This window comes from Streptomyces sp. NPDC047061, from assembly GCF_040643955.1.
In the GTDB taxonomy this organism is placed as follows: domain Bacteria; phylum Actinomycetota; class Actinomycetes; order Streptomycetales; family Streptomycetaceae; genus Streptomyces.
In genome coordinates this window covers 1-53,149 of the sequence record NZ_JBEYVI010000057.1, presented here as the reverse complement: position 1 = coordinate 53,149, position 53,149 = coordinate 1, and the positions used below count along the sequence as shown (strand labels likewise).

39 protein-coding genes and 4 pseudogenes are annotated in these 53,149 nt (G+C 70.1%); 24 read left to right on the top strand and 19 right to left on the bottom strand.

The genetic code is table 11. The annotated features are described in order from the left end of the window. Window positions 1–132: 132 nt before the first annotated feature. Complete coding sequence (locus ABZ887_RS46045; protein WP_361304762.1) at window positions 133–1,287, top strand: betaine/proline/choline family ABC transporter ATP-binding protein; 1,155 nt, start codon at window positions 133–135, stop codon at window positions 1,285–1,287. Window positions 1,288–1,307: 20 nt separating this feature from the next. On the opposite strand, the gene ABZ887_RS46040 is transcribed toward ABZ887_RS46045, so the two are convergent. The 5 genes from ABZ887_RS46040 to ABZ887_RS46020 form a co-directional block, all read right to left on the bottom strand. Next, on the bottom strand, window positions 1,308–1,904 hold the full coding sequence (locus ABZ887_RS46040; RefSeq protein WP_361304760.1) for a hypothetical protein: 597 nt from the start codon (window positions 1,902–1,904) through the stop codon (window positions 1,308–1,310). A gap of 86 nt (window positions 1,905–1,990) precedes the next feature. After that, window positions 1,991–2,938, bottom strand: coding sequence for an ABC transporter substrate-binding protein (locus ABZ887_RS46035; RefSeq protein ID WP_361304757.1), 948 nt, complete (start codon window positions 2,936–2,938; stop codon window positions 1,991–1,993). After that, window positions 2,935–3,606: an ABC transporter permease gene (locus ABZ887_RS46030; RefSeq protein ID WP_361304754.1), complete on the bottom strand. Its 672-nt coding sequence runs from the start codon at window positions 3,604–3,606 to the stop codon at window positions 2,935–2,937. Before ABZ887_RS46030 ends, ABZ887_RS46035 begins: the two co-directional genes overlap by 4 nt. After that, window positions 3,603–4,283 (bottom strand): ABC transporter permease, encoded by a 681-nt coding sequence (locus tag ABZ887_RS46025; RefSeq protein ID WP_361304751.1) that lies wholly within the window; start codon window positions 4,281–4,283, stop codon window positions 3,603–3,605. Before ABZ887_RS46025 ends, ABZ887_RS46030 begins: the two co-directional genes overlap by 4 nt. A gap of 59 nt (window positions 4,284–4,342) precedes the next feature. After that, the gene (locus tag ABZ887_RS46020; protein ID WP_361304748.1) at window positions 4,343–4,915 is read right to left on the bottom strand and encodes a TetR/AcrR family transcriptional regulator; all 573 of its coding nucleotides are present in this window, start codon (window positions 4,913–4,915) and stop codon (window positions 4,343–4,345) included. A 154-nt stretch (window positions 4,916–5,069) separates the two neighbouring features. Here ABZ887_RS46020 and ABZ887_RS46015 point away from each other — a divergent pair, with 154 nt between their 5' ends. Both ABZ887_RS46015 and ABZ887_RS46010 read left to right on the top strand, forming a co-directional pair. After that, entirely contained in the window at window positions 5,070–5,927 is an 858-nt protein-coding gene (locus ABZ887_RS46015; RefSeq protein WP_361304745.1) for a MoxR family ATPase, read from the top strand. A gap of 26 nt (window positions 5,928–5,953) precedes the next feature. Beyond that, the gene (locus ABZ887_RS46010) at window positions 5,954–7,330 is read left to right on the top strand and encodes a VWA domain-containing protein (RefSeq protein WP_361304764.1); all 1,377 of its coding nucleotides are present in this window, start codon (window positions 5,954–5,956) and stop codon (window positions 7,328–7,330) included. A gap of 62 nt (window positions 7,331–7,392) precedes the next feature. On the opposite strand, the gene ABZ887_RS46005 is transcribed toward ABZ887_RS46010, so the two are convergent. Further along, window positions 7,393–7,758 carry a cupin domain-containing protein gene (locus ABZ887_RS46005; RefSeq protein WP_361304743.1) on the bottom strand — a complete coding sequence of 122 codons (366 nt, stop codon included), beginning with the start codon at window positions 7,756–7,758 and terminating at the stop codon, window positions 7,393–7,395. Between the two features lie 141 nt (window positions 7,759–7,899). Between ABZ887_RS46005 and ABZ887_RS46000 the strand changes: the two genes are divergently transcribed. The 6 genes from ABZ887_RS46000 to ABZ887_RS45975 all read left to right on the top strand — a co-directional run bounded on the left by ABZ887_RS46000 (window position 7,900) and on the right by ABZ887_RS45975 (window position 13,549). Further along, on the top strand, window positions 7,900–9,051 hold the full coding sequence (locus tag ABZ887_RS46000; protein ID WP_361304740.1) for an FAD-binding oxidoreductase: 1,152 nt from the start codon (window positions 7,900–7,902) through the stop codon (window positions 9,049–9,051). Next, a complete protein-coding gene (locus ABZ887_RS45995) occupies window positions 9,048–9,347 on the top strand; it encodes a (2Fe-2S)-binding protein (protein WP_361304737.1) in 300 nt (99 codons plus the stop codon). The genes ABZ887_RS46000 and ABZ887_RS45995 overlap by 4 nt, the downstream gene beginning before the upstream one ends. After that, window positions 9,340–10,830 carry an NAD(P)/FAD-dependent oxidoreductase gene (locus tag ABZ887_RS45990; RefSeq protein ID WP_361304734.1) on the top strand — a complete coding sequence of 497 codons (1,491 nt, stop codon included), beginning with the start codon at window positions 9,340–9,342 and terminating at the stop codon, window positions 10,828–10,830. The genes ABZ887_RS45995 and ABZ887_RS45990 overlap by 8 nt, the downstream gene beginning before the upstream one ends. Further along, window positions 10,830–11,726, top strand: coding sequence for a dihydrodipicolinate synthase family protein (locus ABZ887_RS45985; protein WP_361304731.1), 897 nt, complete (start codon window positions 10,830–10,832; stop codon window positions 11,724–11,726). Before ABZ887_RS45990 ends, ABZ887_RS45985 begins: the two co-directional genes overlap by 1 nt. A gap of 61 nt (window positions 11,727–11,787) precedes the next feature. Further along, window positions 11,788–12,789, top strand: a complete 1,002-nt coding sequence (locus ABZ887_RS45980; RefSeq protein ID WP_361304728.1) for a proline racemase family protein — start codon at window positions 11,788–11,790, stop codon at window positions 12,787–12,789. 43 nt (window positions 12,790–12,832) lie between these two features. Then, a complete protein-coding gene (locus ABZ887_RS45975; RefSeq protein WP_361304725.1) occupies window positions 12,833–13,549 on the top strand; it encodes a GntR family transcriptional regulator in 717 nt (238 codons plus the stop codon). Window positions 13,550–13,652: 103 nt separating this feature from the next. On the opposite strand, the gene ABZ887_RS45970 is transcribed toward ABZ887_RS45975, so the two are convergent. After that, window positions 13,653–14,675, bottom strand: coding sequence for a LacI family DNA-binding transcriptional regulator (locus tag ABZ887_RS45970; RefSeq protein ID WP_361304722.1), 1,023 nt, complete (start codon window positions 14,673–14,675; stop codon window positions 13,653–13,655). A 283-nt stretch (window positions 14,676–14,958) separates the two neighbouring features. Here ABZ887_RS45970 and ABZ887_RS45965 point away from each other — a divergent pair, with 283 nt between their 5' ends. The 7 genes from ABZ887_RS45965 (at window position 14,959) to ABZ887_RS45935 (ending at window position 24,484) form a co-directional block, all read left to right on the top strand. After that, window positions 14,959–16,920: a beta-L-arabinofuranosidase domain-containing protein gene (locus ABZ887_RS45965; RefSeq protein ID WP_361304719.1), complete on the top strand. Its 1,962-nt coding sequence runs from the start codon at window positions 14,959–14,961 to the stop codon at window positions 16,918–16,920. Window positions 16,921–16,978: 58 nt separating this feature from the next. After that, window positions 16,979–18,193: an extracellular solute-binding protein gene (locus tag ABZ887_RS45960; protein ID WP_361304716.1), complete on the top strand. Its 1,215-nt coding sequence runs from the start codon at window positions 16,979–16,981 to the stop codon at window positions 18,191–18,193. Window positions 18,194–18,199: 6 nt separating this feature from the next. Further along, window positions 18,200–19,159, top strand: a complete 960-nt coding sequence (locus tag ABZ887_RS45955) for a sugar ABC transporter permease (protein ID WP_361304714.1) — start codon at window positions 18,200–18,202, stop codon at window positions 19,157–19,159. Then, window positions 19,156–19,965: a carbohydrate ABC transporter permease gene (locus ABZ887_RS45950; RefSeq protein ID WP_361304711.1), complete on the top strand. Its 810-nt coding sequence runs from the start codon at window positions 19,156–19,158 to the stop codon at window positions 19,963–19,965. The genes ABZ887_RS45955 and ABZ887_RS45950 overlap by 4 nt, the downstream gene beginning before the upstream one ends. A 38-nt stretch (window positions 19,966–20,003) precedes the next feature. Beyond that, window positions 20,004–21,737 carry an RICIN domain-containing protein gene (locus ABZ887_RS45945; protein WP_361304708.1) on the top strand — a complete coding sequence of 578 codons (1,734 nt, stop codon included), beginning with the start codon at window positions 20,004–20,006 and terminating at the stop codon, window positions 21,735–21,737. A 222-nt stretch (window positions 21,738–21,959) separates the two neighbouring features. Further along, entirely contained in the window at window positions 21,960–23,477 is a 1,518-nt protein-coding gene (locus tag ABZ887_RS45940) for a serine/threonine-protein kinase (RefSeq protein WP_361304705.1), read from the top strand. A gap of 41 nt (window positions 23,478–23,518) precedes the next feature. Then, entirely contained in the window at window positions 23,519–24,484 is a 966-nt protein-coding gene (locus ABZ887_RS45935; RefSeq protein WP_361304702.1) for a pirin family protein, read from the top strand. A gap of 942 nt (window positions 24,485–25,426) precedes the next feature. Here the strand turns inward: ABZ887_RS45935 and ABZ887_RS45930 are convergent. Next, window positions 25,427–26,317, bottom strand: a complete 891-nt coding sequence (locus tag ABZ887_RS45930; protein ID WP_361304699.1) for a DUF5655 domain-containing protein — start codon at window positions 26,315–26,317, stop codon at window positions 25,427–25,429. 606 nt (window positions 26,318–26,923) lie between these two features. Here ABZ887_RS45930 and ABZ887_RS45925 point away from each other — a divergent pair. After that, a pseudogene (locus tag ABZ887_RS45925) lies at window positions 26,924–27,260 on the top strand (IS5 family transposase); the annotation flags it as partial. Window positions 27,261–27,700: 440 nt separating this feature from the next. On the opposite strand, the gene ABZ887_RS45920 reads toward ABZ887_RS45925, so the two are convergent. The 3 genes from ABZ887_RS45920 to ABZ887_RS45910 form a co-directional block, all read right to left on the bottom strand. Next, the gene (locus ABZ887_RS45920) at window positions 27,701–29,059 is read right to left on the bottom strand and encodes a hypothetical protein (protein WP_361304696.1); all 1,359 of its coding nucleotides are present in this window, start codon (window positions 29,057–29,059) and stop codon (window positions 27,701–27,703) included. Between the two features lie 79 nt (window positions 29,060–29,138). Beyond that, the gene (locus ABZ887_RS45915) at window positions 29,139–30,893 is read right to left on the bottom strand and encodes a LamG domain-containing protein (RefSeq protein ID WP_361304693.1); all 1,755 of its coding nucleotides are present in this window, start codon (window positions 30,891–30,893) and stop codon (window positions 29,139–29,141) included. Window positions 30,894–31,091: 198 nt separating this feature from the next. Continuing rightward, on the bottom strand, window positions 31,092–33,317 hold the full coding sequence (locus ABZ887_RS45910) for a LuxR C-terminal-related transcriptional regulator (RefSeq protein WP_361304690.1): 2,226 nt from the start codon (window positions 33,315–33,317) through the stop codon (window positions 31,092–31,094). 466 nt (window positions 33,318–33,783) lie between these two features. Between ABZ887_RS45910 and ABZ887_RS45905 the strand changes: the two genes are divergently transcribed. Both ABZ887_RS45905 and ABZ887_RS45900 read left to right on the top strand, forming a co-directional pair. Next, window positions 33,784–34,593 carry an FAD-dependent oxidoreductase gene (locus ABZ887_RS45905; protein WP_361304687.1) on the top strand — a complete coding sequence of 270 codons (810 nt, stop codon included), beginning with the start codon at window positions 33,784–33,786 and terminating at the stop codon, window positions 34,591–34,593. A gap of 21 nt (window positions 34,594–34,614) precedes the next feature. Then, window positions 34,615–35,214, top strand: a complete 600-nt coding sequence (locus tag ABZ887_RS45900; protein WP_361304684.1) for a hypothetical protein — start codon at window positions 34,615–34,617, stop codon at window positions 35,212–35,214. Window positions 35,215–35,250: 36 nt separating this feature from the next. Here the strand turns inward: ABZ887_RS45900 and ABZ887_RS45895 are convergent. Next, window positions 35,251–35,421, bottom strand: a pseudogene (locus ABZ887_RS45895) (IS5/IS1182 family transposase); the annotation flags it as partial. Window positions 35,422–35,424: 3 nt separating this feature from the next. After that, window positions 35,425–35,625, bottom strand: a pseudogene (locus ABZ887_RS45890) (transposase); the annotation flags it as partial. Window positions 35,626–36,145: 520 nt separating this feature from the next. On the opposite strand from ABZ887_RS45890, the gene ABZ887_RS45885 reads away from it, so the two are divergent. Continuing rightward, on the top strand, window positions 36,146–37,762 hold the full coding sequence (locus ABZ887_RS45885; protein ID WP_361304681.1) for a subtype B tannase: 1,617 nt from the start codon (window positions 36,146–36,148) through the stop codon (window positions 37,760–37,762). 330 nt (window positions 37,763–38,092) lie between these two features. Here ABZ887_RS45885 and ABZ887_RS45880 read toward each other — a convergent pair whose 3' ends face one another. Further along, complete coding sequence (locus ABZ887_RS45880) at window positions 38,093–38,680, bottom strand: TetR/AcrR family transcriptional regulator (RefSeq protein ID WP_361304678.1); 588 nt, start codon at window positions 38,678–38,680, stop codon at window positions 38,093–38,095. A 2,120-nt stretch (window positions 38,681–40,800) separates the two neighbouring features. Between ABZ887_RS45880 and ABZ887_RS45875 the strand changes: the two genes are divergently transcribed. Next, the gene (locus ABZ887_RS45875; protein WP_361304675.1) at window positions 40,801–41,841 is read left to right on the top strand and encodes a porin PorA family protein; all 1,041 of its coding nucleotides are present in this window, start codon (window positions 40,801–40,803) and stop codon (window positions 41,839–41,841) included. Window positions 41,842–42,224: 383 nt separating this feature from the next. On the opposite strand, the gene ABZ887_RS45870 is transcribed toward ABZ887_RS45875, so the two are convergent. The 3 genes from ABZ887_RS45870 to ABZ887_RS45860 all read right to left on the bottom strand — a co-directional run bounded on the left by ABZ887_RS45870 (window position 42,225) and on the right by ABZ887_RS45860 (window position 47,513). Further along, complete coding sequence (locus ABZ887_RS45870) at window positions 42,225–43,739, bottom strand: alpha/beta hydrolase domain-containing protein (protein ID WP_361304672.1); 1,515 nt, start codon at window positions 43,737–43,739, stop codon at window positions 42,225–42,227. 390 nt (window positions 43,740–44,129) lie between these two features. Next, on the bottom strand, window positions 44,130–46,379 hold the full coding sequence (locus ABZ887_RS45865) for an MMPL family transporter (protein ID WP_361304669.1): 2,250 nt from the start codon (window positions 46,377–46,379) through the stop codon (window positions 44,130–44,132). Between the two features lie 450 nt (window positions 46,380–46,829). Next, complete coding sequence (locus ABZ887_RS45860; protein WP_361304667.1) at window positions 46,830–47,513, bottom strand: response regulator transcription factor; 684 nt, start codon at window positions 47,511–47,513, stop codon at window positions 46,830–46,832. A gap of 963 nt (window positions 47,514–48,476) precedes the next feature. On the opposite strand from ABZ887_RS45860, the gene ABZ887_RS45855 reads away from it, so the two are divergent. After that, entirely contained in the window at window positions 48,477–49,670 is a 1,194-nt protein-coding gene (locus ABZ887_RS45855; protein ID WP_361304664.1) for a sensor histidine kinase, read from the top strand. Window positions 49,671–50,139: 469 nt separating this feature from the next. Here ABZ887_RS45855 and ABZ887_RS45850 read toward each other — a convergent pair whose 3' ends face one another. Beyond that, window positions 50,140–51,462: a cytochrome P450 gene (locus tag ABZ887_RS45850; RefSeq protein ID WP_361304661.1), complete on the bottom strand. Its 1,323-nt coding sequence runs from the start codon at window positions 51,460–51,462 to the stop codon at window positions 50,140–50,142. Between the two features lie 110 nt (window positions 51,463–51,572). After that, window positions 51,573–52,244: a TetR/AcrR family transcriptional regulator gene (locus ABZ887_RS45845; RefSeq protein ID WP_361304658.1), complete on the bottom strand. Its 672-nt coding sequence runs from the start codon at window positions 52,242–52,244 to the stop codon at window positions 51,573–51,575. Window positions 52,245–52,348: 104 nt separating this feature from the next. Between ABZ887_RS45845 and ABZ887_RS45840 the strand changes: the two are divergent. Further along, window positions 52,349–52,522: pseudogene (locus ABZ887_RS45840) on the top strand (methylmalonyl-CoA mutase family protein); the annotation flags it as partial. A 121-nt stretch (window positions 52,523–52,643) separates the two neighbouring features. Continuing rightward, the gene (locus ABZ887_RS45835) at window positions 52,644–52,820 is read left to right on the top strand and encodes a methylmalonyl-CoA mutase family protein (RefSeq protein ID WP_361304655.1); all 177 of its coding nucleotides are present in this window, start codon (window positions 52,644–52,646) and stop codon (window positions 52,818–52,820) included. Window positions 52,821–53,149: the final 329 nt, after the last annotated feature.

Below are 53,149 nucleotides of genomic sequence, written 5' to 3'. Positions count from 1 at the left end.
AACCCCCCGGGCCGGGGGGGGGGGGCCCCCCCGCCCCCCCCCCGCGGGGGGGGCCCGGGGGCGCCCCCCCCGGGCGCGGGGCCGCCCCCCGACGGGCAGGCGGTCGGCAACACTCGCGGTTAACGTGAGGAAATGATCCGGTTCGAGCAGGTCACCAAGCGGTACGCGGACGGCACGACCGCGGTGGACGGCCTCTCCTTCGAGGTGGCCGAGGGCGAACTCGTCACGCTCGTCGGCCCCTCCGGCTGCGGCAAGACCACGACGATGATGATGGTCAACCGGCTCATCGAACCGACCTCGGGCCGGATCCTCGTCGACGGCGAGGACGTCGCGGGCGTCGACCCGGTGCGGCTGCGGCGCCGGATGGGCTATGTCATCCAGCAGGTCGGCCTGTTCCCGCACCGCACGGTCCTCGACAACACCGCGACCGTCCCGGCCCTGCTCGGCTGGAAACGGGCCAGGGCCCGGGCCCGCGCCGCCGAACTCCTCGACCTCGTCGGCCTGGACCCGGGGACCTACGGGCCGCGCTACCCGGACCAGCTCTCCGGCGGTCAGCGGCAGCGCGTCGGGGTGGCCCGGGCACTCGCCGCCGATCCCCCGGTGCTGCTGATGGACGAGCCGTTCGGCGCGGTCGACCCGGTGGTGCGGGAGCAGTTGCAGGACGAGTTCCTCCGGATGCAGGCCGCCGTGCGCAAGACCGTGCTGCTGGTCACCCACGACATCGAGGAGGCGGTGCGGCTCGGCGACCGGATCGCGGTGTACGGGCAGGGCCGGATCGAGCAGTTCGACACACCGGGGACGGTGCTGGGCAGACCGGCCACGCCGTACGTGGCCGGGTTCGTGGGCGCGGACCGCGGGCTGAAACGGCTGTCGGTGACCGATGTCCAGGCGGACGACCTGGAGCAGCCGCCGGTCGTCCGTCTGGACGAGTCTGCCGAGAGCGCCGCGGGGCGGCTGCGCGCGGAGGGCGCCCGGTGGGCGGTGGTCCTCGACACGGACGGCGACCTGCACGGCTGGGTGGGCCGGGACGAGCTGGCGGCGGGCGGCACGATCGGCGAACTCGTCCACCGCATGACCGCGTGGGTACCGGTGGGCGCCCCGCTGAAGCAGGCGTTCGGGGTGATGCTCCAGTACGACGCCGGGTGGGTCGCGGTGCTGGACGGCTCGCGCTTCCTCGGCGTGCTGACCCCGGCCAAGCTGCACGAGGCGCTGCGCCGCTCGGTGGACGCGGACGCGCGTGGCGTCTCGCGGGGTCAGGTGCCGTTCGACTCGGTCTCCGACGTCTGACCGACGGGGCACGGTGCTCGTCAGCAGTACGTCAGCGGGCAGCCGCGGCGCAGCGAGTGCTGGGCGGCCCGCAGGTACAGCGCGACGTAGAAGGCGGTGTCCAGGTCCTCGCCCCAGGGGCCGGGGCGGGCGGCGGCCGCTTCCTTCGCCGCGCCCTCCAGGAACCACATGGTCAGGTCGAGGTTGTCGCAGGCCTCCGGTATCGTCGCGACGGGCAGCCCGATCGCCGCTGCCAGCCGCTGCGCGAGGGCGAGCACTTCGGGTGCGCCGGCGACCACCGTCTCGTCGGTGTAGGCGGAGGCGAGAGGCAGCCGGATCTCCTCGTCGAGCGAGAAGGGCACCAGCACCGACCAGCCCAGCAACAAGTCGGTCTCCCTCGCCGACAGGTGCTCCCGGCACAGGGCGGCCAGGCCGCCCATGGACGGCACCAGCTTCTCCTCGAACGACAGCCCCGAGCCGCGCACGAAGGCGGCCGCCTCGGGCACCGACTCGTACGGCGCCAGCCCGCGCCGCCGCAGCTCCTCGTCGAGGGCCGCGGCGAGGGCGCCCTTGCCGCCCTCGTCCTCGTCGCCGTCGAGCCACTCCTGCGCACCGACACTCACCAGATAGATCCCCATGCCCCGAACGTACCGCCCGCCACTGACAACGCACCCGGACCTCACGTCACCGGCCGTCACATCACGGGCCGTCACGCCACCGGCCGTCACTTCAGCAGGTCCTTGTTCCGCAGATAGGTCCGGGCCACGTCCTGGGCCAGCCGCCGCCAGCTGTCGACCTGCTGGTTCATCGCGGCCAGATCGGCGGTCGTCAGGACCTCGTTGAGCTTGCCGAGCGCCTTCGTCACCCGCTCGCTGTCTCCCCGGGCGCGGTTGACCACCGGGACGACGTAGTCGGCGTTCTGCAGATGCCTGTCGTCGGCGAGGAGGACCAGCCCGAACTGGTCGAGTGTCGCGTCGCTGGTCGTGGTCAGCACCATCTGGTCCTGCCCGCTCTGCACGGCCCGCTTGGCCTGGGTGGTGCCGACGCCCTTGGGATCGATGCCGGTGATGTCGATGCCGTAGACCTTCTTCAGCCCCGGCTCGCAGTACGGCCGTTGCACGCATTCGTCGCCCGCCGCGAGCCGTACCTTCAGCCCCGAGGCGCCGAGGTCGCTGAGTGTCTTCAGGTGGTGCTGCCGGGCGTACGCGGCGGTGACCGCGAAGGCGTTCTGGTCCACCGCCCGGCCGGGGTCGAGGACGGTGAGGCCACGGGGTGTGGCGAGGCCGCGCAGTGCCTTCATCGTGGTGGTGAGGTCGGGCGAGCCGACGGGGGGTGCGTCGGGGCCGTTGGTCTTGGCGTTGAGCCAGTCGGCGAAGGTGGCCGCGTATTCGGGGACGACGTCGATCTGCCCGGACTCCAGGGCAGGTTCGTAGAGTTCGCGGTTGGCGACGGTGATCAGGGAGGTCTTGTATCCGGCCTGGTTCAGGAGCTGGGCGTACATCTGGGCGAGCAGGTCGCTCTCGGTGAAGCCGGCGGAGCCGATGGTCAGGTGCCTGCTGTCGCCCGGGGGCGCGGTGACCGCGCCGCGGTTCTCCAGGGAGGGGCCGGTGGTGCAGGCGGTACAGGCGGTGAGGGTGAGGAGCACCGCGCCGGCCGCCGTGCGGAGTCTCATCGCGAGCCCCGCAGCCAGACCGGCGCAAGCCGTTCGGCGAGTGCGAAGACGCCCTCGACAAGCAGGGCGAACACGGCGACCAGGATCGCTCCGGCCACCACCATGGGCGTGCTGGCCAGGTTGAATCCCGAGGTGATGATCCGGCCGAGTCCGCCGCCGCCGGCGAGCGCGGCGATGGTGGCGGTGGCGACGAGCTGGACGGCGGCGATGCGCACCCCGGTGAGGACCATCGGGAGCGAAAGGGGCAGTTCCACGTGAAACAACATCTGTCGCCCGGTCATCCCCATCCCCCGGGCGGCCTGCACGATGCTCCGGTCGACCTCGCGCATGCCGACGTAGGCGTTGGTGAGCAGGGGCGGTACGGCGAACAGCACCAGGGCGACCACGGTGGGGCCCTCGCCCCAGCTGCCGATCGGGGTGAGGAGGAGCAGCACCAGGACGGCGAAGGTGGGGACGGCCCGGCCGACGTTGGAGATGTTCACGGCGAGCGCGCCGCCCTTGCCGAGGTGCCCGAGGACCAGCGCGACCGGGAGCGCGATCAGGCAGCTGATGACGAGGCAGACGGCGGTGAGGACGAGGTGCTGGAGCAGCCGGTGCCCGATGCCGTCGTCTCCGGCCCAGTGCGCGGAGTCGGTGAGCCAGGCCCAGGCGTCGGTGAGCGTCGTCACGCGCGGGCCGCCCGCGTCCACGGGGTGAGCAGCCGTTGCACCCCGAGCAGCAGCAGGTCGGCGGCGACGGCGATCAGCACGCAGAGCACGGAGGCGGTGAGCACCTGGGCCTTGAAGTAGGTGTTCATGCCGGCGTAGATCAGGTTGCCGAGTCCGCCGAAGCCGACGATCGCGCCGACGGTGACCAGGGAGACCGCGGAGACGGTGGCGATGCGCAGGCCGGCCATCGCGGCGGGCAGGGCGAGGGGCAGTTCGACGGTGAGCAGGAGGCGGATCGGGCCGTAGCCCAGGCCGCGGGCGGCCTGCCGGGTCTCCTCGGGGACGGCGCGCAGGCCCGCGAGGGTGTTGCGGACGAGCAGGGTGAGCGAGTAGAGCACCAGGCCGGCGACGACGAGGGTGGCCGAGAGGCCGTACAGGGGCAGGAGCAGGGAGAACATCGCCAGGGAGGGGATGGTGTAGAGGATGGTCGTGACACCGAGGACGGGTCCGGCCGACCAGCGCCGGCGGCGGGCCAGTACGGCCAGCGGCACGGCGATGAGGAGTCCGACGAGCACCGAGACCGCGGTGAGCCGGAGATGCTGGCCGACGGCGTCGAGGAGGATCTGGCGGCGGCTGGTCAGGTAGGCGCCGCAGATCCACTCGTTGCGCGCGAGGCAGTCGTTCGGGGGCGCGGTCACGCCTCCATTGCATCGGGAGGGCGAGGGGCCCGGCGCGTTGTGGTGATCCGTCCGGGCGGCTACTTCAGGCCGGCCGCGTCCAGCAGTGTGGTCACCGTCCGGGTGACCAGCCCGTCGTCGAGGTGCTCGATGTGAGCGCCGGCCCGGGCGCTGGCCCCGTCGAAGATCAGCATGAGCTGTCGGGCGAGCAGGGCCGGATCCGCCGCACCGCCCTGTGCGGCCTGGTCCTCGAAGTAGCCCTGCAGCAGTTCCTTGGCGGCTCGGGCCACCACGCTCGCGGGATGGTCGCCGTCCTTCAGCTCGACCAGGACGGCGAGGTACGGGCAGCCGCAGTAGCCGGGGGCCGCCGCGTTCTCCTCCACCCGCCGGAAGACGTACCCGATCCGTTCGCGAGGGGTGGCCGCCTCGGCGTCCGGGGACCTGAGCTGGGCCTCGTACCAGGGCCTGCGCCGCTCCAGGCTGGCGGCCAGCACCTCGTCCTTGCTGTCGAAGAGCTGGTACATGGACCGCTTCGAGACCCCCGCGGCCCTGCACAGCGCCTCGACGCCGATGGAGACGCCGTCGCGGTAGAAGAGCTCGGCGGCGGCGTCGAGCAGGCGGTCGCGGGGGGACGCCTTTTCTGTGGTGGCCATACGGCCGAGGTTACCGCGCGGGGGACTGTGAGGAAACCGATCGGTATACAGGGTGGCAGGCGAGGTGAACAAGCGCTTAGATAGGACCTCGGACCCGTTCCCGCGTGCGTTCCGCCTGCGCGCGTGCCACGACCCTGATCAGCCGGAGGCCCCGTTGTTCACTTCCGTCGACGACGTCTCCGCGCGCCTCGCGGAGACCGGCTACCTCGCCTCCCCCGCCGTCGCCACCACCGTCTTCCTGGCCGACCGGCTCGGCAAACCGCTCCTCGTCGAGGGCCCCGCCGGGGTCGGCAAGACCGAGCTGGCGAAGGCCGTGGCCGCGGTGGCCGGGGCCCGGCTGGTACGGCTGCAGTGCTACGAGGGCGTGGACGAGTCCCGGGCGCTGTACGAGTGGAACCACGCCAAGCAGCTGCTGCGGATCAGCGCCGGCCGGGACGAGACCTGGGACGAGGCCCGCACCGACATCTTCAGCGAGGAGTTCCTGCTCCCCCGCCCGCTGCTCACCGCGATCCGGGGCGACGACCCGAAGGTGCTGCTGATCGACGAGACCGACAAGGCCGACGTCGAGGTGGAGGGCCTGCTCCTGGAGGTGCTCAGCGACTTCCAGGTGACGGTCCCCGAGCTCGGCACGGTCACGGCCACCCGCCGCCCCTTCGTCGTACTCACCTCCAACGCCAGCCGTGAGCTGTCCGAGGCGCTGCGCCGCCGCTGCCTGTTCCTGCACATCGGTTTCCCGGAGGAGGAGCTGGAGCGCCGGATCGTACGGCTGAAGGTGCCGGAGCTCACCGAGGCGCTCACCGAGTCCGTGGTCCGGGTGGTCGGGGCGCTGCGGGCGATGGACCTGCGCAAGGTCCCGTCGGTGGCGGAGACCATCGACTGGGCCCGCACCCTGCTGGCCCTGGGCGCCGACACGCTGGACGAGCAGGTCGTACGGGACTCCCTGGGCGTGATCCTCAAGCACCAGGACGACATCCAGAAGGCGGCCGCCAAGCTGGACCTGGACGCGCTGTGAGCACACCCGCCGACGCACCGACCGACATGCCGGCCGATGCTCCGGCCGACCTCGCCGACCGGCTCACCGGGCTGGCCGGTGCGCTGCGGGCGCACGGGGTGCGGATCGGCACCGGGGAGACCGTGGACGCGGGCCGGGCGGTGGCGGTGCTGGGACTGGCGGACCGCGAGCTGTTGCGCGAGGGGCTGGCCGCGACCCTGCTGCACGGCACCGGCCAACGGGCCGTGTTCGACCAGGTCTTCGACCTCTACTTCCCGCGCGGGGTGGGCGGGCCCGGCGGTGCGTCCGGGAGCGGGTCCACCGACCGGGAGGAGCTGCGGGAGCGGCTCGCGGCCGCGCTGGCGGACGACGACACCGCGCTGCTGCGGCAGTTGGCGGCCGAGGCCGTGGACGGCCTCGGCGGATACGGGAGTTCACCGGGCTCGGACGGCTGGTCGTCGTACCAGACCCTGGACCGGCTGCGGCCGCAGACGCTGCTCGCTCGGGTGCGGTCGGACGTCCGCGCGCGGGGCGGCGGCACGGGGTTCGCGGACCGGCTCCTGGACGACGAGATCCGGCGGCGGATCGAGGACTTCCGGGGCATGGTCGCGGCGGAGGCCCGGCGCCGGGTGGCCGAGCGGCGCGGGCGCGATCGGATCGCCCGCCGGGCGGTGGCGCCCAGCGCCGACCGGGTGGACTTCCTGTCCGCCGGGCGGGACCAGCTCACCGAGCTCCGCCGGACCGTACAGCCGCTGGCGCGGAAGCTGGCCACCCGGCTGGCCGCGCGCCGCCGCCGGGCGGCGCGGGGCTCCATCGACCTGCGGCGCACCCTGCGCGGCTCGCTGTCGACGGGCGGCGTGCCGATGCGGCCGGTGCTGCGGCGACGCCGGCCGGTCCGCCCCGAGCTGGTGCTGCTGTGTGACGTCTCCGGCTCGGTCTCCGGGTTCTCCGACTTCACGATGCTGCTGGTGCAGGCGCTGCACGACCAGTTCAGCAAGGTCCGGGTCTTCGCCTTCGTCAACCGGATCGACGAGGTGACCGGCCTTCTGGAGCACGGCCGGGCCGATCCCGAGGGGCTGGGCGCCCGGATCCGCGCCGAGGCGACGCTCACCGGCTGGCACGGCAGCAGCGACTACGGCCACGCGCTCGGCGAGTTCGCGGAACGGTACGGCGCGGCGGTGGGCCCGCGCACCACGGTGTTCGTGCTCGGCGACGCCCGCACCAACAACCTCGACCCGGACCTCGCCGCCGTCCGCCGGATCGCCGGACAGGCGCGCCGCTTCTACTGGCTGAACCCCGAGCCGCGCTCCCTGTGGGGCACCGGTGACTCGGCCGCGCCCGACTACGCGGAACTGGTGGAGATGCACGAGTGCCGCACCGCCCGCCAGCTCGGCGGGCTGATCGGACGGCTGCTGCCGGTGTGACGCGCCGGGTGCCGTCGCCTACGGAAGGTGACGGCACCCGTCCGCTGTTCCCGCTGCTGTTCTCAACTCTCCTTGGCCTTCGCGTAGTCCGTTGCCATGCCGCCGGCGAAGTCGTGCACGATGCACTGCTCGTCCCCCACGACCCAGGCGTCGTGTCCCGGCGGAAGGACGAAGACGTCGCCGGGGCCGATCTCGCCCTCGCCGCCGTCGTCCATCACGAGATGCATCCTGCCCTGCACCACATAGCCGTTGTGGTGGACCATGCAGCGCTCGGTGCCCGCGATCGGCGCCACCGACTCCGACCAGCGCCAGCCCGGCTCGAAGGTGCCGATGGCGAAGTCGAGGCCGGTCATGTGCACGGCCTCCAGGTGGCCGCGGGGGAAGTCACGCCGCTCGTCCGGCTTGTCGACCGTCTTGATCTCCAGCATGACGGTGTCCTCCCTTCGAACTCCCGTCCACCACTCCATCGTCTTCCCGTCAACTCGGGAGCGCCATTCGCCGTGGCGGACGGCTGCGGGGTCTGCGGCGGCGGTCTTCCCCTGGTCTGTGCTATGTGACATATTACTGTCGTGAGCATGCGACTGACCTGCGACGTCGTGGTGATCGGGGCAGGCATGGCAGGTGCCGCCTGCGCCCTGTACGCGTCCCGGGCGGGCCTGGACGTCGTCGTGGTGGATCGCGGCCCGGTGGCCGGCGGCACGACCGGGGCGGGCGAGGGAAACCTGCTCGTCTCCGACAAGGAGCCCGGGCCCGAACTCGAACTCGCCCTGCTGTCGGGCCGGTTGTGGACCGGTCTGGCCGAGGAGCTGGGCGACCGGATCGAGTACGAGCCCAAGGGCGGGGTGGTCGTCGCCGCCGACCCCGAAGGACTGGCCGCCCTGGAGGGGTTCGCGGCCGGGCAACGGGCCGCCGGGGTGACGGCGGAGAACATCGGCGCGGACCAACTCCACGAACTGGAGCCGCACTTGGCACCCGGTCTGGCAGGCGGAGTGCGCTACCTGCAGGACGCCCAGGTGATGCCGACGCTGGCCGCCGCACACCTGGTACGGGCCTCCGGCGCCCGCCTGTCGACCGGCCGTACGGTGACGGAGGTGCTGCGCGGCGCCGACGGTGCCGTACGCGGTGTCCGTACCGATCGCGGCGACATCCACGCCCCTGCCGTGGTGAACGCGGCCGGGACCTGGGGCGGCGAGGTGGCCGCCCTCGCCGGTGTGCACCTGCCCGTCCGCCCCCGGCGCGGCTTCGTCCTGGTCACCGAGCCGTTGCCGCGCCGGGTACGGCACAAGGTGTACGCCGCCGACTACGTGGCCGACGTGGCCAGCGACTCGGCGGCCCTGCAGACCTCGCCGGTCGTCGAGGGCACGGCGGCCGGGCCGGTCCTGATCGGCGCGAGCCGGGAACGCGTCGGCTTCGACCGGTCGTTCTCGCTGCCGGCCGTACGGGCGCTGGCGGCGGGCGCGATCCGGCTGTTCCCGTTCCTGTCCGAGGTCCGGGCGATGCGCACCTACCTGGGTTTCCGCCCGTACCTGCCCGACCACCTCCCCGCGATCGGCCCCGACCCCCGTGCGCCGGGCCTCCTGCACGCCTGCGGGCACGAAGGCGCGGGCATCGGACTCGCCACCGGTACCGGGCAGTTGATCGCCCAGGTACTGAGCGGCAGGACCCCCGAGCTGGACCTGACCCCGTTCCGTCCCGAGCGCTTCGGCGAGGAGGCCGTGTGAATCCCCTGGAGCTGGCGCAGGCCCGGCCGGGCCCCGCCTTCACCGTCACCTTCGACGGCCGCGAACTCCCGGCGCTGCACGGCCAGACGGTCGCGGCCGCGCTCTGGGCCTCCGGTGTCACCTCCTGGCGGACCACCCGCGGCGAGGGCCGTCCGCGCGGGGTCTTCTGCGGGATCGGCATCTGCTTCGACTGCCTGGTCACCGTCAACGGCCGCCCCAACCAACGCGCTTGTGTGGTGCCCGTGCATCCGGGCGACGCGATCCGTACGCAGCGGGGCACGGGGCACGATGACTGAGGCGAGCCGGCCGCAGACGTCACCCCGGCTCGCCGTGATCGGCGCGGGCCCGGCCGGGCTCGCCGCCACCCTGGCCGCCGCCCGGCACGGGCTGCGCGTCACCCTGATCGACGCGGCGCCGGAGGCGGGCGGTCAGTTCTACCGACAGCCCGCCGCCGGGCTCGGCGCCCGCCGCCCACAGGCGCTGCACCATCGATGGCGGGACTGGGAGCGACTGCGCGACGGCCTCGACCGACACGTCACGGCAGGCCTGGTCACGCATCTGCGGGACCATCACGTGTGGTGCGTGACGCGGCGGCGGTCCGGTTTCACCGTTCACGCGCTGCTCGGCCCCGAACAGGAGCGGCCCGTCGAGGTACGCGCGGACGCGGTACTGCTCGCCACCGGCGGTTACGAGAAGGTGCTGCCGTTCCCCGGCTGGACGCTCCCCGGTGTCGTCACGGCGGGCGGAGCGCAGGCCATGCTGAAGGGCGGACTGGTGCTGCCGGGCCGTACGGCGGTCGTCGCCGGCACCGGACCGCTGCTGCTGCCGGTCGCGACCGGGCTCGCGGCGGCGGGCGCCCGGGTGGCGGCCCTGGTGGACTCCGCCGACCCGCGGGACTTCGTACGGCACGCACCGGCGCTGGCCGCCCAGCCGGCCAAGCTCGCCGAAGGCGCCCACTACGCGGCCCGGTTGCTGCGGCACGGGGTACGCACCCTGGTCCACCACACCGTCGTCGAGGCGCACGGCGACCAGCGGCTCGAAGCCGTCACCGTAGCCGCGCTCGACGCCGAGGGCCGGGTACGGCCGGGCACCCGGCGGCGGATCGGCTGCGACACCCTGGCCGTCGGGCACGGGATGCTCCCGCACACCGACCTCGCCGAGGGCCTGGGCTGCCACATCGAGGGGATCGCGGTGGCCGTGGACGACGAGCAGCGCACCGACGTGCCGGGCGTGTGGGTGGCGGGCGAGGCGACCGGCGTCGGAGGCGCGGTGCTCGCCCTCGCCGAGGGGCACATCGCGGGCCGGTCGGCTGCCGCGCGGCTGTCGGGCCGGGAGCCGGACCCGCGCGGCTGGGCGGGAGCCGCGCGGGCTCGCGCGGGGCTGCGGCGGTTCGCGGCGGCGATGGACGACGCCTACGCGCCGCCCGCGCACTGGGCCGAACAGGTCACGGACGACACGGTCGTCTGCCGCTGCGAGGAGGTCACCGGCGGGGCGGTCCGGCGGGCCGTGACCGAACTGGGCGCCGGAGACGTACGGACCGTCAAACTGCTCACCCGGGCCGGGATGGGCTGGTGCCAGGGGCGGATGTGCGGGCCGGCGGTCGCCGGGCTCGCCGGCTGCCCGGAGACGGCGGCGCGCAGGCCGTTCGCCCGGCCGGTGCCGCTCGGGGTGCTGGCACGGGCGGGCGGCGCCGACGAGGAACAGTGCCATGTCACATGCCACCCCGAGTGCTATGTCACATACCACCCGGACCACTCGACCCACCCGGAGGACCCCTGATGCCCACCCCTCACCCCCACCCCTGGCGCGGCGTGCTCGTGGCCACCGCCCTCCCGCTCCGCGACGACCTCTCCGTCGACTACGACAGGTACGCCGAGCACTGCGCCTGGCTGGTCGGGAACGGCTGCGACGGCGTCGTGCCGAACGGCTCGCTCGGTGAGTACCAGGTGCTCACCCCCGAGGAGCGCGTCAAGGTCGTCGAGACCGCCGTGGCCGCGGTCGGCGGGGCGCGGGTCATGCCCGGGGTCGCCGCCTACGGGTCGGCCGAGGCCCGCCGCTGGGCCGAGCAGGCCCGGGACGCCGGCTGCGCGGCGGTGATGCTGCTGCCGCCCAACGCCTACCGCGCCGACGAGCGTTCGGTGCTGGCGCACTACGCGGAGGTCGCCAGGGCGGGGGTGCCGGTCGTGGCGTACAACAACCCCATCGACACCAAGGTCGACCTGGTGCCCGAGCTCCTCGCCAAGCTGCACGGCGAGGGGTATGTGCAGGCCGTCAAGGAGTTCTCGGGCGACGTCCGGCGCGCCTACCGGCTGGCCGAACTGGCGCCGGAACTGGACCTGTTGATCGGTGCCGACGACGTGCTGCTGGAGCTGGCGATCGCGGGCGCCAAGGGCTGGGTGGCCGGTTACCCCAACGCGCTGCCGTCCGCGTCGGTCGAGCTGTACCGCGCGGCGGTGGGCGGGGACCTGGACACCGCCAAGCGGCTGTACGGTCAGCTGCATCCGTTGCTGCGCTGGGACTCCAGGGTCGAGTTCGTACAGGCCATCAAGCTGTCCATGGACATCGTCGGCCGGCACGGCGGCGCCTGCCGCCCGCCGCGCGTGCCGCTGCTGCCGGAGCAGGAGGCCGCGGTCCGCGCGGCCACCGAGAAGGCCGTCGCCGCCGGCCTTGCGTGACCGGCCCCGGACTCCCGATCCCCGATCCCCGATCCCCGATCCCCGATCCCCGAGGAGCGTCATGCGCAGCAAACTCGTCCTGCACGCCGTCGACTCGCACACCGAGGGCATGCCCACCCGGGTGATCACCGGGGGGATCGGGACCATTCCCGGCGCGACCATGAACGAGCGGCGGCTGTACTTCCGTGAACACCGCGATCACATCAAGCAGTTGCTGATGAACGAGCCGCGCGGGCACTCCGCGATGAGCGGGGCGATCCTGCAGCCGCCGACCCGGCCCGACTGCGACTGGGGCGTGGTCTACATCGAGGTCTCCGGCTATCTGCCGATGTGCGGGCACGGCACGATCGGCGTGGCGACCGTGCTCGTGGAGACGGGGATGGTGGAGGTCGTGGAGCCGGTCACGACGATCCGGCTGGACACCCCGGCGGGCCTGGTCGTCGCCGAGGTGGCGGTGGAGGACGGCGCGGCGCGGAACGTCACGCTGCGGAACGTGCCGTCGTTCTCCGTCGCGCTGGACCGGAAGATCGTGCTCGCCGACGGGCGGTCGGTGACCTATGACATGGCATACGGCGGCAACTTCTACGCCATCCTCCCCCTCGACGAGTTCGACCTCCCTTTCGACCGCACCCGAAAGGACGACATCCTCCGGGCCGGCCTGTCCCTCATGGAGGCGATCAACGCGGAGGCGGAGCCGGTCCACCCCGAGGATCCGTCCATCCGCGGCTGCCATCACGTCCATCTGGTCGCACCCGGTGCCACGGCCCGCCGCTCCCGGCACGCGATGGCCATCCATCCCGGCTGGTTCGACCGCTCCCCGTGCGGCACCGGCACCAGCGCGCGGATGGCCCAGCTGCACGCCCGCGGCGAACTCCCGCTGGACACCGAGTTCGTGAACGAGTCGTTCATCGGCACCCGGTTCACCGGCCGGCTCCTCGGCACCACCGAGGTCGCGGGCCGCCCCGCGGTCCTGCCCAGCTTCACCGGTCGCGCGTGGATCACCGGCACCGCCCAGTATCTGCTGGACCCGACCGACCCGTTCCCGGCCGGCTTCGTACTCTGATTCCCCCGACGACCCCCAGTGCCGACCCTCCAGGAGTTCCACCATGGCCGACCGGCCCAGCAGCACGCCCACCGCCGCCAAGCCCGTCAAGCCCGCCATTCCGTCGCTCGGCGGCCGGAAGCCGAACTTCCGGGAACGGGTCGTGGACGTGCTGCGTGCCGCGCTGATCGCCGGTGAACTGCGCCCCGGCGAGGTGTACTCGGCGCCGGGGCTCGCCCCCCGCCTGGGTGTCTCCGCGACCCCGGTGCGGGAGGCGATGCTGGAACTGGTGAAGGAGGGCATGGTCGAGATCGTCCCGAACAAGGGGTTCCGGGTCACCGCCGTCTCCGAGAAGCAGCTCGACGAGTACACGCACGTCCGGTCCCTGATCGAGATCCCGACGACCGTCGCCCTCGCGGCGACCGCCGACCCGGGCGACCTGGAGGCGCTGCGTCCGGTGGCCCTGGAGATCGTCACCTCGGCCGTGAAGGGCGACCTCATCGCGTATGTCGAGGCCGACCTGGCCTTCCACCTGGGGCTGCTGGCGCTGGCGGGCAACGACCATCTCGTCGAGGTGGTACGGGACTTGCGGCGCCGTTCGCGGCTGTACGGGCTGACGGCGCTGGTGGCGGCGGGACGTCTGAAGGCCTCGGCCGAGGAGCACCTGGAGCTGCTCGACGGCCTGCTGGCCCGCGACGAGGAGGCCGTGCGCGAGATCATGACCCGCCATCTGGGCCACGTCCGCGGCCTGTGGGCGGCCCGGCAGCCCGGGCACGACTGAGAGCTCCCGCCAACTGCACGCCGGGGTGGGCGAGTTGGTCGCGGGGTCGGCGCCTGCGCCGGCCACCCCGGAGTCCGGGTGAGGATCCGACGCACGTGCCCCGTCAGCTCGACTCGCGCACCACCAGGCGGCACGGCACGGTGTGCACCCCGGGCTCCGGATCCGCGTCGATGGCCTGGAGCAGCCGGAGCGCGGCGATCCGCCCGATCTCGGCGAGGTTCATGTCGACAGTGGTGAGCGGGGGCCGGCAGGCGAGGGCCATGGTGTCCCAGTTGTCGTAGCCGACCACGGCGATGTCCCCCGGCACGTCCTTGCCGCGCTCGCGCAGCGCGTCCGCGACCCCCCGGGCGATCTGGTCGTTGCCGCAGAAGACGGCGTCCGTGTCGGGTGCCGTCCGCAGCACCGCGTCGGCGGCGCGCCGCCCCCAGGCCTCGCTCCACTCCCCGAAGTGCACGCGCCCGGCGGCGAGTTGCAGGTCCGCCTCGGCCAGGTGCTCGACGGCGTGCCGGGCGCGGTCCCGGGCGGCCTGGTGGTGCTCGGGTCCGGTGACATGGGCGATGCGGGTACGGCCGGTGGCGAGCAGGTGCTCGACGGCGAGGCGGGCGCCGCCGCGGTCGTCGGTGACGACGGAGGTGTCGGCGGGGTCGGTCGACGGGGAGAGGGCGTAGACGACCGGGATCGCCGGGTCGATGCCGGTCAGCGGCGGGCGGGGGTCGGTGCGGCGGCCGGCGACGATGATGCCGTCGACCCGGCGGTCGGTGAGGGTGCGCAGGTGATGCTGTTCGCGGATGGCGTCGCCGCGGGTGTCGCAGAGCAGGACGGAGATCTTCCCGGCGCCCAGTGCGTCCTCGGCGCCGAGCAGGACCGGGGTGCTGAAGCGGCCGATGCCGTCCGTCGTCATCAGGCCGACGGTCCAGCTGCGGCCGCTGTGCAGGCTCTGCGCATGCTGGTTGGGCCGGAAGCCGAGCGCCTCCACGGCGTCCAGCACCCGCTGCCGGGTCTCCGGGCGCATCCGGCCGGCGCCGTTCAGCGCCTTGGACGCCGTGCCGACGCTGACGCCGGCGAGCGCGGCGACGTCGGCGAGCCTGGCCCGGCTGGCGGGCGGAGAGCCTGGAGCAGAGGTCACGGGCAAACCTTTTCCTGGACGGATCCTCGGCGCCGTCGGCCTTCCGACGGCAGAGCCGCCCCACATCGTGGCAGCCGCTCATCCGAAGTGCCAGCCCTGCCGGGTAACTTGAAAAAACTGCGCCCGGCGTCTTGACCCCTCTCCTCGACTGCCCTGTACTTCTCGGCGAGAAAACGGTTGCCCAAAACAGTTCCTCACTTCCATGCGTACGACTTTCCAAACGGCGTTCGATATTTCGAAACCACGTGTCCAGGCACCCCGCCCCTCCCCACCTCGGAGAGCCATGCCCCGCACCCCCTCCGCCCTGCCCTCCCCCGTCGGCCCGGTCCGCCTCACTGCCGACGCCCGCACCGCGCTGCGCCCGGCGGCCGTCACCGTCGACGGAGGTTTCTGGCACGACCGTCGCGCGACCAACGCCCGCGTCTCCCTCCCCCAGGGCCCGGACCTGCTGGAGTCCGCCGGAAACCTGCACAACCTGCGGCTCGCGGCCCCCGTGCCGGAGGCACTGCCGGGCACAGCCGCCGACGGCGCGTTCCAGGGCGCGTACCCGTTCGTCGACACGGACGTCTACAAGTGGCTGGAGGCGGCCTCCTGGCACCTCGCCCACGACACCGGCGAAGGCACCGGCGAAGAACTGGCAGCCGACGTGGCGCGGATCATCGACCTGGTGGCCGCGGCCCAGCAGCCCGACGGCTATCTCAACACCTGGTTCCAGCTGGTCAAGGGCGGCGAGCGCTACCAGGACCTGCGCTGGGGGCACGAGCTGTACTGCGCCGGTCATCTGATCCAGGCCGCCGTGGCCCACCACCGGGCCACCGGCCGCACCGAACTCCTCGACGTGGCACAGAAGTTCGCCGACCACATCGACTCGATGTTCGGCCTCCCCGGCAGCGGCAGGCCGATCGACGGCATCGACGGCCACCCGGAGGTGGAGACGGCCCTGGTGGAGCTGTACCGGGAGACCGGCGACCGCCGCTGTCTGGACCTGGCGGGCTACTTCGTCGACCGGCACGGCCACGGCCTGCTCGGCGGCGAGGCCTACTGCCAGGACCGGGTCCCGCTGCGCGAGGCGACGAACGTCGAGGGCCACGCCGTACGGCAGTTGTACCTGCTGGCGGCCGCCGCGGACCTGGCCGCGGAGACCGGTGACGCCGAACTCCGCTCGGCCTGCGAGCGGTTGTGGCACGCCATGACGACCACCAAGACCCACCTCACCGGCGGGCTCGGCGCGCACCACGACCAGGAGGACTTCGGCGACCCCTACGAACTCCCCAACGAGCGCGCCTACTGCGAGACCTGTGCCGCGATCGCCTCCGTCCAGTGGAGCTGGCGCATGGCCCTGCTCACCGGCGAGGCCCGCTACTCCGACCTGATCGAACGCACCCTCTACAACGGCTTCCTGGCGGGGGTCTCGCTGGACGGCGAGCGCTGGCTGTACGTCAACCCGCTCCAGGTCCGCGACGGCCACACCGACACCGGCGGCGACCAGTCGGCCCGCCGCACCCGCTGGTTCCGCTGCGCCTGCTGCCCGCCCAACGTGATGCGACTGCTGGCGAGTCTGGAGCACTATCTGGCGTCGGGCGACGAACAGGGCCTGCAGATCCACCAGTTCGTCACCGGGACGTACGCGACCGACCGGGTCCGGGTGCGCGCCGAGACGGACTATCCCTGGCACGGCACGATCGCGTTCACCGTCGAGGAGACCCCGGCCCCGGCCGACGGCCCCTGGACGCTTTCGCTGCGCATCCCGCAGTGGTGCCGGGAGTTCCGGGTGCGGTGCGGGGAGGAGACGTACGACCCCGTGGCGGACGACGGCTGGCTGCGGCTGTCGCGGACCTGGACGCCGGGCGACCGGGTGGTCCTGGAGCTCTCGATGGAACCCAGGCTCACCGCTGCCGACCCGCGGGTGGACGCCGTACGCGGCTGTGTGGCGATCGAGCGCGGGCCGCTCGTGCACTGCCTGGAGCAGGTCGACCATCCGGGCGGCGGCCTGGACGACATCGTCCTCGACCCGTCCCGTCCGCTCGCCGTGAAGCACCGCCCGGACCTGCTCGGCGGTGTCACCACCGTGGTGGCCGCGGGCCGGCGGCGCCGGATCCCCGACCAAGGCTGGTGGCCGTACGCCCCCGCCCACGACGTTCCTTCGGAACCCGACGGCGAGCCGGTCGAGTTGACCGCGATCCCGTACCACGTCTGGGCCAACCGCGAGGACGGCAGCATGCGCGTCTGGCTCCCCACCTCCTGAGACACCCCCCGTTCTACGACAACGAGGTCACCCCGTGATACCCACCCGCCGTACCCTCATGGCCCTCACCACGGCCGCCCTTCTCCCACTCACCGCCTGCGGTGGCGGTTCCGGCTCCTCGGGATCGTCGTCCTCGGCCGGCGGGACGTACACCTTCTGGGACCCGTACCCGCAGTTCGACGCCTCCTCGGACTGGGGCAGGCAGGTCACCGCGTGCGGCAGCGCGGCCGGGGTGAAGCTCAAGCGCACCGCGTACGACACCACCGACCTGGGCAACAAGGCGCTGCTGGCCGCGCAGCAGGGCAACGCGCCGGACGTGATGCTGGTCGACAACCCGGTGGTCTCCACGCTGGTGGAGGCGGGGATCCTCAACAAGACGAAGGACCTCGGCCTGGACACCTCGTCGATCCAGCAGAACATCATCGGCGCCGGCACGATCGACGGCGCCTCCTACGGCGTCCCGATCGGCGCCAACACCCTCGCGCTCTACTACAACAAGAAGGTCCTCTCGGCGGCCGGCGTCGACCCGGCCTCCGTCAAGGACTGGGCGTCGCTGACGGCCGCGCTGAAGAAGGTCAGGGCGGCCGGGAAGAAGGGGATCACCTTCTCTGCGATCAACACCGAGGAGGGCAGCTTCCAGTTCCTGCCGTGGTTCTGGGGTGCGGGCGGCGACCTGACAAAGCTCGACTCCGCCAAGGGAGTTGCCGCGCTGTCGCTGTGGAAGCAGTGGGTGGACGCGGGGTACGCGCCGAAGGACGTGCTGCAGAACACCCAGACCACCAGCTGGCAGGAGTTTGCGACCGGGGAGTACGCGTTCGGTGAGAACGGCACCTGGCAGCTCGGCAACGCCGACAAGGCCGGGTTCGGCTACGGCGTCATCAACATCCCGGCGCAGAACGGCGGTTCGGCGCCGGTGCCGACGGGCGGCGAGTTCGTCACCGTGCCCGTGCAGAAGGACACCTCGCGCTACGACGTCAGCAAGAAGATCGTCGACTGCCTGACCAGCGCCACCAACCTGCTGGCCACCGACACCACGCTGATGTACGTGGCGCCGACCTCCGCCGTGCAGACTCAACAGGTCGCGAAGAACGCGGAGCTGAAGCCGTGGGTGACGGCGGTCGCGGCGGCCCGGGGCCGGACCAGCGGCGGTCTCGGCACCAAGTACCCGACCATCTCGCAGCCCCTGTGGACGGCCGTCCAGTCGGCGCTCTCCGGCGGCAAGAGCCCCCAGGACGCCCTGGCCGCCGCCCAGTCCAGCGCGCAGAAGGGCTAGACCGGCATGACCGTCGCCCGGGTCGACCGACCGCGGCGAGCACCGGCCGCCGCGGCGCGGGCGAGCGGCACCGGCGCCCGCTCCCTGCGCCGCAGGCGGCGGCTGACCGCACTCGCCTTCGTGACCCCGCTGCTCGCCTACCTGGCCGCCTTCTACGTCTATCCGCTCTACCGCAACCTCGACCTGAGTCTGCGCGACTACACCGTGCGCTCCTTCGTGGCCGGCGACGCGCCGTTCTCCGGCTGGGACAACTTCCGCACGGTGCTGGACGATCCGACGTTCGGCCCGGCGATGCGGCACACCATGGTCTTCACCTTCGTGTCGATCGCCTTCCAGTACGCGATCGGGCTCGCTCTCGCGGTCTTCTTCAACCGGCACTTCCGGCTGTCGGCCGTGCTGCGGGCACTGTTCCTGATCCCCTGGCTGCTGCCGCTGATCGTGTCGGCGTCGACCTGGTCGTGGATGTTCAACAGCGAGTCGGGGGTGGTGAACTACTTCCTGCACTTCTTCGGCGTGGCCCCCGTCGGCTGGTTGACCTCACCGGACTGGGCGCTGACCTCGGTGATCATCGCCAACATCTGGATCGGCATCCCCTTCAACCTGGTGATCCTGTACAGCGGCCTGCAGAACATCCCGGGCGAGCTGTACGAGGCGGCGGCCCTGGACGGGGCGGGCGCCTGGCAGCGGTTCCGCCGGATCACCTTCCCGCTGCTGCGCCCGGTGTCGGCGATCACCCTGCTGCTGGGGCTCGTCTACACCCTCAAGGTGTTCGACCTGATCTGGATCATGACCAAGGGCGGTCCCGGCGACGCCTCGTCCACCCTGGCCACCTGGTCGTACCAGCTGGGCTTCGGGACGCTGCTGCCCAGGTTCGGTCCCGGTGCCGCCGTCGGCAACATCCTGATCCTCATCGCCCTGGCCTTCGGTCTCCTGTACGTCCGCGTCCAGAGGAGGCAGGAAGCATGAAGTCGCGCGGCCACACCCTGATCGGCCTCTGCCTCACCGCGCTGATGCTGTTCCCGGTGTACTGGATGCTCAACGTGTCCCTCACCCCGCAGCAGGACATGCGCAAGGACCCGCCGGACCTGCTCCCGCTGCATCCGACCTTCGAGGGCTACCGGGCGGTCCTCGACGACCAACTCCCCTACCTGGGCACCAGCCTGCTGATCGGGACCGGCACGGTCGCCCTCACCCTCCTGATCGCCGCCCCGGCCGGCTACGCGCTTGCGAAGCTGCGCCCGCGCGGCGGTGGCGCGCTCGAACTGGCGCTGCTCATCGCCCAGATGGTCCCCGGGATCGTCATGGCGATGGGCTTCTACGGCGTCTTCCTGGACCTGGGCCTGCTCAACTCCTGGTGGGGACTGATCGTCGCGGACTCCACCATCGCCGTGCCCTTCGGCGTCATGATCTTCACCGCGTTCATGTCGGGCATCCCCGGCGAACTCCTCTCGGCCGCCCGGATCGACGGCGCCGGCACCTGGCGCACCTTCCGGTCGGTCGTCCTCCCGCTGAGCCGCAACGCGGTCGTCACCGTCTCGCTGTTCGGCTTCCTGTGGGCCTGGTCCGACTTCGTCTTCGCCAACACCCTCGACGGCGGCGGAAGTTGGAAGCCGATCACGCTCGGCATCTACAAGTACATCGGCAACAACAACCAGGAGTGGAACGCGATCATGGCCACCGCCGTCGTCGCGTCCGTCCCCGCGACCGTCCTCCTGATCCTCGCCCAGCGCTATGTGGCCGCGGGCGTCACCGCGGGCGCGGTCAAGGACTGACCCCTCCGACTCCCCTACGTCTTCAGGAGATCCATGCCATGAGCCGCATCCCCCTCAGAGCCGCCCTCGGTGCCGCCGTCCTCACCGCCGCCGCCCTCGGCACCACGACCCCCGCCCAGGCGGCGCCCACCTCCGCCACCACCCTCGTGGTGAGCGCGAACCAGACCCTGCGTTCGGTCACGCACGTGGCCTCGGGCAGCCTCTACGGCCTGGACACCGCGAGCGTCCCCGCCGACAGCCTGGTCGAGCCCCTGAAGCCGAACACCTTCGTACAGATGGCGCCCGGCGGCAGTCAGCTGCCCAACGGCGAGCCCAGCCCCGGCGGCGACGCCCTGACCGTCGCCCCGGAGGCGGCGAGGGCGGGCGCCAAGGTCGTCGTACGCATGCCGGACTGGTATCCCAACTTCCCCTACAAGTGGGTGAGCTGGAGCGACTGGCTGTCCGCCGTGGACAAGCAGGTCGCCTCCGTGAAGTCGTCCGGCGCCACCAACATCGCGGCCTACGAGCTGTGGAACGAACCCGACTGGACCTGGGACACCTCGGCGGCCGGCAGCTTCGACTCCGGCTGGGCCACGACCTACCGGGAGGTCCGCGCCAAGGACTCCACCACCCCGGTCCAGGGCCCGAGTTACTCGGCGTGGAACCAGAGCTGGATGACCACGTTCCTCACCGACGCCAAGGCGAGCGGCACCGTGCCCGACATAGTCTCCTGGCACGAGTTGCAGGGCCCGCAGAACATCGCCGCCCATGTCGCCGCCTACCGCGCCCTGGAGACCAGCCTCGGCATCAGCCCGCGCCCGATCGCCATCGAGGAGTACGGCACCACGAGCGAGGTCGGCGTCCCCGGACCGCTCGCGAGCTATGTCGCCAAGTTCGAGCGAGCCGGGGTCCACAACGCCGAACTGGCCTTCTGGAACCACTACGGCACCCTCGGCGACACCCTCACCGACACCGGCGGCTCACCCAACGGCGCCTACTGGCTGTACAAGTGGTACGGCGACATGTCGGGGAACATGCTGGTCACCACGCCTCCGGCGCAGACCGGCATCGACGGCTTCGCCGCCCGCAACGGCGCGGGCAACCAGATCAGCGTGGTGACCGGCGGCTGCACCGGCTCGTGTGCCGTGACCGTCAACGGGCTGTCGTCGCTGTCCGCCTTCGGCAGCACCGTGCACGTCAAGCTGGAGTACACCCCGTCCAAGGGCCGTACGACCGCCGTCTCCGGGCCGGTCACCGTCTCGGACACCGACTACGCGGTCAGCGGCGGCTCGATCACCGTACCGGTGACGATGAACGCCTCCGACGGCTACCACCTGACCATCACCCCGAGCGGCACCGCCACCTCGCTGGCCGGCCGCTACCAGATCACCAACAGGAACAGCGGCCTCGCCCTGGACACCAGCGGCGCGGGCACCGCCCAGGGCACGGCCGTCGTCCAGGCCACCGCCACCACGGGCACCGACCAGAACTGGACGCTGGTGGCGGCCGGCAGCGGCCTCTACAAGATCCAGCAGCAGGCGAGCGGACTGCTCCTGGGCATCACCAACGCCGGCACCAGCGACGGCGGCACCGCCCTGATCTGGGGTGACAACGGCACCGCCGACCACCTCTGGCAGCTGATCCCGTCCGGCGACGGCTACTACAAGATCGCCAACTACAACAGCGGACTGCTGCTCGGGGTGACCGGCATGAGCACCTCCTCGGGCGCCCAGGTCCTCCAGTGGGACGACAACGGCACCGCGGACCATCTGTGGAAACTGACCGCCCGCTGACGTACGCGGCAGTGAACCCGAGCACACCCGTGCGGGGCGACGACCTCCAATCGTTGCCCCGCACTCCCATCTCCGATTGATTCGCAGCCGAAAACACCCGGTCGTCCCCGCCTTCCCAGGAGCGCGGCTCCGGTGACCGACAGATCCGAACAGGTGACCAGCAACGGGCGGTTATCGTGACCGGACTGATCGAACGCGGACAGAGCTGGCGGAGGACGGGCGGTGTCGGACGAGGGGCGGCTGGTCGCCGGGCGGTACCGGCTGACCGAACGGATCGGGCGCGGCGGCATGGGCACCGTATGGCGGGCCGAGGACGAGGTGCTGGGGCGGCAGGTCGCGCTCAAGCAGCTGCATCCCCGCCCGCACCTGTCGGACGACGAGCTGGCCACCCTCTACGAACGCACCCGCCGCGAGGCCCGCAGCGCCGCCCGGGTCGTCCACCCCAACGTGGTCGTCGTGCACGACGTGGTGGACGACGGCGGCCGCCCCTGCATCGTCATGGAGTACGTCGCCGCGCCCACCCTCGCCGACCTCCTCGACGGCGGCCGGACGCTCCCGCCCGAGGAGGCCGCCCGGATCGGCCTCGGCATGATCGGCGCGCTGCGTGCCGCGCACGCGGCAGGTGTCCTGCACCGGGACGTCAAGCCCGGCAACGTCCTGCTCGGCCCCGGCGACCGGGTCGTGCTCACCGACTTCGGGATCGCGCTGACGGCCGGCTCGTCGACGCTCACCCAGACCGGTCAGATGGTCGGCTCGATCCCCTATATGGCCCCGGAGCGGCTGCGCGGCCTGACTCCGGGTCCGGCATCGGACCTGTGGTCGCTGGGGGCCACGCTGTACCAGACGGTGGAGGGCCGGCCGCCGTTCCGGCGCGGGACCGCGATGGAGACGGCGTACGCCATCGTCACCGACCCCGTCGAGCCGATGAAGCACGCGGGCCCGCTGGAGCCGCTCGTCCAGCTGCTCCTCGCCAAGGACCCGGCGGACCGCCCCTCGGCCGAACAGACGGAACGGGCACTGCTGGCGACCTGGTCGGGGGCGGTCACGGCGGTAACGGCAGCGACGGAAGCAACCCGGCCCCAGCCGGCGTCACCGGTACCGACCGGGGCACAGCCCACGGCCGCCGGTACCGGTCGGCGGCGCGGCCGGGGCGCCATGACGGCCGGGGCGATCACCCTCGTGGCGGCCGCCGCGGTCACGGCGACCCTGGTCCTCCGGCACACCCCCGCCGACAATCACCCGGCGGCGACAACAGGAACGACGGCAAGCTCGGCCCCCTCCCCCTCCCTCTCTCCCCTCCCCCAGGGCTACCACCTCGTCGCCGACAAGAGTCTCGGCGTCTCCTTCCCGGTCCCCACCGGCTGGACCGCCGGTACCCGCGCCACCGACGAGGTCACCTACAAGGACCCGACCGGCCTGGCCGGCGTCACCGTCGGCATGGTGGAACCGGCCGGCGCGAACCCCGTCACCCACTTCGCCGACATCGAGGCCAACACCAAGGTGAACTACCCCACCTATCGCAGGCTGCGGATGCAGCGGACCGCCTTCCGCGGGCAGCCGGCCGCGATCTGGGAGTTCACCTTCCGGGGCCGGGCCCGCGTGTTCCGCGCCATCGACCTGGGCTACGGCACGGAGGGCGGCCGGGAGTACGACATCTACCTCTCGGCGCCGGACGCGAAGTGGGACACCTACCGGCCGGTCTTCGACAACCTGAGGGACGGATTCCGTACGACCGGCTGACCGCTCGGCAACCGGGACCTTCGGCCGCTAAGTTGTCCGGCATGAGCAACCTTGACCGCGCGCCCGTTCCGAGCGTGTGCGGCGGCCGCGGATTCGTCGTCGCCGAACCCGTCCGCGAGCTGCTGAGCCCCCGCCACGTGCAACTCGGCGAGTCGACCGAGGTGCGCCGCCTGCTGCCGAACCTCGGCCGTCGCATGATCGGTGCCTGGGCGTTCGTCGACCACTACGGGCCCGACGACATCGCCGACGAGCCCGGGATGCAGGTCCCGCCGCATCCGCACATGGGGCTGCAGACGGTCAGCTGGCTGCACCAGGGCGAGGTGCTGCACCGCGACTCGACCGGCAGCCTCCAGACGATCCGCCCGCGTGAGCTGGGGCTGATGACCTCGGGCCGGGCGATCAGCCACTCCGAGGAGAGCCCCAAGTCGCACGCCCGGTACCTGCACGGCGCGCAGCTGTGGGTGGCCCTCCCGGACTCCCACCGCCACACGGACCCGCGGTTCGAACACCACCCCGACCTGCCGACGGTCACGGCCCCCGGCCTGACCGCCACGGTCCTCCTCGGCTCCGTCGACGGCGCGTCGTCCCCCGGTACGACGTTCACCCCCATCGTCGGCGCCGACCTGGCCCTCACCCAGGGCGCCGACCTGCACCTGCCCCTGGAGCCCGACTTCGAGTACGGCGTCCTGGCGATGTCCGGCGAGGTGCACGTCGACGGCGTTCCGGTACTCCCGGGCTCGATGCTCTACCTGGGCTGCGGCCGCACCGAACTCCCCCTGCGGGCGGAGTCGGACGCCTCGATCATGCTCCTGGGCGGCGAGCCGTTCGAGGAGGAGCTGATCATGTGGTGGAACTTCATCGCCCGTACCCAGGAGGAGATCGTACAGGCCCGGGAGGACTGGGAACAGAGCACTCGTTTCGGCGAAGTGAAGGGGTACGACGGGGCACCCCTGCGGGCGCCGGAGCTGCCGCCGACACCCCTCAAACCGCGAGGAAGGGCCCGCTGACCTGGGAAAACCTGGGGTCTCAGTCACAGCCCCCTCACGGGGTCCAACGTCCTGCCCACCAGCGAGGGTCTTTAGCGCTGCAAACCCTCGGAGGCGACCGCATCGGCACCTCCGAGGGCCCTCGCGATTCCAAGGTGCGGGCATCTGCGGGCGGCTTTGCCAGAACCAATGCTGACCCGATGCTGACTTTCCTGACGATGCGTCAGGAAGATGCAAGGCGTCAAGGTCACCGCGGGAAGGAGCACCACGACAGTCGTGGTCCGTTCTGCGTTGCCATCCCTTGAAGCCACGAGCGAGCGCGTTACGTGTGGGCCCGGGCCCGTAGAACCTCTTCGATCGGTCCGTTGTGGAAGTTCAACAGACGCAGCTACCGGGCCACGAGGTTCGTGAATGCCGACTCCACGCGGCCACCCGTGAGCCAGAGGCAGCTTGCGCCAGCGTCGCATTCAAGGCGATCGGCAGCCCGGAGAAGTACTGGCGGGCCTTCACACCGCAGGCTCTGCCGAGGAGATCCACGGCCGGCTCCAACACCACACCACCCAGGTCAACCCGACCAGCCCGCTCCGCATCCCTGCACGTACCGGAACCACCGACGGCATCCCGCACGAACGATGGCCCCTCACCAGACATCATCCTGGCTGCCGTCGCCGCCCTCACTCAGAGTTGTGCGAAATGCCTTGGCAAGGCGTACGGCCCGAAGGACTGGACGGGCTCGCGGGCTCTCTCCGACTCTCACTGTCTATTGCCTGCGGAGGGGTGGGAGGAGCACAGCCCTATGGGCGCGGGGAGCACGCCCAGGCGCGTATCTCCTCGAAGCCGATCCGGGGACCATCCCCGCGGGCGCGGGGAGCACGCTCGGATGACGCCGATCCCGGATCCGGACACGGGACCATCCCCGCGGGCGCGGGGTCAGCCCGCCGCGAGACGGACGGCGGCGCCGGATCATGCCGCCGCGTAGCTCGCCCGGAACAGATCCTGCGCCCGCTCGACGTCCCTCGGCGTACGCAGCTGGACCTCCAGGTCGCCCGTCCCATGGTGACCGAGCCCGGACACGTCCCGGGTGAAGCCCGCAACGAGGTCGACCTCTTTCGGGTCGACCTTCAGGTAGACCAGCACCTTGGTGCGCTGCGGCGGGCACAGGCAGGCGAAGTTCCGCAGCCGCTGATAGGCCCGGTAGGTCTTGCGCTCCACCCGGTTCACGCCGTCCCCGAGCCCGAGCAGAACCTCATCAACCGCACCCGCCAACTCCGTCATCGCCGCGCCCTGGACGTCCGCCGCCGCTCGGGAATTCACCCGGTGCCGTGCCCGGCGGGCCACCCGCATGCCGCCACTCACGGAGGCCACGGTCTCAAGCCCGAGCAAGTCGCTGCCGAAGAATCGATAGCGGACGAGGTCGATCGAGCGCCGGTGCTCGCGTACGGCGTGCACGTCGTAGCGGGTGAAGTCGCCGGCGATGCAGATCAGACGCGGGCCGCTCCACAGGACCTGGGACGCGGCCGTCACCCCGAGCCGGTCGCGGACCAGGTACTCGACCTCTGCCCGGTGGTCCATCAGCCAGGCCAGGTAGAACAGGCCCTGGTTGATGACGCCGGCATCCGTGCCGCGCTTGTACTCGACAATGACCGGCGATCCATTCTCGTCCAGCCCGAGCGAGTCAATCCGGCCCCCGTGGACGGGCCCAGTGCTGTACTCGCTCGCCAGGAACCGGACGCCCAGTAGCGTCTCCATGTGCGCTTCGATGAAGCCCTGCACGTCTGCCTCAACCTCAGCAAGACGCGGCGCGACCTCGCTCACACCTCCATTCGTTGTGTGAAACAGCTTCAGGCCCGACACCTTCCCCTCCTCTACTCGAAGATCGAGAACACCGGGCGGGTACAGGATTACTTCCACTAGGAGCTTCGGCGCCGTGAAGAAGATGCGGGATCCCGCATTGGTAGCCCACCCCTGGCCACCATGTCCACACGAATCCACTGCCGGAAGCAACACAGAATCGAAAGGCACTGCCGACAGGAATGCCCAGCCCAAACAGCGCAACGCGGAACGGGCAAATCAGCCCCGCACACATCCGAGCCGCCCGGAACGGAACAGCGAGCGTCGAAGACGCAGCCCAAGCATAGGGACTGTCCAGGTCGAAAAGCTACGACCTCGTAGGCCGAGGGGAGTTCCCCTGCCGCGTGCTCCGGATCGGCCGCGCCACCCGGATTGTCACCGCATCGCTGCTCCGAGTCCTGGAAAGCCGCGAACCCGAAAACAACACCGTCGACACCAGGCACAGCACACGCTCCTGACCCAACGTGCCCACGCCCTCGATGCCCCTCGCCCCGTGACCAGTGAGTGTTCCCAAGGCCAGCCGGTGCCGTCGCCTCGGTGAGGTCGGAAACCGAACGCTCCTAGGCCGTGCGTCGGAAGTAGATCTTGGGCTGTGAATGATCACGGTTCATGGGTCGGGGAGATCTCACGGACGAGCAGTGGGCGGTGTTGGAGCCGTTGTTGCCGAAGGGTGCCAGCACGGGGCGGCCGCCCGTCTGGCCCCGGCGCCAGCTGATCGACGGCATACGGTTCGGGGTTCGGACCGGTGTTCCGTGGCGGGACATGCCCGTCGAGTACGGGCCGTGGGGCCGGGTCTACGACCTGTTCCGCCGGTGGCAGCGGGACGGCCACCTGGCACCGGATCCTCACCCGGCTCCAGTCCTTGGCCGATACGGAGGGTGCGATCGTGTGGGACCTGAGCGTCGATGCCACGGTCTGTCGCGCCCATCAGCATGCGGCCGGGGCTCGCAAGCAGGGCGACATCAGGATGCGTAGGTCGTGGACGGGTTTGCGGATGCCGATGCGGGTCTGACGCCAGGCTTCGGGGGTGAGGCGGATGAGTTCCCAGCGGGAGGGCGTCTCGCTGGCGTGGCCTTACATAGCCGATATCTGGCTTGAGGAGCTTCTGAAGCCGCGCCGCTCGACTCTTGCAAGATCTCGAAGGTTCCGGCGTTCACGGAGCAGGTCGGTTCCCGGCCACGAACATCCGAACTCGTAGTGGCGAGACCGCCTACCGTCGGCAGTGCCGGCCTTGATGCAGATCACCCCGATGGCCCCTGCAGTGAAATCGGACCGGCCTTTCGAGGCCGGTCCGATTCTGTCAACGCGCCACCCGCGAAGGGTCAGTTCGCCTGACTTTGCCACTCGGATGAGTGAAGCACGGCCAGGAGTTCGCTCCCGGGCCGCTCAGAAAGCCACGAGTGCCGCGTTGGGACCGGGGTCGTAGTCGAAGCGGAAGTTGATGCGGGACTCGCCCGCGTTGCAGTTCAGGGTGTAGAGGATCTCGGAGCCGAAGCCGGTGGAGCCGCCGTCGTCGCCGACGCAGGTGTTCCGGTCTCTGGGTCTGATCGCGAGTTGGCCGGTGTCGTTCCAGTAGTTGATGTCGAACTGCTCGGAGATGACGTTGCTACAGTCCCAGAGGACGACCTGTCCGGCGGTTGCGATCATCCAGCACATGCCGTTGTACGAGTTCCGGATCTTGTAGAAGCCGTCACCGGTGGGCACGAACTGCATGGCGCTGGCACGGCTCTTGTCCCCGGCCGTCCCGTTGACCAGCGCGGTGCCCCCGAAAGGCTGAGCGAAATGCATGGTGCGGTCGCCGTCGTGTGCGTTGAGCAGGTGCACGTCCGCGTTCGCGGCCAGCCGGCGGAACCCCACGGCGAAGTGGTCGGAGCCGAAGCCGCGGGCCACGCCGCCGTAGCCGGCGATGCGTTCGTTGGCCACCATGTAGTCCAGTTCCCGGTCCGCCGGCCGCGGATCGCCTCGGCGCACCGTGCCCGAGCCCATGTGGGTGGCCTGGCCGGAGGTGTACTTGTGCCAGCCTCGCCGGATCGTGAGGTCCTCCGGCTCGCGGTTCCAGTCACCCATGGCGGCCCACATGCGCGTGCCCGCCTGTGCGGCGATGTTGTCCAGGAGTCTCGTGCCGTCGCCGCCGCCGCTCGCCAGGGCGTGCACGCTGTAGAAGATCGTGTTGTTGAGCCGTATACCGAGGGCGGGCCGGCTGGTGGGCAACCCGTTGCTGCCCCAGAAGGCGGGCCTGGCGAGGAGCACCGAGTCCGCGGAGTAGGGGGTTGCGATGGCGAGGTTGACCCGGTTGCCACCGAAGTCGGTCCGCAGCCAGTAGATGTTCCAGGGCAGGTTGATGCGGTTCGGGTACGGGTCCCACTCGTAGCGCTGGATACGCCAGCCCGCCCACTGCTGGTTGCCGCCCAGATAAGCGGACGTCCAGCGTGCCGCTCCCACACTCGCCGGCGGATTGGGTCCCGCCTCCTGCAGGGAGATCACGTTGTAGCCGGAGTTGATCAACTGCATGACATCGGTCGTCCACTTGGCGCCGTTGTTGCCGCCCTGCATGTTGTAGGTCGCGGGCCGGTAGTCCTCGACCGCCGCCTCGGCGCGCTGTGGCGTTCCCACGGTGGCGACGATCGCGCCCGCCAGCACCGCCAGTGCGGCCAGCGGGGCGAGCAGCCTCATCCGCGCGCCGCGGCGGTGACGGCTCTGGCGGTGCTGACGTCTCCCGGAGGCTCTGGGCAGGGGAATCCTCATCGATGGTCCTTCCTGATCTTGTTCGAATAGGTCCGATCGCATCCGGCGCGCGCTGACGTCGGCGCGCTGCCGGGGTCGGCTACTCGGAGGTCTCGGTGTCGGCCGTGTCGGCGGGCGCGGGCGCGGGCGCCGCCGTGATGGTGATCTGACCGGGGTAGGCGGTCAGCAGCGGGTCGGTGACCGAGGACGGGGCGTCGGTCTCGACCACCACCGTGTCGCTCATCCCGTCGTAGCGGACGGACACGCTGTAGGCGGTGGTGTCGCCGTCGGCCGAGATCTGGCGCATGACCGCGTCCTGGATATCGGTGATCGCGGCGAGCGTGAACTGGGGGCTCTTCGCGGTGGTCGGTGTGGGCCAGTCGTCCGGGATCTCACCGTAGTCGGAGGTCCAGCCCGGCGGCTTCTCGAGATCGTCGATGTCGCCGCTGTAGTCCTTCGGGAAGACGATCACCGGGCCGACGTTCGGGTCGTCGAAGGCGGCGAGGGCACAGTTGTAGTCGGCCAGTGCCTGGACCTGCTGCCACTGCAGCTTCGTCGCCGCGTCCTCGAAGCCTCCGGAGGGCGCGGCGGCCGTGCTCACCACGGTGCCCGCCGTCCGTTCCTCGGACGTGCACTTGCCCACGGCCGGATACTCGAACGTGTAGGACTCGATCAGGAGCTTGCCGTCGTACTGGGCGGCGAGCGGGTCGGTGACCGAGGCCGGGGCGTCGGTCTGTGCCACCACGCGGTCGCTCATGCCGTCGTAGGAGACTTCGAGCTGGTACGTCGTGTCGCCGTCCGGCTGTACCTGGGCGACGACCGCGTCCTGGATCTCGCTGATCTGGTCGACTGTGAACAGCGGGCTCTTGGCGGTGGTGGGCTGGGGCCAACTGGTCGGCGCCTGGCCGAACTCGTCGGTCCAGTCGGGCGGAGTCTGGAGATTGTCCAGATCACCGGTGTAGTCCGAGGGGAAGATGACGACGGGCCCGACGTTCGGGTCGTCGAAGGCGGCGAGCGCGCCGTTGTAGGAGGCCAGGGCCTGGAGCTGCTCCCACTGGTCCTCGCCGCCCGTGGCGACCGCCTGCACCTCCGAGGAGGACAGGGCCCGGTCGTAGACGCGGAAGTCCCGCATCCGGCCCTTGAAGTACAGGTCGGTGGTGTACAGCGAGCGGCCGATGTAGTCCGCGGTGGTGGTGCCGCCGCCGATCGCGCCCGGTGCGATCGTCACCCCGGTGTTGCGGGCCTTCTCGACGCCGTTCTCGTAGAGGACGCCGGTGTTGCCGGTCTGGGTGTAGGTCACGTGCTTCCACATGCCGCGCGCCAACTGGTACGACGTGGCCGGCCAGGTCTGCTGCTCGCCCTGGTAGTTGGTCATGGTGATGGCGGTGCGGAACTGGTTGCCCGTGGAGAACAGGTAACCGTTGCCCTTGCCGTTGCCACCGGTATTGCCGAAGCCGTACAGGAAGTAGGGCTTGCCCATGGACGGGTCGATCCACACGTCGAACGCGACCGTGACGGAGGAGAGCCCGGCCATGATGTTGTTGGGCACCTTGACGTAGGTGTCCGAGCCGTTGAAGGCCAGACCCTCCTCGCCCTGCCAGTCGGCGGTGCCGTTGACCGTGCCGTCGTTGCCGTGTCCCGAGGAGTCGTGGGCGACCGTGCCGGACGTCTCGTCCAGCTTGTAACGCACCAGAAGTCCGTTGCTGATCTCGGCCTGGGCCGAGCCGGCGGTCGTCAGCACGCCCGCCACGAGCGCCAGGGCGAGGACCGCGACAAAGCCGGCGAGCGTCCGCCGTCGCAGCAGGGCCCTGACACGGGCAGCGACCGCGCCCGCCCCGTGGGTGGTTCTTCCCATCGTCTTCCTTTCGGAGCGTCACACGGCTGTCCTGTGCGACGGCCGTGTTCCCGATGACACCGCCGACGGTGGCCCCTGCGGGTTGCACAGCATGCGACCGGTGTCGAGCGGAAGGTGCCATCCGGGGATAGGAAGACGTAGGGGGAAATCACCCCCCTCGGCCACCCGTTCGATGCGGGTGAACCCTGTTTACCGATGTCAGAGGCGCCCGGCGCCCTGCTCCGCGGCCCACACGGCGATCTGTGCTCGCGACTTGACACCGATCTTCCCGAACAGTCGCTCGACATGGCCGTCAACGGTTCGGGGGGACACGACCAGGGAGGCGGCGATCTCCTTGTTGGTCATCCCCTTGGCGATCAGTAGGGCCACCTGGGCCTCACGGGGGGTGAGCCGCGTCGGAGAGACACCCCTGCGAGGTGCCTGGAGGTCGAGGGCGTCGCTCCGGACCGAGCCGGACACGACAGGGCTCGTCCACCCCTCGTCGAAAGCCTGCTGGAACGCCTCTGCCCCCAGAGCGTGTTCCGCGATGGACCGGTACTCGCGCGCTGGGCAGTCGGCCCGCCCGGCGAACGCCTCGGCGCCCGAACCCATGACCTGGCGGACGGCCGCCGCGCGGCCGAGCATACGCGCGGCCTCCGTGTGCCGCCCCGTGGACAGGGCGAGACCGGCCAGGGTCTCGGCACCGATGGCATGCAAGGGGCCGTCGACCTCGGGGGTGAGCGCCATGGCCTCGTGCAGCAGGTCCGCGGCGACCTGCTGCGGGTCGCCGCGCCGCCAGTGGTCCATCGCCATGGTCCACAGAGCCTGCGCTCGGCCCCATGCCTCGCCCTTGTCGTCCGAGATCCGGATCGCCTCCTCGCAGGCGGCCAGGGCGCGGGCGCTGTCGCCGCTGTGGGACAGGGCCATGCCCAGCTGGAAGAGACCGAGGAGGACGCCCTGGTCATCACCCGCGCCACGCATACCGCGCGCCCCCGCGTCCAGCAGCCGTACCGCCTCTTCGGTCTGTGCGCGCAGGACGGCCACCGTGCCCCTCATGACGAGCACGTACGCCAGTAGGTGGTCGTCTCCCAGCCCGGTGGCGAGGGACTCGCACTCGTCGAGCCGTTTCACGGCAGCCTCCTGGTCACCCTGCACCAGGGTGACCCACGCGGCTACCCACAGTGCGGTGCCCCGGGCGGCCGTCGGCTCGGTGGCGAGGTCCAGGGCGTGGTCGAGGCGTCTTCGGCCGATGGCGAGGAACCCGCCGAAGAACCAGTGGCAGCGCAGCGCGGACACGAGGACCAGTGCGGTCTCCGCCTCCCGGGCATCGGACAGTGACCAGTCCAGCGCGGCCACGTAGTTGTCGTGCTCCAGCCGCAGACGCTCCAGCGCGGCATTCTGACCGGGGCCACACCAGGACGCGCACTCGGCGACGGCCAGCGCCAAGTGGTAGTCGCGGTGCCGGCGGTGCATCTCACGGTCGCGGCCGACCTGGACGAGCAGGTCGTGGCCGTACAGCCGGATGGTCTCCAGAAGCCGGTAGCGGACCCGGGGGTGGTCGGGACGCACGGTGACGATCGACTTGGCGACCAGGTCGTCCAGTGCGTCGACGACCTGGTCGCGGTCCAGTCCGTCACCGGCGCAGACTCCCTCAACGGCATCCAGGTCGAATTCCCCCGGAAAGACCGACAGCCTTCCCCACAAAAGCCGTTCCCGCTCGCCGCACAGCTCGTAGCTGTGGTCGATCAGCGCGCGCAGGTCCCGCTGCCTGGACAGAGCCACGGTGCTGCCGCGCGTCAGAAACCGGAAGCGGTCGTCGAGCCGGTCGGCGACCTGCTGCAAGGACAGGGACCGCAGCCGGGCCGCGGCCAGTTCGATGGCCAAGGGCAGTCCGTCGAGCCGGGCACACACCTGGGCCGCTGCCTCGCGGTTGCCGGCATCCAGGGTGAAGCCGGGCTGGACGGCGCCGGCACGTTCGACCAGCAGGGCGACCGAGTCGTACTGAACCATGGTTTCGAGCGGCTGTTCCTGGTTCGGGTCGGGGGCCCGCAGCGGGGGGACGACGAACACCTGCTCGCCCGGAATGCCGAGAGGCTGTCTGCTGGTGGCCAGCACGCGCAGCCCCGGGGCCCGCCGGAGCAGGCCGTCCAGCAACGTGGCGCAGGCATCGACCACATGCTCACAGTTGTCCATGACGATGAGCAGGGAGCGCGCCGCCACGTGCTCGGCGACCTGCTCCCCGATCGGTCGGGCCGTCCGGTCCTTCAGCCACAGGGCGGCCGCGACCTGATCGGCCAGCCCCTCCTCGTTGTGCACCGTGGCCACGTCGACCAGCCACACGCCGTCCGGGAAGGCGCGGCGCACAGCGTGCGCAGCCTGGAGCGCCAGTCGGGTCTTGCCGATGCCGCCCATACCGGCGAGCGTTAGCAGGCGCGATGTCTCCATGTGCCTTCTGATATCGGCGAGTTCCTGCCGCCTTCCCACAAAGCCGCTGGTGACGGCTGGCAGATTGCCCGTGCGCCGAGCGGCCCGCTGTGTGCTCATAACAGGAGAGCCTGACATGATTCACAGCAAACCGAAAGGTTGGGATTGGCGCGGGACCAGTGCAGCGGGCGGACCACACTGGCATGCCGATCCAGGGCCGCAGCAGGCCCCACCGGAACGCAACTGGTGCATGACGGCGAACGGGGAACCAGGCCGCGCGACCGTCCAAGGCCGGGGAGAGAGACCAATATCTCTTCCCTTCCGCGCGCAGATTGTCCGGTATCCGCCCCATCGCGCCGAGCCGGCGCAGGATCGCCGGGTGCGCCACTCACGGGCCACGCTCGTGCGTCTGTCGCCGTCGCCCTGTGGAGTCGCTGCTGCCGGCGAAGTACGCGGAGTACACCCGGATCAACGCGGAGCATTTCGCATGACGCGGCCACTGCGGGTCGCGGTCGTGGGCGCCGGTCCCGCCGGCATGTACGCGGCCGGCCATCTACTCGAAGGACCAGGCGGAACCTACCTCGCGGGACGCCTCCAGCAGATCACCGACCGTGACATCGAGGTTGACGTGATCGACCGGCTGGCAACGCCCTGGGGGCTGCTGCGGCATGGAGTCGCCCCGGACCACCCTGAGAAGAAGCTCGCACAGACCGTCTTCAGAGCGGTGGCCCGGCGCCCCGGGTTTCGCTATTTCGGCAATGTGAAGGTGGGCACGGACGTGCATCCCGACGACCTCGGCCAGTGGTACGACGCCGTGGTCTACACCAGCGGCGCCGCGGAGGACAACCACCTCGGCGTGCCCGGGGAGAACCTCGATGGGTGCTGGTCGGCACGGGAGTTCGTCGGCTGGTACAACGGCCACCCGGACTGCCGCACGTTGGACATCGACCTCGGCCATGAACGAGCCGTCGTGGTCGGCAACGGGAACGTCGCCATGGACATGGCTCGTATCCTCTGCACCGACTCGGAGGAGCTCGCACGCTCCGACATCGCAGACCACGCGTTGGACAGACTCCGCGGGAGCAAGGTCCGCGAAGTAGTGGTCCTGGGCAGGCGCGCGCACTTTCACGGAGCCTTCAACAACCCCGAACTCGAGGAACTCGGGCGCCTGCGCAACGTGGACATCGCGGTTGAAGGCGCTGAACCGTTCTGCGATCTCGACCCGGCGCTCGACGGCATCGACCAGGCGGGGCGGCGCAAGATGGCGACCATCCGCCAGTTCGCTGAGCGTCCCTAGTCCGGAGCGGATCGCCGGATCGTGCTGAAATTCCTGACCTCGCCCGTCCAGGTGATCGGGACGGAGCGAGTGGACGGTCTGCTGGTCACACGCAACCAGGTCGAGCGCGGACCCGGCGGAAGACTGGTTCCGCAGCCGACAGGCGCGGAATCCGTCATCAAGACCGGGCTGGTGCTTCGGGCAGTCGGGTACTTCGGCCAGCCTCTTGCCGGTCTTCCCTTCGATTCCCTGCGTGGGGTGGTTCCCCATCGGGACGGCCGCATCCACGACGGGGACGTGCCCCGGTACGGCTGGTATGTCACCGGGTGGGTGAAGCGTGGGCCGCGGGGCATGATCGGCACGAACAAGAAGTGCGCGCGCGACACCGTCCGGACTCTGCTCGCCGATTCCGAAGCCGGATTGCTGCCCACCGCGGAAACACTAACGGCCTCCGAGGCCGACCGAGCACTCCGCGCGCGCTGCCCTGACCTGGTCGACGGAACCGGCTGGCTCAGGCTCGACGACCACGAGCGACGGGCGGGTCGCGCAGCCGGACGTCCCCGGCGGAAGATCGTGGACCGGCGCGGTCAGATCCGGATCGCCAACGACGCGCCCCGGATCCAGGAGCCGTCACAAGGGTGACTGCCGGCATGTCCATAGAGCTGCTGCCCTTCTGCTTCACGCCGCCGTCGCGATGTGGTGCATGGTTGCGACGACCTGCATGGCGTGGTGGGGGCCTTCTCCTTTCTGGCCGCAGCCGCGAAGGAGCTTCCAGTTCTTCATACGGGCGGACGCGTGCTCGATGCGGGCCCGCACCCGTCGGTGTCCGAGGTTGTCCTCCTCCTGACCGTATGCGCCGTCAACGATCACCGCGGCATCCCTCGCGTCGGTCTTCGTCTTGCCCGGGTGCAGGGCAGCGACCGGGCGCATCGACAGGCCGGCCGGGACGCCCTTGCAGCCGGCGTCCTGAGCAACCGTCAGGGGGCGGGGCTCCGATCGAGACGGGCTGGTCCACGATCACCAGGAGGTGCCGCACTGCGCGGCCAGCCCGTCGACGGCGGCCGCAGCTGCGGCTCTCTGTTGGGGCAGCTCCTCAAAGAAGCCCACGTTGTCGATGTTGCCCGACCCATCCTCCCGAAACGGGTTCGTGCGGTACCGGCCAGGGCTTCGGCGTCGAATGCGCGCATCCATCACATGCAGACCTGCCGCCTGCAAGCCACCGGGCACTCCGCCACGCCAGGTGCTGGCCGGACCTCCTCAGCGTCTCCAACCGCGCCCCTGGGGCCTTGTGACACGCCCCCAGGTCATCGGTTCGACGTGGGGGAACAGTCATGCCGTGCCCGAAGGCCAGCGGCCGTCCTGCAGGACGTGACCGAGGAGGCCTCCGTACCGGGACACCGCCTGGGTCCTTGAAGCCCTCAGCTATGAGCTCGCCATAAGTCGCAACGATATTGTTGATAATATTGGCGACAATATTTAACGTGGGTGTCTTACCTGTCCATGCACAGCGATCAAGCAGGTCGGCCGCATCGGGCCCGCCACCAGCCATCGTGCAGACGCGTAGCGCCGAGGGATGTCGCCGACCGGGAAGGTCTCCCAGACCATGAAGCGCAGGAGTGTCATCTCCGGCATCGCCGCAGCGGCCACGGTTCCGGCGGTCACCGCCCTCTCCACCGCTCCGGCGAACGCCGCCGCACCGACCGGCAGCGGCCAGGCCGCGTCCACCACGTCCGCCGCGGGCGACGCGGTGTCGCTGGAGTTCGACAAGGACGCCTACTCAGTCCTGACGACCACCATCACCACCGGCAGCGGCGACCACGTGGTCACATACCACTTCTACAAGGCCGTCACCTACGTGGCGAAGCCGGTCGACGCGACCTACCAGAGCCTGAACATCAGCGTCCCCGCCGAAATCGACGGCACGGCGGTCGACGCCTCCCGCGCCCCGATCATGCTGGCCAACATCATGGGCGGCTACTCCTCCTCCAGTACAGCGGACGCCACCGGCGTCGGCTACACCGGCCCGATCATCGGCGGCCCGGGCGGCGGGGGTGCGGGCGGCGGCAACGGCGCAGGCGACGGCGCCACCGCGCGCCAGAACAACGCTCTGTACGCGCTGGCGAACGGCTGGGTCGTGGTCGAGCCCGGGGTCCGGGGCCGGGACAACGTGGCCGCCGATGGCACCTACTACGGCAAGGCCCCGGCCTGCATCGTGGACCTCAAGGCGGCCGTGCGCTACCTGCGTTTCAACAGGCACCGCATCCCGGGCAACACCGACTGGATCGTCTCCGGCGGCGGCAGCGCGGGCGCAGCGCTCTCCTCCCTGCTCGGCGCCTCCGGCGACAGCCCGCTCTATCACTCCTACCTCAGGGAGATAGGGGCCGCCGACGAGAGCGACGCCGTCTTCGCCACCACGGCCTACTCCCCCATCACCGACCTCGACCACGCCGACATGGCCTACGAGTGGATGTTCGGCACGCTCCCCCTGGCCGGCGGCACCGCGGTCGCACAGCCCTACTCCACGCAGTTGAAGGACGCGTACGCCGGCTACCTCCGCTCCCTGCACCTGCGCGGCATCAAGGGCTTCGGCACCCTCGCGGCCGACAACTACGCCGACTACATGCTCAAGTTCTACCTCCAGCCCTCGGCCACCGCCTACCTCACCGCCCTGTCGGCCGACGACCGCACCGCCTACCTCACCACCAACCCCTTCATCAACTGGTCCGCCGACAAAGCCACCTTCACCTGGGACGGCTTCCTCTCTCACATCGGCCACCGGATGAAGAACGCCCCCTCCTTCGACGCCCTCGACGTCAGCGCCTTCGAGAACCAGGAGTTCGGCGACTCGACCACCAACGCCCGTCACTTCACGCTCTACAGCCTGCGCACCGCCACCGGCGACGACACCGCGCAACTCGACGCCGACCTGCCCGAGAAGATCAGGCTGATGAATCCGATGTACTTCATCGGGCAGCGCAACCCCGGCCGCTCCCGGCACTGGTGGCTGCGCACCGGCTCGCTCGACACCAACACGTCGCACAACATCGTCCTCAACCTTGCCGCCAAACTCGACAACCTGGGCGACGACGTCAATTCCTACCTCTACTGGGACGGCGGCCATGCCGTGAACGAGGACGCCGACGCCATGATCGCGTGGATCAACCACCTCACCGGGTACCGGCGCACATAGCCTTGCTGCCGAGGCCGACGCCTCGACGGCTCCGGCCTCCGCAGCGACTCCCGTTGACAACGAGGGCCAGGTTGCCTCGGGGGTGATTCATGAATCGTGGTTACCTGCCGACAATCAACGCAGCCCTCATGGGGCGTCGGCAGGTCGACCTGTTACGGCCTCCGACTGCACAGCCGGAGACACGGCAGGCGCCAGGAACCCCTGTGCGCCAGCGTGCCTCTCACCCCGACCGGGCGACACCCCCCCCAAGGAGCGTTGCACGATCGGAGGGGCGCCACGGCCGTCCCAGCGTGGCAAAGGCGTCAGCGAGCACCTGCTCTCAGACACTGCTCAAGTGACGGGCGGGACCGTCCTCGGGGTCCAGGGAATGGACCTGTACCAGATCTCGCCCGCGGTCCGCCCCATCCGGATCAGCTGCTCAGCGCGGGGAGCCTTCTCCGGCAAGGCGATGTTCAGATAGGCCAGTTGCTCCGTCATGGCACTGACCGCTTCGGCGAGCGCGTCCACATCGCAGTCGTAAGCGATGACACCTCGCTCCTGCAGATGCCCGAGCCATCCGGAGGTGCGGGCGGTGAACTCATTACGGATCAGCAGCCACTTCTCGATGAAGCCGCTGCCGTCCTGCGCCGCGGCGGCCTCATGCATGACACGCATCAGCTGGCGGTGGCGGGCATAGACGGTGAAATAGGAGGTGGCGCTCGCGATCAGAGCGGGCAGCTCACCGCTGTCGGACTGACCGTTCCGCCGGGTGACCTGCAGCAGGTCGCGGACGCAGGGGTGGATGGCGGCGGTCAGTACGTCCGCCTTGTTCGTGAAGTGCCGGTAGAAGTTGCCGTGGGAGACACCTGCCCGCTGCACGATGTCGCTGATGCGGGTCTTGGTGTAACCGAACTCCTCGAAGCAGATCGTTGCCGCCACGATCAGCTCCTGCCGAGTCCGTTCCCCCCGTGCCGTACTGGCACCGGTCCCGAAGAGCTCCGACACGGCAGGAGGGAGAGCCTCTGCGGCGTCGTCGATTTCATGATTGGAAGTCACTTCAGTCCTTCCGATCCACCGCTGAAGTGGCGGTTCATGCCCAGGTCACATGGTTCGCGCATGGACCATCATACAAGTTGACGACGCCGCTCGAAGATCCACCCGTCTCTAATATCCCCATATGCATATTTATCCACATCCTGGCGTCGGCAGGTGCGCATGTGACCGCTCATCGCATACCGAGGTCCTGTTCCACTGCGACCCCCCTGTCGCTACCAGGCCCTCGACGTCGACGTGCGGAAATCGGGCCATGGATGGAGTCCCGCAACCGGGCACAGAAGCCGCTTCATAGCAATGTTTCTGCGACTAGCGATCACATGCAACCCGAGAGCCGAGGATGACGCTTTCCGAGGCAGCCACCTCCCAGAAGCTGCGACACAGGCGTTGATCGGTGTAAATAGGGCAGGCCCGAGGCCTTGTCGAGCCATCACGCGGACGTTAACCTGCTCGCCATTGGCGCGAAAGCGACTCGTAGTCACATCAGCTTCTCAATGAAGAGCGAGCAGCCACATGTACCCAGCGGTTCACCCTGTCGGCGCCCTCGGACGCCCGCGATGAACGGCCAGCCGGCCGGGGGCAGATGCGCGCGTCTGCTCGACGGGAATCCCACTTCGGCCGAGCTCGTTCCACGACCGGAACCTGTTGGCACCCCGGGCGCTGATCGCCTCGGTTGCGCCGTCGCCCGGAATATCCCCAGCGTCACAATGTGCCGCGTCGGTCACGTCGCGCCCCTGATCGGCCGTCGTCCTGTCGCAGGCGCAGCTGGGTGGCACGGCCTCCAACGGCGATCTGGCGCCAGGCGGGGTCGAACGGGATTCGGGACCTCCCTGGACCAGTGCTGCCCGACCGTTCCTCGGCCGTCGGAACACGGTGCGACTCCGCATCGGCTCCCTTCTTTACGTCGCAGCGTGTGTGGCTCCGTGGAGTACATCGGCCGGACGGCACGATGACCCACCGCCGGGACAGTTCGTCCTGGTCACTTCAGCTACACCCCTCCGCGACGCATTCGCTCGCCGTCGCCGCGACAGCCGACCGGTATCGACTACCCGGGCGCGGCGTCCAGCGGTGTTCCTCACCCTGCTGAGACGGGGCACAGAACACCGAAAACAGACTCAGCCACCCGGACCGGGATGCGGCGACCCGGAATGTCCCACGCGCGTTCCTCCAGCCTGACCGAGAGATGACCCGCGCTACCGCGTCCCGGCCGGGTGAGCGAGGTCCAAAAAGACGACCTCCGGCACACAGCATGCCGACGACAGCTCGACAAGGACCGGCGACAGGCCACCACGGTTCCTCCGCCACCAGCACCGGCACCGCTCACGCTCCGCCGCTCCTCGGGGACACCGATCCTGCCCAGGGCGACTTCGGCGAGCAAGCATCCGAACGCGAAAGGTCATCAGCCTCGACGGGTGCCACTCGCACGCCGCCCGACCGAAAGGCACCACATGCCGAATACGTTCCCTGCCTCTGTCGATCACGCGGCAGTCGCCCACCCCGTTGACCGTCCTAGGGCCCAGGAGACTGTCGGCCCAAAGTCGCCCAGGACACCGGCCGCAGCCCCAGGCGGGGCCGCCGCTTCACGTGCCCTGAGCGGGGCCTTCGTCCGACCCGCCCACGCCAAAGCCCAAGGCTCCTCATGGATGGGCGGCCGGGGGCCGCCCCGCGATGCCCCTACCCACGAGAGGCGGAGTGATCGTTCACCTCGGCATCCGGCCACGGGCCGAAAGCGGCGGGACCCGCCCCTGCGAGCCCGAACTGCAGGGGACGGACACGTTCGACACGCCGTGGAGATCACCTGGACAGCTCCGCCCGCCTCTCCGCCGGACACCGGAATTCCCAACCCTGGCACATGCGAGCCGCAGCACGCCGCTCCCTCGGCGTTCATCACTTCCGTGCCAGTCCCCTGACACCGCTTCCAATCACCCCTAAGCCACACCGCTCGGCACCGTCGGAGGCCGCATCGGCCGTCACGTCCCGTGGTGCAGCCCCATCAAGGAGAACCCATGGCACTTCGCCGCTCATCCATCGTGTACGGCGTGCTGGGGATCGTGTTGATCACCCTGGCCGCAGTGACTCGACCGATCATCGCCCCCCTGCTGACCCGGCTGCCCGGCAACACCGACGTGAGCGCCGGGTTTTCCGGCACCGCAACCGTGCTCAACAGCAAGGCTCTCGCCGCGGGTGACACCGCGCACGCGCTCCTCTCCGGTGTGCCGGCCACCATGGACCGCCGGGTACACGTCGTGAAGACCAAGGGCGACACCGCCCTCGTCGCCGACGATCTCACCATTCACATCGGCACGAACTCGGCGCCGAGCACCTCCAGATACGCGGTGGACCGTGGCGACTTCAATGCCGTCGAGGCGCCGGCCGGCTGGAAGAACGTCGAGCGGGCCAAGGGCCTGACCGTGATCTTCCCCATCCACCCCAAGGCCGACAACACCTACACCTACTACAACCCCCTGACCCAGACCACGGCACGGGTGGTCTTCCAGGGCACGGGACGGGCAAGCGGACACGACGTCAACAGGTACAAGATCAGCGTCACCGGAGCGCTCAAGAGCAGCGACGTGCTCGCCACCCTGCCGCCCGCACTGCCCAAGAAGCTCGCCAAGTCGTTCGTGTCCCAGCTTCCCGCCGCCACCGCCGCCGCGCTCGCCCCGAAAACGGCCGCCCTGCCGGACCCGATCCCGCTGTCCTACACGGTCGCCACGGTCATCGACGTCTTCCTGGACCAGGACAGCGGCCTCGTCCTCGACTCGCACTACCAGGAGCGGGTGACCGCCAATGTGACGGCCGGAAAGAAGGAGATCCCACTTCTGCCCGTGCTTGCCCTGGACGTGAAGCCCACTGCCGCCACCAAGGCGGACATGGCCGACAAGGCGGGCACCATCGACACCAAGCTCCTGATGATCAGGACCGTCGCACCTCTGACGCTGCTCGGCGTGGGGCTGCTGCTGCTCACGATCGCCGTGCTGCGCCGTCGCCGCCCCGCCGTCGTGCAGCCCGTGACGAAGGAGACCGTGGCGATGACTGCCGGCTGAGCCGCCCGCCGGAAAGGGGGGTGGGACGGCTGCAGGATGCACCGCCCCACCCGTGCCACATCGCTGGTTGTCCTCAGTCCGTCCGCGTGGTCGGAGTGGTTCGAACGGAGGCCTGGTTCACGTGAGTCTGGCGGTGCTGCATGGAAGCAGGGCCTCTCGGCAGTGCGCGGTTGCCGCCTCCGGCGACGTGGGTTTCCCGTTGTCGCAGTACGGATCGTCGCTCGCGCCCTGGTCGCATCAGGCCTGGCCGACCGCCGCAGCAGCCGGAAACCACGATGGCGTCCAGGCACGGATGCCGTCGAAAGCCGAGGAGACCGCCGACCCGACCGAGCACCGCCCGCTCATCTCGTACGGATGCGCGGGCGGCATCGGCTCGGCTGAAGTCAGCCGCCCACCGAGGAGCGGGCTGCGGCCTTGACCAGCATGGTGGCGTCCGCGGGACGGATGTACCCTGCGGCCACCGACTCGGCGGTACTCACGGACCAACTGGCGACGAACCGCGCGTGCGTGGGATACAGTTCCGCGAGTTTCCCGGCACTGAAGGGCACCGTCGTACCGAACAGCGTGCAGTAGAAGGAGCCCTCCTGGCCGAGGCCGGAGAGGGTCGCCACCGGAGCATCCACGGACGGCGTGCGGATGCCGCCTTCGACATTGCCGTTGGCGTCGAGGACGAACGCCGGGGTCGGGCCGCTGGTGTCGACCCGCAGCCGCGGTGCCGGAGCCGGCGCGACTCCCGTCGCCACCCACTTGTTCAGGGCGTGGACGGCGGCTTCCAGGACGTAGTGGGCCTGGCCCGCGTTGATCGGCGTGTTGCAGCTCACCTCCGGGTGGGTGGGATCGGGGGTCGCCGGCGGGTTCAGCAGGGTGTTGAACGCCGCGACATCTCCTTGGCCGTCACCGCTGTCCGTGGGGCCGACCGGAGTGATGTAGGTGTCCGCGTGGGCGGTTCCCGCCACCTCCCACAGACGGAATCGGACGGAGTCGGGCTGACGGGCGGCCAGATAGCCGAGCTTCACCAGGTCGGTCTCGGTCTCGAAGACGAGAACGGGCACCCGCAGGTCGGTGCGGACGTGGAAGCCGTCCGGAACCGGTACGGCAGCCTGCGGAGCCTGGGAGAGCGCGGACAGGACAGGTGCGACCCCGCCCCGGCTCTCCGCGAGGATGCCGTCGTAGACGTTGGCGAGGGGCTGGACGGCGTCGGCGTACGTGGTGAGCCGGTTCGCCGACTGGGACTCGCCGATGGCCAGCAGGGTACGCGGTCGCAGTCCGTTCAGAACGGTGGCCGCCGAGTCGCGCACCGCCTGCCCGGCCTGCGAGAAGATGTCGTACGAGTAGCTGTCGCCCGGGTGCCTCAGGGCGGCGTAACGGGAAGGGTCGCTCGTCTTGGCCGCGTTGACGCCCGCGGCCTGGGCGGAGACGCCGACCCATGCGTAGCCCTCGCGGATCAGCTCGTTGTGGGTCTGGATCCAGGTCGTGGCCACGTCCACTCCGCCGGTGACGTTGAGCCACTCGACCATCACGGTCCCGTTGAACTTCGCGGGATCCTTCGGCCGGTCCACGACCACGCGGGTGGTGTACGACGCCGTACTCGCCGGTTCGACCTTCCACCTGCCGTCGGTGGTGAGGGGCTTGACGGGTCGGTAACTGTCGGCGGTACCCGACAGGAAGTATTCGGACTCCTCGTAGCCCACCTTGCCCAGGTCGAACGCCGTGCCGTAGAGCTGGGGTTCACCGGCACCGCCGGTGACGGGCCCGGTGACGGCCGTGTCGGCCGCCGAGGACACGTTGGACGACCGCAGCGAGGTGTGGGAGGCACTCGTGGTGGTGAGGACTGCGGTCGTCGCGGCCAGGAGTACGACGAGCGCCGCCGCCAGCCATGGCAGGCGACCGCGTGTCAATCCGCGGTATTGCGTGAACATGGGATGCCTTTCCGGATTCGGGAGGAGCGGCCATCGGTATGCGCGCGGCTGAGGTCCTGTCCGCCGCCGGAAGGCGGCCGAGGTTCGTCCGCACGACGATGGTTCTGCTGTGCTCGGCGAGCACGGTGACTGTGCAGAGAGGGGGCTCCCGGACCCGATGGGGAAGTTCGGGTCCGGGAGCGTGCGCCGCCCCGGTGTCCTGGGGCGGCGCGACGAAACCGCTTCTGTTCGAATCGGTCCCGGTCTTCGGGCGGTGCCTCACCACGTCACGGCACGTCGGCGGTGCTCATGACCGGGGTTCGAGCGGCGCCGGTGCGGAAACCGGACGGGCAGGCATCAGGCTCCATCGGCGCTCTTTCTGGCGGTGGCTCAGCGGATGGATTCCGGTGCCCCGCTCTTCGCGGTCTGCCGACGCTCGGCGCCCTCCGTCCCTGCCCCGGTGCCTGTGCTGCCGGAGACGGTGGACAGGTGTGCCAGGGCCTCGCCCTCAACATCCATGGCGGGCAGCGCCCTGTCCAGCCGGCGTGGGATCCACCACGCGTTGCGGCCGAGCAGAGCGAGGACGGCGGGGACGAACGCCATCCGGACGACGAAGGCGTCCAACAGGACGGCGACGGCGAGTCCGAACCCGATCGTCTTGACGATGGAATCGCCGGAGCCGATGAAACCGGAGAACACCGCCATCATGATCAGCGCGGCGGCGACCACCACCCGGGCGCTGTGGCGGAAGCCGGTGACGACCGCCTGGCCGGCCTGTTCCCCGTGGACGTACGCCTCGCGCATCCGGGCGACCAGGAAGACCTCGTAGTCCATGGCGAGGCCGAAAGCGATGCCCACCAGGAAGATCGGCATCAGGTTCATGATCGGACCGGTCTCCTGCACCCCGATGAGGTTCGCGCCCCAACCCCACTGGAAGACCGCGACGACCGCGCCGAGGGCGGCGAGCACCGACAGCAGGTAGCCGACTGCCGCCTTGAGCGGCACGAGGACGGACCGGAAGACCAGGATCAGGAGTACGACGGCCAGGCCCACGACGACCAGCAGGTAGGGGATCAGCGCGTTCTGCACCTTCTGGGAGACGTCGATGTTCAACGCGGTGGTACCGGTGACCTCGAAGTCGGCCCCGTCGGCCCTGGACTCGATGCCGGGCCGCTCGGCGCGGATGGCGTGCACGAGGTCGGTCGTCCGCTGGTCCGTGGGTGCGGTCGCCGGCACCGCGGAGAAGACCGCGGTGTCTCCGGCCGGATTGAACCGGGCCGGTGAGACGGAGACCACACCGTCGGTACCGGCGACGGCCTTGCCGATCGTGCCGACGGCGGCCTTCGGGTCCGCGGCGCCCTTGGCGTCCACGACGATGGTGAGCGGCCCGTTGACACCGGGGCCGAAGCCCCTGGTGATCGCGTCGTAGGCGCGGCGCTCGGTGGTGGAGGTGGGCTTGGACTCGGCGCCGGGCATGCCCAGCCGCAGGTCCATCGCGGGGACGGCGACAAGTCCCAGGCCGACCACGCTGAGGAGGAGGACGGGAAGGGGGTGGCGCAGCACGATCCGGGCCCAGCGGGTGCCCCCGTTGTCCTGACCGCCCTTCGTCCGCAAGCCCTTGCGCACGCGGCGGGCGAGCACCGCGTTCGGCCAGAAGCCGAGCAGGGCCGGGACCACGGTGAGCGAGATCAGCACGGTGACGACCACCGCGCCCGCGGCGGCCAGGCCCATTTTGGTGAGCAACGGAATGCCGATCACCGACAGTCCGGCCAGCGCGATGACGACGGTCAGCCCGGCGAAGACGACCGCCGATCCGGCGGTGCCGACGGCGAGGCCGGCCGCCTCCTGCGGCGTGTGTCCCCGGTCGCGCTCCTCGCGGTAGCGCGAAACGATGAAGAGGGCGTAGTCGATGCCGCAGGCGAGGCCCAGCATGGTGGCCAGGGTGCCGGTCGTCTCGGACAGCCCGAAAGCACTGGAGAGGGCCGTGATCGCGGCCATGCTGACGCCGACGCCGACGACCGCGGTGAGCAGGGGAAGTCCGGCGGCGGTGATCGATCCGAAGGTGATCAGCAGGACGAGAGAAGCGACGCCGACGCCGATCACCTCGGTGAGCGCGCCCGCTGAGGGCTGGGTCGCCAGCGCCGTACCGCCCACCTCGACGGTCAGACCAGCGTCCCTGGCCTTGTCCACGGCACCCTGGAGCGCCGTCTTGTCCGCGTCCGTGAGGTCGGTCGACGTCACCTTGTAGGTGACGGTCGCATAGGCCATCGTGTCGTCCTTGCTCACCGACCGCGCCTGGAACGGGTTCACCGCCATCGCGACGTCCCTGCCTCCGGAGGCCTGGTCCACGAACGTGTCGATCACGGAGCGATTGGCGACCGAGTCGATCTTCTGTCCGGCCGGGGCGACAAAGACGACCTGGGCGCTCGCGGCGTTGGCCACGCTGCCCGGGAAGCGGGACTCCAGCAGGTCGAACGCCCGCTGGGACTCGATGCCCGGCATGCTGGTGTCCTGCCCGGCCGGCTCGGTTGCCCGGGAGGCGCCCAGGCCGACAGCGCCCAGCACCAGCACCCACAGAAGAGCGACGTACCAGCGCCGCCGGAAGGCCAGACGGCCCAGTCGATAGAGAAGAGCAGCCACGGACGGTCTCCACACTAGGTTTTCGGGAACACCGGAAGGCTCTCCGAGCCGCGCTCGCCCGTCTTCGTCCCGCTGCCGACAGTCGCGCTACTGAGTTGGCAGTACGTCGATCCGGCTCATCGGCATCACCGGACGTGCTCCACGGATGCCGCTGCCGGATGACCGGCGCATGAGACGACGTCGGGGAGGGGATGATCGCCGGACCGGGTGAGCGCCGAAGGCGTGGACACCTACGGCGGACGCAGTAGCCGGCGGGGCATCGCACGGATCCGATCCGCGCCGGCGACCGGAGCTGCGCCACCACGGAAATCCGCATGAGCACCGCCGGCGCCGAGGAGCGCGCACTTCGCACCGGGGGCCAGGGCGCACAACGGCTGGCCCTCGGAGGAGACTTGGCCTTCGTCGTGTGATCAATGCGGCGCTACGCAAGGTCGGTTCAGGTGTGGCGGCTCAGCCCGAGTATGGCGGGTTGGCACGCGTCAACCCGGACTGGTAAGCGACGACGACGAGTTGGGCTCGGTCGCGTACGTTCAGTTTGGCCATCGCGTGGTGTACGTGGGTTCGGACGGTCAGCGGGCTCAGGAAGAGCAACTCGGCGATATCCGCGTTGGAGTTGCCCTCAGCGACGAGTGCCATCACCTCACGTTCACGGTTGGTGAGCGTGGCAAGGGCCTCAGGCGGTGCGAGCTGCTCCCTGGGCTGGGAGCAGGTCAGGAAACGCGTGATCAGCTTGCGGGTGGCGGCCGGTGACAGCAGTGAATCGCCGACCGCCACGACACGGATGCCGGTGAGGAGGTCGTCGGCGCCGACGTCCTTGCCGAGGAATCCGCTCGCCCCTGCATGCAGCGCCTGTGCCACGTACTCGTCAGTCTCGAACGTGGTGAGGATCAGGACACGGGTGGAACCGAGTTCCGGGTCGGCACAGAGCTTCTCGGTGGCGGCGAGGCCATCCGTGCCCGGCATTCGGATGTCCATGAGCACGACGTCGGGGCGGTGCTGACGAGCCAGCTCGACCGCCTGATCGCCGTCGGCTGCCTCGGCTACCACCTGCAAGTCGTCGCAGTTGTCGATCAGGATACGAAAGGTGGCCCGCAACAGGGCCTGGTCGTCAGCGAGCAGGACACGGATTGTCATCGGGTGTGATCATTCCTCGAGATGAGGGGAGTCCGAAGGGTGGGTCAACCCTGTCGACGGCAGCGTGGCTCTCCCTGGTCGGGCCGCTCTCGGCTGTCCGTGCACCGAAGCCGTCACCGGACGGGGATGACAGGTCGTCGTGGTGCGTCGATGACCGAAGTGGTCGGCCCGTTGCGAGTGTAGGTGAGCGATACGGGTGCAGTGCGGGGATCGGACCAGTCCCATGGGCCCGAGGATGTGAGAATCTTGTGGGCGTGCCCGCGGTGGAGGCTGCGGGAGCCTGGCCCCGGTCGGGGCTGACCGCACAGACCGTCAGGGATGGTCCGTCTCTTGTACGCACGACGGTTCCGACCGCTTGCGGTGGACGGCGAGATCACATCATCACCTGCGTCCGCATTCGCCGGAAACGACCACCTCGGTCCACTCCCCCGGCCAGGGCTCTCGACAGCGAATCCCTGGCACGGTTGAACGCTGGCCGGGTCGCTGAAGGGTTCAGGCGTTCCTGAGCTCCCTCGCCGAGGCATCGCAGACCAGGTCCGTTCCGCACCTCACTCTGAGCAACTCGCAAGCTCCCCGCACGTATAGGCCCACCGCCACGCCCGGCGCTCCTCGATGGGAGTCCCGTGCCCGGTGCCACGGACCGCGCAGTGCTGACAGCCTCGGCCGTTGGAGCGGGCTCGGCAGGGCGGCCCGGGTGCGACAGCCGTGAACGGTCGCCTCGCGGCGGCGGACGGCGCGAACCGCGACAGCTTAGGCGGATGGGCAGTCCCCATGAACCTGCCCGCTCGATGTGTCTACTCTCGTCCTGGGCCGTCGTCGGACTTGGCCTGTCGGACAGAACACCGCCACCTTCCTTTGCACCATGTCGGGCAACCACTCCGCGTTGCTCACCGGCGGGGCACCACCGCGCCCGCCAGGAGCGAACGGCCGCCCGGGTCGCAGCAATCGACAGGAACTCCCACCGTGATCAACAGTGTGCAGCGGATCCTGCGCAACCATCCCCGCTCCGTCGACGCATCTCTGGCGGCCGTGCTTTTCGCCTGCTTCTTCCTCGGCCGAAATGTCACCTTCCCCGGGGACGAACCTGTCACCCCGTGGTGGCCAGGCGTGCTCCTCGCGGCCATCGCCAGCATCGCCCTGGTGCTGCGGCGCAGCCGGCCCCGGGCCACCGTGGCCGTCACCATGGGCTGCGCCGTGATCAGTACCGCACTCGGCTACGTCCTCTCCCCCTTCGTGCTGGGACCTCTCATGGTGGCGCTGTTCTCCCTGGCCGGCCGCAGCAATCGACGAACCGCGAACACCTTCACTTTCAGTTGCATCATCCTGCTCCTGGTCACAGCGCTGATCAGCGGACCCGCTCACGATCCGCTCGTGCTCAGAACGATCAGCCCCGCCGCCTGGCTGCTGATACCCACCGCCCTCGGCACCGTGGCCCGCATGCGGGGGGACTATCTGGCGGCCGTGCAGGCGCGGGCCGAGCACGCGGAACGCACCCGGGAGAAGGAGGCACGGCACCGCGTCACAGAGGAGCGGATGCGCATCGCCCGCGAACTCCACGACATCGTCGCCCACCACCTGGCCCTGGCCAACGCCCAGGCCGGCACGGTCTCACACCTCATCCGAACCCGGCCCGCCGACGCCGAGAAGATGGTCGCGGGCCTCGCCGACACCACCTCCTCGGCCCTGCGCGAACTCAAGGCCAGCGTCGCTCTGCTCCGCCACGAGGACGAGGCCGAGACCCTCACAGCACCGGCACCGGGCCTCAACCGGCTCTCCGACCTCCTCACCTCGTTCCAGCGCACCGGACTCACCGTCACGCTGACCGTCGAGGGAAGGCCGCAACCCCTCTCCCCCGGAGCAGAACTCACGGCGTACCGCGTCGTGCAGGAGGCCCTGACCAATGTCACCAAGCACGCCTCCACCTCGAAGGCCGAGGTGCTGCTGTCCTACGCGCACGACCTGCTGAGGATCACCGTCACCAACGAGGCAGGCGCCGAGTCCTCCCTCCCGCCGGTTTCCGGCGGCGGATACGGCCTCATCGGTATGCGGGAGCGCGCCCGGTCCGCAAACGGCCGCCTCCAGGCGGGCCGCCGCCCCCAGGGCGGCTTCGAAGTCGCCATCGAACTGCCGCTGTGCCTCAACACGCCGCCAGCCTGAGCCGACCGTGCCGGCCAGGAGCCGCGGAGGTACTCCCGGGCACCGCGGCCGGGTCCTCCTGGTCGCCTCCGTATGGGTCATCACATGAGCCCGACGCTCTCCGCGGAGGACGGCATCCATGCGTTCACCACGCGGACCAGGGCGCTTGGGCCCTGGCAGCGGGTGCAACCGGCCACTGTCTTGCGTGTTGTCCACGGACGGATTGCAACGAGGGGCGCAGACTTCGTGGTTCCGCGGAGGGCAGTGTCGGTGTGCCGGACCTTAATGTCATCCGTGCGGCGCGAGTTCGCCATCAGTCAGCCGGTGCCCCTGCCGGTGCGCAGGCGGTCGAGTCGGCCGTCGACCACGGCGTCGGCGTCGGACTCTGCCGCGTCCTTCCCAAGCGCGCCGAGGAGATCAAGACTCGGCAAGACTGACCACCCACAGGACGGCCGAGCTGAGTGACGCCGGCACGTCGCCGAGATGCGTCCTATGACTGTTCCACCGCCACCTTCAGTGGCGCTCTGAACGAGAGGAGGCCGAGCAAGGGAGGGTCCGCCGCCTCGGCAGCCGGCCGGATGTCCGGGAGGCGGCGTGCTGCCGCCCGCAGGGCCACCACCGCCTCCGTGCGCGCCAGGGACGCGCCAGGGCAACGGTGCCGACCGGCACCGAACGCCAGATGGTGGCGGACGTTCGCCCTGTTCGGGCACATGCGTTCCGGCTGTGCGAAGACGGCCGGATCGGAACCGCCACCCATGAGCATCAACAACAACGGTGCGTCTGCCGGCAGTTGCACCCCTCCGAGTCGAGTGGCCTGCGCGGTCACCCGGCGCCACGTGGTGACGGGCGGCTCCCGCCGCAGGACCTCCTCCACCCAGGGCTCAACCAGACCCGCCTCCTCGGCCGCCTGCGGCCACATGCCCGGCTCGGCCAGCGCCCGGCGCAGTACGGTGGCGATGAGTTGCCCGGTGGTGGACTGGCCGGCAATGAGGACGAAGAAGCACGCGGCGACCGCGGTCTCGACGTCGAGTGGCCTGTCGTCAGGCAGGCGGTGGCGTGCGAGCGCCCCTATGAGCGAGTCGGAAGGGGCAATGCCGCCGCGCACGGTCGCGGTGAGCCATTGATGGAATTCCGCGACCGATGCAGCCAACTCCAGCTGCCGCTGCGGCGGAGGCTTGCCCCAGAACAGCTCCAGTGAGGCGTCGCTCCAGCGAATCAGAGTGGCCGGTTCGACACCCTGGACGCCCAGGAGTTCCATCAGCACCCGGCACGGCAGGATCTGCGCGAACGCGGTGAACAGATCGCAGTTGCCGGTACGGACCAGCTGAGACCGCACTCCGTCGAGCAGTTCCTCGGCAATACGCTCGATCACCGGGACGGCGGCTTGGACACGCTGCGCGTTGAGGAACCGCGTGACCACCCGACGCAGTCCGGGATGGCTGGGGGTGCCGTTGTTCGCGAGTGCGACCGGAAGAGTGAATCCGGCGCGAGCGAGGACGCGTAGTACGGGGACTGGCAGGGGGGTGACGGCATTTTGGGCGTTGTCCGGGAGGAACCGATCCGTTTCGAGCAGGGTCCGGCGTATGTCCTGGTAGCGGCTGACCAGCCACAGACCAGTGGCGGGGTCGTGGTGCACGGGAGATTCGGACCGCAGGAGGTCCAGCCAGGGGTAGGGGTCGCGAATGAAAGAGTCACCGAACAGGTCGAGCAGTCCAAACAACTCATGGCTGCCGGAAGACCCAGGACCGGTCGCCGGACCGCACTCGGCCGCTCCGGCACCGGGCACGATGGCATCGAAAACCGGGGAAGTCACGGCCGGAAGCTAGCACGCACGCGACACGCCCCCAGGCCATGTGTGCGCGGCATCACTCGGTTACTCCTCCATCACGCTCCGCCGCCCTGGTCAACGATCCGGCCGTGGTGTCAGCCCTGAACAAGACGCCTTAGTTCCGGGAGCAGCGCCTCGATGTCCTGTCCCGTTCTGAACGCGACGACGGTGGTCCCGAGCCCCGCCTCCGGCGCGGAACCGGGCGCCGGAAAGAGTGAGAGCACTTCGCGCATCGCCTCGTCGACCTCGGTGACGGGGTCGGAGGACTCCCCTCGCAGCCAACGGCGCAAGATGTGGTTGTGGGCCGCGACGACGGACGCCGCCATGAGTTCGGCTCTCAGCGACGCCGACTCCGTAGGGTCCCCCATCCACTCCGCGATGAACTCGCGAAACAGCCGCTGATACCGGGCCACACTGGCGATCTCCCGGTCGCGCAGGGCAGCCACCTTGCTGGTCAGCGCGTACCGACGGCGCGCGAGGTCGCCCTCGTCGATGTAGTGCAGCAGTACCAGGCGGACGGCATCGGACACGGCGACCAGGGCGGTGCTGTGGCTGGAGGTCGCGAGGCGGTCAGTGATCAGTTCCAGCAACCGATCGTGGTCGGGGAAGATGACGGCTTCCTTGGACCCGTAGTGCCGGAAAAACGTCGTACGTCCCACTCCGGCCCGTTCGGCGATGTCATCGACGGTGGTCTGCTCGTATCCGCGCTCGTCGAAAAGGGTGAACGCGGCGTCCGCGAGTCGCGTTCGCACAGGTGGCTTGCTCATGACCGCACATCCTTCCCCGAGCCGACGCCCAGAGGCCACTTGCCGCAGACAATGGTACTGAGTACCATTTTGAAGAAATCGAGTACCGAACAGGAGGTGAGGGAGTGGATTCCGTTGCACAGGGCGAGTCCGGTCTGCTCCATCACGAGCTGGTCGGCGCCGGCACTGGCGGCTTGAGTGTTGCCCTCGACCTACCGACGCGGATCGGTTACGACTCCGGCGAGGCCATGGCCCGGGGCGAGGCCGGCAAAGCCGGTGCGGCGATCAACTCGATCCAGGACACGCGAACGCTGTTCCAGGACCTGCCGCCGGCCAAAGCGCCGGCCTCGATGCCGATCCTGCTGTACCAGCCGGTTACGGCAAGAGGGGGTCGCGGAGCGCCCACTGACCGACGCACTCGTGAACGACGTAGTCAAGGAGTACATCGCTCGCGGCACCTACGACTTCGCGCCCAAACAGCCACTGCGACCGATCAGCGACATCCTTGCGTACTGCCACAAGGAGCTACGACGCCGGAACACGATCGCCGTCTTCAGTCATCACGTGGCCGACGCCGCGGCGAGCCCCGCACTCTGAGAGCCGTCGCACACCGCTTCCGGAGCATTTCCATGACACCTCCATACGACGTACCTCGTCGGCCGGCAGTGCCGGCCCGCGCGACGCGCCCTGGCGCGAGACCAACGATCCTCGACCACTCGTTCGCCTACGGGTCGGCTGCGGGACCGCTGCACTCCGCAGGCCTGGTCCTCGGCCGCACCGGTCAGAAGGAGCCCACCCGGTGAGCATGCAGACCCCGTCTCCGTCCGACACCGACATTCACACGACCGCGGGGAAGCTCGCGGATCTCCAGCGCCGTGTCCATGAAGCGACACACGCCGGTTCGGAGCGCGCGGTCGAAAAGCAGC

Excerpts from the sequence above, each read along its gene's own strand:
- ABZ887_RS45985 (WP_361304731.1), top strand. The coding sequence starts at position 10,830 with ATGCCCACCCCTCACCCCCACCCCTGGCGCGGCGTGCTCGTGGCCACC.
- ABZ887_RS45885 (WP_361304681.1), top strand. The coding sequence starts at position 36,146 with ATGTCGCCGACCGGGAAGGTCTCCCAGACCATGAAGCGCAGGAGTGTC.
- ABZ887_RS46035 (WP_361304757.1), bottom strand. The coding sequence starts at position 2,938 with ATGAGACTCCGCACGGCGGCCGGCGCGGTGCTCCTCACCCTCACCGCC.
- ABZ887_RS45845 (WP_361304658.1), bottom strand. The coding sequence starts at position 52,244 with ATGAGCAAGCCACCTGTGCGAACGCGACTCGCGGACGCCGCGTTCACC.
- ABZ887_RS45955 (WP_361304714.1), top strand. The coding sequence starts at position 18,200 with ATGACCGTCGCCCGGGTCGACCGACCGCGGCGAGCACCGGCCGCCGCG.
- ABZ887_RS45935 (WP_361304702.1), top strand. The coding sequence starts at position 23,519 with ATGAGCAACCTTGACCGCGCGCCCGTTCCGAGCGTGTGCGGCGGCCGC.
- ABZ887_RS46005 (WP_361304743.1), bottom strand. The coding sequence starts at position 7,758 with ATGCTGGAGATCAAGACGGTCGACAAGCCGGACGAGCGGCGTGACTTC.
- ABZ887_RS45990 (WP_361304734.1), top strand. The coding sequence starts at position 9,340 with ATGACTGAGGCGAGCCGGCCGCAGACGTCACCCCGGCTCGCCGTGATC.
- ABZ887_RS45860 (WP_361304667.1), bottom strand. The coding sequence starts at position 47,513 with ATGACAATCCGTGTCCTGCTCGCTGACGACCAGGCCCTGTTGCGGGCC.
- ABZ887_RS45875 (WP_361304675.1), top strand. The coding sequence starts at position 40,801 with ATGGCACTTCGCCGCTCATCCATCGTGTACGGCGTGCTGGGGATCGTG.
- ABZ887_RS45905 (WP_361304687.1), top strand. The coding sequence starts at position 33,784 with ATGACGCGGCCACTGCGGGTCGCGGTCGTGGGCGCCGGTCCCGCCGGC.
- ABZ887_RS45975 (WP_361304725.1), top strand. The coding sequence starts at position 12,833 with ATGGCCGACCGGCCCAGCAGCACGCCCACCGCCGCCAAGCCCGTCAAG.
- ABZ887_RS45960 (WP_361304716.1), top strand. The coding sequence starts at position 16,979 with ATGGCCCTCACCACGGCCGCCCTTCTCCCACTCACCGCCTGCGGTGGC.
- ABZ887_RS45915 (WP_361304693.1), bottom strand. The coding sequence starts at position 30,893 with ATGGGAAGAACCACCCACGGGGCGGGCGCGGTCGCTGCCCGTGTCAGG.
- ABZ887_RS46020 (WP_361304748.1), bottom strand. The coding sequence starts at position 4,915 with ATGGCCACCACAGAAAAGGCGTCCCCCCGCGACCGCCTGCTCGACGCC.
- ABZ887_RS45920 (WP_361304696.1), bottom strand. The coding sequence starts at position 29,059 with ATGAGGATTCCCCTGCCCAGAGCCTCCGGGAGACGTCAGCACCGCCAG.
- ABZ887_RS45965 (WP_361304719.1), top strand. The coding sequence starts at position 14,959 with ATGCCCCGCACCCCCTCCGCCCTGCCCTCCCCCGTCGGCCCGGTCCGC.
- ABZ887_RS45945 (WP_361304708.1), top strand. The coding sequence starts at position 20,004 with ATGAGCCGCATCCCCCTCAGAGCCGCCCTCGGTGCCGCCGTCCTCACC.
- ABZ887_RS45980 (WP_361304728.1), top strand. The coding sequence starts at position 11,788 with ATGCGCAGCAAACTCGTCCTGCACGCCGTCGACTCGCACACCGAGGGC.
- ABZ887_RS45950 (WP_361304711.1), top strand. The coding sequence starts at position 19,156 with ATGAAGTCGCGCGGCCACACCCTGATCGGCCTCTGCCTCACCGCGCTG.
- ABZ887_RS46010 (WP_361304764.1), top strand. The coding sequence starts at position 5,954 with ATGCCGGCCGATGCTCCGGCCGACCTCGCCGACCGGCTCACCGGGCTG.
- ABZ887_RS46040 (WP_361304760.1), bottom strand. The coding sequence starts at position 1,904 with ATGGGGATCTATCTGGTGAGTGTCGGTGCGCAGGAGTGGCTCGACGGC.
- ABZ887_RS45910 (WP_361304690.1), bottom strand. The coding sequence starts at position 33,317 with ATGGAGACATCGCGCCTGCTAACGCTCGCCGGTATGGGCGGCATCGGC.
- ABZ887_RS46045 (WP_361304762.1), top strand. The coding sequence starts at position 133 with ATGATCCGGTTCGAGCAGGTCACCAAGCGGTACGCGGACGGCACGACC.